The sequence below is a fragment of the Brevibacterium moorei genome, assembly GCF_024580735.1.
Taxonomy (GTDB): Bacteria; Actinomycetota; Actinomycetes; order Actinomycetales; family Brevibacteriaceae; genus Brevibacterium; species Brevibacterium moorei.
Genome location: NZ_JANIJX010000008.1, coordinates 1 through 57,671, shown reverse-complemented (window position 1 = coordinate 57,671; position 57,671 = coordinate 1). Strand labels below are relative to the sequence as shown.

The window sequence follows — 57,671 nt, the reverse complement described above, 5'->3', positions numbered from 1 at the left end:
CCGTCGCAATCGACTCGCGCGCGCAGACCGCGCACGAACAGGTGCTGGTCGACCGCCTGCTGCACGGGCTGCGCCCGGAGATCCCCGGGGCCGGGCTGGAACTCTACGGCGGGATCAACCGGCCCCCGCTGGAGCGTGCCCTGGCCCTGCCCCTGTTCAAACGCGCCGCAAGGATCGCAGGGGAACTGGGGCATCCGGCCCTGGCCGAGGTCGAGGTGGGCGGCGGCTCCGACGGGAACTTCACCGCGGGCCTGGGCGTGCCGACCCTGGACGGGCTGGGCACGGTGGGCGGCGGTTCGCACGCCGACACCGAACACGCGCTGATCGAGTGGATCCCGCGCCGCGTCGAACTGGTCGCCCACCTGGTCGACCAGCTGCTGGGCTGAGCTCCGCACACCTGCGCGGGGACGGGCGGGTCAGTCCACGCTGAGCCAGGGATTCGACAGGCCGATGAAGGCCGCCTCCATGATCAGCAGCGGAGCGGTGTTCGTCTGCAGTCGGCGGCGCGCCAGGCCGAGCACGTCGATGCGCTTGAGGGTGGACTCGGCGTCCCCGTCCTGGGCAAGTTTGCGAATCCGCTCCTCCGAGCCCAGGTTGATCCAGCCATCGGTGCGCCCCAGCTGGAACAGCAGCACATCGCGGTAGAGCGACAGCAACTCCAGCAGCATCGCATCGAGTTCATCGCTGCGGGCGCGGGCGTCCCTGCGCTTCTGTTCCTCTTCGAGGCGCTTGACCTGGGCGCGCAGGGCCGGAGGCGCCGGTTTACCCTCCTCCACCCCCAGGGTGGTCAACAGCCGGGAGCGTTCCTGTGCGTTGCGCTCCGCGGTCCGCGCTGCCGCGCGTTCCTGAGCCAGGTCGACCATCTTGGCGGCCAGGCGCACGGTCGCGCCCACGGACTTCAACCGCCCGGGGATGCCCAGCACGTGTTCGCGGTCCAGCGCCGCGTCCTGGTCCCTGGCCAGGTACCGGGCCCGGCCGATGTGGTTCTGCGCCGCGGCGGCCGCCCACCGTGCCCGCTCCGGATCGACGCCGTCGCGTGACACCAGCAGATCCGCGATCGCCTGGACCGGGGGAATGCGCAGATTGACATTGCGACAGCGCGATCTGATGGTCGTCAGCACATCCTCGGGACTGGGCGCGCACAGGATCCACACGGTGGCCGGCGGCGGTTCCTCAATGGATTTGAGCAACACGTTCGAGGTGCGCTCCGTCATCCTGTCCGCGTCCTCGATGATCATCACGCGCCAATCGGCGTTGACCGGTGCCGTCTGGGCGGTGCCCACCAGTTCGCGCACCTCGTCGATCGTGATGAGCGCCTTCTGCGTGGACATGACGGTCATCGATTCGTGTGTCCCGGCCAGGGCCCGGCGCGCGGCGGGCGTATCCGCGGCACCCTCGTCCGGGGTGAGCAGGGCCGCTGCGAAGGCGCGCGCAGCATTCGACCGACCGGATCCCGGTGGGCCAGTGATGAGCCAGGCGTGGGTCATCCCCGCGCTACCGGTGGCCGCGGCGTGCGCGGCGTGGGACAGCACGTCGATCGCAGCGGACTGGCCGACGAGTTCACCCCAGACGCTCACTGACGGTCACCGTCTTCGCGCGTGTTCTTGGCCTGCTGCTGGCGCAGCTTCGCCTGGCGCAGTCGTTCCCTGGCCTGCCGTTCGATCTGCGCCTGCGCGCGCAGCCGGCTGGAATCGAAGCGGGGCCGCAGCGCCGTGGTGGGCGCCTCCTCCGGCTCTTCCGGGGCCGGGGCCTCCCCCGCCTGCTGCGCGGGTTCGGGCTCCGCCTCCTCCGGCTCCACATCCACCGGGCCCGCGTCTGCCGGGTCCACATCCACCGGCTCATCGGCCCCGTCCGGTTCCCCGGATTCGGACCCCGCCGCGCGCTCTCCCCGTTCCATAATGCGGTCAGTGGCCACCTGCGAGGCCCAGTGGACCTCTTCGGGGTCCATGCCCTCGCGCAGGAACTCCGGCAGATAGTCGTCGTCCGGATCCCGTTCGACTTCACCCTCGAGCTCGTCGACCTCGGCTTCGAGGTCCTCGAGTTCGACGTCGGAGTCCAGGTCCTCGATCTCCTCGTCGACCTCCGTGGTTTCAGAATCGGTTTCAGACCCGGCCCCGGAATCGGTTTCGGAACCTGTTTCGGTCACCTGCTCGGAGTCCGGCTCCGGCTCCGCGGCGTCATCGCCGAGCGGGACGGGAGCCTCGTAATCGGCGATCCGGGCCGCGATGAGCGGGTCCAGGGCACCCACCACATCGGCGGCGACCTCCTCGACACCGCGCGTCCCGTCGATCACGACATAGCGCTGCGGGTCGGCCTGGGCCAGTTCCCGGAAGGCCCGGCGCACGCGTGTGCGGAAGTCGTCGGCCTCGCGGTCGAAGTGGTTCTCCTCCCCGCGTTCGGCAGTCCGCTTGCCCGCCGCCGCCAGATCCGCGTCGATGAGCACGGTCAGATCGGGCCGGAGCCCCAGGGTGGCCCACTCCGAGAGCCCCGCGATGTCCTCGGCGGACAGTTCCCGGCCCGCGGCCTGATAGGCGATGGAGGAATCCGTGTAGCGATCGCCGAGCACCACCGCCCCACGTTCCAGGGCAGGACGCACCAGGGAGGCCACGTGGTCGGCCCGGTCGGCTGCGTAGAGCAGTGCCTCCGCCCGCGGAGCCACCGGATCCCCACCCTGCACGACCTGCCGGATCTGCACCCCGGCCGGGGTCCCGCCCGGTTCACGGGTGGATACGACATCGTCCAGTCCGTTGTCCTTGAGGTGCTGGGCCAGCAAGCGCAGCTGGGTCGTCTTGCCCGAACCGTCGATCCCCTCGAAGGTGATGAAGACACCGGGATGTTCCGGAGCCGCCGTACCTGCGGAGGGACCCGCAGCGGGCCCGGCCGCCGACCCCGCGGCCGAGTCTGCAGAGGACCCGTGCCCGGCCGACAGCACGGTGGTCGCCGCGTCCTCGGCGGAATCGGCGGTGTCATCGACACCCGCCTCCCCTGTCTTCTGTGCAGCGGCCTGCGCCACCGCCGTGCGCAACGGGGTGAAGGCGTGGACCAGGTCCACGCCGATCCCCCGGATGCCCTGCGGGGCGAAGGTGAACAGGGCGATGACGCCGGCAACGATCGCGGCCAGGCCCAGCAGGATGTGCGTGCCCATCGCCGGGGTCATGCTCCAGGTGAAGTCCGCATTGAAGGCCACGTCGAAACGCGGCAGCAGGGCCGCCAGCACCAGGCCCAGCAGGCCACCGGCGGCCAAGCCGTAGCGGCGGCTGATCGGGTAGGGCTGGGCGCGCAGCCCCACCCCCACACAGAATGCGGCGAGGAAGCTCATCAGCACCAGGCCGGAGAGCTCGGTCAGCACGCCGGTGCCGACACCGGCCAGGCCGGCCGCCACCAGTGCCAACGATGTCAGACGCGGACGCGACATGCCCGGTGCGAAGGTCGGCCCGACCTCGTAGCCGGATGCCCAACCGCCCAGGATCGCCAGAACCGCCAGGGCGAAGCCGGCCAGCCCGTATCCGTTCTCCGTGACCACCGGCAGGGCCAGCACCAGGCCCGCGGCAAGCAGGGCGACCAACAGATGGCAGACCCAGGGATTGGCGATGTCAACGGGCGCGCGGGTGCCGGGCAGGGCCTGGCGCGTGTTGATCGCAGCAGTGGGCTGGGGCAGATCCGCAGGGTTCACGTCCGGGGACAGGAACACCAGGAGCGAACCAGCCAATACGCCGAGGGCACCGAGCGCCAGCAGCCACGACAGCGTGCCGGCCGCTGCACCGGTGCCGACCGCCAGCTGGGCGATGGCCAGGACGAACAGGCTGACGCCCACGCCGATCCCGGCAGTGCGCCACGGCTTGCGATGCAGCTGGGGGACGTGCCGGGTCACCGCCGCCAACAGCGCGCCGAGCAGCAGGCAGGCCGTCCAGCCCAGCCAGGCGCTGGGCACGAAGGCGAAGACCCCGGCGACCACGCCGGTGGCGGCGCCCAAGCCGGTCAGCACCTTCGAACGCACCGCCGGCAGCATCTGTTCGAAGACCTTCTGTGGCACGATGAAGCCCACGCTGAGCACGACGGCTGCGATCAGCAGCCACCAGGTGCCGGTGGAGAAGTCGAATCCGCCGGAGGTCTGCGCATGCCAGACCCCGCCCAGTCGCGCCGGCCACAGCACCCCTGAGATCCCTATCATTCCGCCGATGCAATAGCACAGCGCGGCCGTCGTCACGACGACGAGCCAGGAGCTGGTCTCCAGTACAAGATGGCCCAGGGTCGTGCGCTTCACCGGTGGCTCTAAAGTACTCACGACTCCAAGCCTACTTGGCAGCACGGACGTAGAGCCCGCACAGCGCGCCGGATGGGTACGCTTGAAGCGTGCTACCCGAACTCACACTGTTGCCTATCGGCAGCCAGGACCCCCTGACCGCTCTGTCCCTGGCCCGTGTCCTGCTGGACCGGGTCCGCTCCCGCGAGCGCGGTGCCGCCCTGCGGATCTACCGTCCGGCGCCCACCGCGGTGTTCGGCGCGCGTGACCGGTTCCTGCCGGGCTTCCCCGCCGCGATCGAGGCCGCGCTGGACCACGGGCTGACCCCGGCGCTGCGCACCCTGGGCGGGCGGGTCGCCGTCTATACGGAGGGTTCCCTGGTGGTCGATCATGTGGAGCCGGCCGATGATCTGCTCTCCGGCACGCAGGAGCGGTTCACGCAGTTCGGGCTGATGTACGCCGCGGCCCTGCGCGCGGTGGGGGTGGATGCCCAGATGGGTGAGATCCCCGGCGAGTACTGCCCGGGTGAGCACAGTGTGAATGTGGCGGGGCGGATCAAGGCGATCGGCACGGCCCAGCGGGTGACGAACCGCGGCTGGCTGTTCTCCTCGTCGATCATCGTCACGGACGCCGCCCGGGTGCGCGCGGCACTGACCGACATCGAGGCGGCCCTGGGTGTGGAGTGGGATCCGGCCACTGGCGGGGCGATCGACGAGATCCATCCGGAGGTGACGGTCGAGCAGGTGCACGAATCACTCCTGGCCGCATACCGGGAGCACTACACCCTGGTCGCAGGCGACTTCACCGCGGCGGAGCTGGCCGCCGCGCGGCCGTACAACGACCGGCAGCGGCTGCCGCGCGGCTGAGTTCCGGCGCGCGGGCACCCGAGGGCCCGGGCCGACGGGGCGGACCCCGCCGGCGCGGGGGTGCTCAGCTCTGGCCCGCGGCCTCGGCCGCCTTCTTCGCCGCATTGGCCTTCCGGGTCGCGGCGGCTTTCTTCGCGGCGGCCGAGCGGGCGGCCTTCTTCTCGGCCTCCGTCTTCGCGGCCGTCGTCTTCTTGGTGGTCGTCTTCTTCGCCGGTGCCTTCTTCGCGGCCCCGCGCTTCTTCGCCGGGCCCTTGGCGCGTTTCTCGGCGATCAGCTCGAAGGCACGCTCCGGGGTGATCGACTCGACCGAATCGTCCTTGCGCAGGGTGGCGTTCGTCGTCCCGTCGGTGACGTAGGGGCCGAAGCGGCCGTCCTTGAGCACCACCGGCTTCTCGCTGACCGGATCGGCGCCGAACTCCTTGAGCGGAGCCGCGGCGGCCCGTCGGCCCCTGGTCTTGGGCTGGGCGTAGATCTTCTCCGCTTCCTCAAGGGTGATGGAGAAGATCTGCTCCTCGGTCTCCAGCGAGCGCGAGTCCGTGCCCTTCTTCAGGTACGGCCCGTACCGGCCGTTCTGCGCGGTGATGGCCACGCCGTCCGCGTCCTTGCCCACCTCCCTGGGCAGGCTCAGCAGTTGCAGCGCCTGGTCCAGGTCGACGGTGCCCAGGTCCATGGATTTGAGCAGCGATCCGGTGCGCGGCTTGACCTTCTTCTTGCCCTTGCCCTGTTCTGCTTCGGGGATGATCTCCGTGACGTAGGGGCCGAAGCGGCCGGTCTTGGCCACGATCGTGTGCCCGGAGGCCGGGTCCACACCCAGTTCGCGGTCCCCGTCGCCGGCGCCGGCGATGAGTTCGGCGGCCTTCTCGCGCGTCAGTTCGTCCGGGGCCAGGTCGTCCGGGACGGATACGCGCTTGGGATCGTCGCCCTCCTGCAAACCGCCGGCGGGTGCCGTGACCTCCAGATAGGGCCCGTAGCGGCCCACCCGCAGGGCGACTCCGTCGTCGATGCGCACCGTGTTGATCTCACGGGCGTCGATATCGCCCAGATCGTCCACGGTGGGTTTGAGGCCGGGGTGGCCGGCGGACTTGTCGCCGTAGTAGAAGTCGGCCAGCCAGTCCGCGCCGCGGCGCTCACCGCTGGCCACATGGTCCAGGTCGCTTTCCAGGTCGGCGGTGAACTGGTAGTCCACCAGGTCGCCGAAGTGCCCTTCGAGCAGGCGCACCACGGAGAATGCGACCCAGGTGGGCACCAGGGCGGAGCCGCGGTTGCGGACGTAGCCGCGGTCCTGGATCGTCGAGATGATCGCGGCGTAGGTCGAGGGCCGGCCGATCCCCAGCTCTTCGAGCTGCTTGACCAGGCTGGCCTCGGTGAAGCGCGGCGGCGGGGCGGTCTGGTGCCCGGCCGGGGCCGCGTGGGCCACGGACAGTGCGGAGCCCTCGGCGACCTCGGGCAGGCGGGATTCGCCCTTGGACGCGTCGTAGCGCTCCTGGTCGCGGCCCTCCTCGTAGGCGGCCAGGAAACCGCGGAAGGTGATGACCGTGCCCGAGGCGGTGAAGCCGGCGGTGCGCTCGGCACCGTCCGCTCCGGCCGGCAGCTGCGCTTCGATCCGCATCGTGGCGGTCTTGCCCTTGGCATCGGCCATCTGGCTGGCCACGGTGCGCTTCCAGATCAGGTCGTAGAGCCGGAATTCGTCGCCGGAGAGTTTGCCGGACACCTGTGCCGGGGTGCGGAAGGAATCGCCGGCGGGCCGGATCGCCTCGTGGGCCTCCTGCGCGCCCTTGGACTTCGCGGCGTAGACGCGCGGGGAGTTCGGCACGTATTCGGGGCCGTAGAGCTCCGAGATCTGGCTGCGCGCAGCACTGATCGCCTGCCCTGAGAGCATCGACGAGTCGGTACGCATGTACGTGATGTAGCCGTTCTCGTACAGCGACTGCGCGGTCCGCATGGCCTGGCGCGAGCTCATCCGCAGTTTGCGCCCGGCCTCCTGCTGCAGGGTCGAGGTGGTGAAGGGCGCCGCGGGCTTGCGCGAGTACGGCTTGGTCTCCAGCCCGGAAACGCTCAGCGCATCGTGGGCCGGGCCGTTCAGCGCTTCGGCCAGTCCGGTGGCGATGGCCTCGTCGAGCACCACCACATCCGACTTGGCCTTGAGCTTGCCACGGTCGTCGAAGTCGCGGCCGGTGGCCACCCGGGTGCCGTTGTAGCTGGTCAGGCGGGCGGGGAAGGGTGCGGCGTCCTTGGGTGCGACCGTGCCGTCGGGGGCTTTGAGTTCCACGTCCAGGTCCCAGTAGGACGCGGACACGAAGGCCATGCGCTCGCGTTCGCGCTGGACGACCAGGCGGGTCGCCACCGACTGCACGCGGCCGGCGGACAGGCCGGATCCCACTTTGCGCCACAGCACGGGCGAGACCTCGTAGCCGTAGAGGCGGTCGAGGACGCGGCGGGTCTCCTGCGCGTCGACCAGTGCCCCGTCGATCTCGCGGGTGTTCGTCAGGGCGCGCTGGATGGCCTCGGGGGTGATCTCGTGGAACACCATGCGCTTGACCGGGACCTTGGGCTTGAGCACTTCGAGCAGGTGCCAGGCGATCGCCTCGCCCTCCCGGTCCTCATCGGTTGCCAGATAGAGTTCGTCGGCGTCCTTGAGCAGGCGCTTGAGTTCCGCGACCTTCTTCTTCTTGCCGGGGTCGACCCGGTAGTAGGGCTTGAAGTCGTTCTCCACATCCACGGCGAACTTGCCGTAGGGGCCCTTTTTCATCTCCGGGGGCAGTTCCGAGGGCTGCGGCAGGTCGCGGATGTGACCGACCGAGGCCTCGACGTCGTAGCCGTCGCCCAGATAGCCGACGATCGTGCGCGCCTTCGTTGGCGACTCGACGATGACCAGGCGACGCGGATGAGAAGCAGTTGTGGGCACTGCGTTCCTTTCGACTTTTCTTGGACACGGATTGGTGCGCATTGGTGCGTCCGCAGCCCACCCTATATATAAGGTACCCGCTTGGCGAACGCGGGACACTCACCCTCCACGCAGGTAGGCTGGCCATATGGCTGATCTAAGTGCTGCGGATCTGCTCGACGGCCCGCGCGGCCGCAGGCTGGTCCTCGAGTTCCTCCAGGTGGCCTTGGGCCGGGTCTTCGCCGCGCACTCCGACGGCTCAGGGAAGCCGCTCGATCGCATCGGCAGGGAACTGAAGGAGCTGTTCTCCACCGTGGGCGAGGCCTCATATGCGCTGGATCCGGGCGCCGGTTCCACCGTGGTCCGGTACTCGACGCGCGAACCGCGCGACTGGGGCCTCTTCGGCCCGGGCTCCGGCCTGGTCTACAGCATGCTGCCGGCCGAGGCCCTCTCCCCCGACCCGGATGACGACCCCGACCCACAGCGGTCCGCGGCCGCCGCGGGTGCGGCACTCGGCCGCGCCCTGCGGCTGCTGGGCGAATTCGCACCGGCGGCGACCGCCGGAATGCTCGACGAGGCCTGGGGCATTGCGATCAACAACGCCCGCTACTGGCAGGAGCCCGACGGGGACGATCTGCTGGCGGAGAACCCACGGGTCGCAGCATGCCTGCGCCGGGTCGCAGGGCTCCTGGTGGACTCGGGCGCGCTGCACGGCTGGGAGGCCGTCTGTGATCCCGGTGAGCAGTTCGCCGTCGACTGGATCGAGGACGAGGATATGGCCGAGGCCGGAACCGGAGCCGGCACGGACTCCGCAGCGGGCACCGGCTCCGGGGCCCTTGCCGAGTCGGAACTCAATCCGCAGCCGGCCACCGCCGTCCTGCTGGACTGGTGGTCCCAGACGGTCGACGCCGAACAACGGGACCGCAAACACTTCAAACGCGATCCCGGCGCGATGGCCGGCGGGGAATGGTGGTCGTGCCCGCCGCGCAACCTGACCACCACCTCGGGCCCGTATCCCCTGGCGCCGGGGCCCAGCGAACTGTATCTGGTGGAGGATTCCTTCGACCCGGAGACCGCACGGGTCACCGCCTGTCTGCCCCCGGTCGGTTCGGCCATGCGGATCCACGAGATCCACACGCCCGAGGACTGGGTCGTCCTGGTCCGGCGCTTCCCCCTGGACGTCTCCGCCTCCCGCCGCAATGTCTGGTACCTGGCCACCGGCCGCGATGTCCGCTGGCTCATCCCGGACTGGCAGCAGGTGGCCGAACACTACGATGCCGTGCACGTGAGCCTGGCGGGCTATCTGCGCACCGCGGGGCGCGCCCTGCCCGTGGGCGGAATGGGCTGGCTGCCAGGTGACAAGCGGATCGGCCACGGCAATGAGGCGACCGTCATGGCCGGGTGGAATCCCGATGAGACCTTCTGGCTGCACGACCTACCCCAGCGGATGGGGCGCACCGTCACCTGGCGCTGGTGCGACGAACCCGATCCCGGCCACTGGGTCCGCGACTGACGCCGGGTTACTCCCCCGCGGGGTAGACGATGCCGGCGGGGATGAGGGTGTGCAGCTGTTCGGCCAACTGCGCGGTCAGGGCCGCAGCGTCCACGCCCAACAGTTGCGCCAGCGCCGCGCCCACCTGGCCCAGGGTCAGCGTCCCATCGGCCACCCCCACGAACCCGGCCAGCGCAGTGTCGGTGTCGAAGGTCCGCGCGAATCCCGTGCCCTGCTCCAGGGTGATCATCGTCGGCTCCTCGGCGCCCGGGGTGAAGTGCCGGTGCTCCGTGACATCGCTTGCGCGTAGGAACTTCGTGCCCACCAGCTCCGCGAAGTCCACACCGGCCAGCCACTGCAGCATGGCCAGCCGGGTGTCCAGGTGCAGTGCCAGCCCTGCGTTGTTCGCGCCCAGCGGCCCGCTGATGACTTCCAGGTGGCGCAGCGGCTCGCCCACACCGACTGTCTCGCCGGACTCTGCACTTTCGGCGCTCCCACTGGGCACCGACCCGTCCTCGGCCCGCTGCATGCGCACCCAGCCGAAGGCCACCTCGGACACTCCGCGTGCCCGGAAGTCCTCCAGCCAGGCGGCCGTGTCGGCGTTCCAGCGCCGTGAGGCACGCGGCACCCCGCCATCGCGAATCCAGGTCTCGGCATAGGCCACGGCGTCGAGCCGTTCGCGTTCGATGATCATCACGTCGGTGTCGTCGGCGGTGATCCAGGCCAGCGGATCGGACTCCCAGTTGCCCAGGAAGGCCGTCTGTCCCCCGGGACGCAGGTGTTCCGGCGCGCCGGAGAGGACCGCGCGCATCAGCTCATCGCCGGGCTTCCCGCCGTCGCGGTACTCCAGGGTCTGCGTGTGGCCCTGCGGGGTGATGACGAAGGGCGGATTGGACACCAGCAGGTCCACGGGTTCGTCCAGCGGCTCGAACAGCGAGCCCAACCGAGTCTCGATATTGTCCAGCCCTGCCAGGCCCGCGCCCAGCCGGGTCATCGCCAGGGCGCGCTCGGAGACGTCCGTGGCCACCACGCGCCGGGCATGCCTGGCCAGCAGCAGGGCCTGGATGCCGCAGCCGCAGCCGATGTCGGCTGCCAGTTCGACCGGCCGGCGCGGGGTGATCTCGACCAGGGTGCGCCCGGCCCCGCCCAGGCCCAGCACGAAATCGCCCGCGACCTCGCCGCGGGTCAACGTCCCGTGGTCGGAGAACAGGTAGAGCACATCGCCGGCCGGCCTGCCGTCGGGGAAGTACCGGGGCACGCCCACGGGCACCGCATAGGGCTTGAGGTCCAGGGTGGCGTGGATGCCGTCGGGCCCCTCGACCAGCAGGCCGGCGCCGCCGAGGTCCCGCAGCAGGTCGGCGCCGAAGGTCGCCTCCGCCGCGGCCCAGTCGACTCCGGCGTCGAGCACGAACAGCCGGGCCAGCACGGGCAGTCCGGCTTTGGCCCCGCGGGTGAACCACAGGGCCGGGGCGGCGTTGTTGCGCTCCAGGGCCGCCTCGATCCGGGTGCCCCAGTGCCCGCGCAGCCCGGCCGGGGTGAAGTTCGTGTCCGCGAGCACGCCGCGCAGCGCGGCCAGGGTGCCGCGGTCCGGCTCCGGCACCGCGGGGGTGGCCGGGGTGCTATCCGTCGGGATCTCTGCCGATTCCGCCATCATGCCTCCTCCATCGGTTCGTCGACGTCGATATAGGCCCGGATCCGCCCGGCCTCGACATTGCGGCCCAGCGTGGCCAGCACGCCGGCGTAGACGGTGGCGATCGCAGTGCGCGCGGGCCCGGGCACACCCACCACCTTGTCCAGGGCACCGGAGAGCACGTTCGCCGCATCCTCGAGTTGGTCCGCGGCGATCAGTGCCTGGGCCGCGGCGTATTCGGCATAGGCCGCGTTCTCCTCGTCACCGGTGCCCAGATAGCCATCGGCGGCCTGCAACAGCTGGGGCACCGCCTCGTCCGTGTGGCCCAGCCGCAGCAGGGTCCGCCCGTAGGTGTCGCGGGCATCGGCGATGTACCAGGGATGCAGCCCGGCCTCCTGCGAGTCCTCCAGCGCCGTGCGCAGCAGCTCGAGTCCGGCCTCATCGCCAAGTTCGCCCAGCACCCGGCCGACGTGGCGCTTGGCCGCCACCAGCAGGGTCGTATCGGCCGAGCGGGCGGCCAGCTCGAGCACCTGGGCGGCGAACCGCCTGGCCTCCGCCTCCTCTTCCGCGCGCAGCGCCAGGTCCATCAGCTGCCTGCCCGATTTGACGCCGAAGGAGATCGCGAACTGCGCGTCCTGATGCTCCGGGGCCTGTTCGGAGGCCGCCTGGGACACCAGCAGGGAACGCAGCCACGCGGTGTAGGCGGCCTGGTAGTACTCGCAGGCGTTCGCCGCCACCCCCAGCCAGTACTGGGACAGGGCCGTCTCCCCCGGCAGCGTCGACTCATCGGCCTCGAGCCCGTCGGCCAGGTCGCTCAGGAGGTCCAGCGCGTCCTCGGCCATTCCGGCCCCCAGCAGGCTCTCGGCCTCCCATACGACCATCTGGCTGTCCGCCGGCTGCCCGGCCTCCCTGGCCGAGGCATTGAACACGTGCAGGGCGGCGGCCACCTGCGGCCCGCGGTCGAGGCTGAACAGCAGCCGGGCGCGCAATCCGGTGACCTGGTGCAGGGGCAGCAGGCCACGGTGCGCCAGTGCCACGTCCGCGGCCTGGCCCGCCAGGCGGGCCGCCGCCTCGGCATCGCCGTCGATCTCCGCCGCTGCGACCGCGCGCAGATAGACCAGGTCGTAGATCTGCGGACCGCGGGGGCCCGCTTGCGCCAGGGCGTCGAGCAGTTCGAGCTGGGTCCTGCCCTCATCGGCGTCGATCGGCACCAGCCAGGCCGCACCGGTCAGTGCCGTGCGCACCACATCCGCATCGCCGGCCGCGGCTGCGACCAGGCGCGCCGTGCGGTAGAACTCGTAGGCCATGGATTCCATCTGCCCGCGGGTGGCGTCGTCGAGTGAGCGGTCGCCGGAGCGTGCCCGGAAGTTCCTGGCCTGGGCCAGCAGCAGCCGTGCCCGGCCCCGTCCGGTTTCGGTCGACTCCGACTCCGTTTCGAGGATCCGGCCGATCTCCTCCGCCTTGTCCTCGTCCGGCCCGCCCAGGGCCAGGTGCCCGTATGCCCGCTCGAAGGCGGCCTCGACCGGCAGGCCCAGGGCCTCATAGGCGGCGACGCGCATCGCCACCGTGTGGGCGATGTCGGCCGAGCGCGCCATCCGGCTCAGGTCCAGGGACTCATCGTCAAGGGCGCCGGCGTCCGCCGCGATTGTGTGCAGTTCGCAGGCCAGCTGCCATAGATAGAGCCGGTCAGCGGGTTCCGGGTCCAGGGCGAAGGCGGCCCGCAGCGCCCGGTCCGCCGCCGCCAGGTCCCCGTCGATCAGCCGCCAGGCCACCAGATCGGCCCAGCCGGCGGCGTCCTGCGGCTGGGCGGCAGGCTGTGGGGCCGCGGGCGGCACCTGGATCCCGAAGGGCAGGTCCCGGCCCTGCTCCACGCGGACCCGCGCCAAGTCGAGGCGCGCATGGAAGCGCCCGTTGTCGTTGCGGCGGTCGAAGGCCGTGGCGATCCGATCCGCCGTGGCCTCGGCGACCTCGGCCAGCTGGTCCACCGTGTAGGGCCCCGAGTGCTCGCCGAGCACCGGCACCAGGCGGGGGTCGTCGGAGCCGCGCACGGTCAGCGAGCCGTGGCCTGCCGCCGCGATGATCCGCAGCGCGGTCAGCAGATGGGTCAGCACGCCGAAGTGCCCGCCGACGTCCAGGGCGTCGTGGCCCAGCTGGGACAGGTGGCGCTCCAGCAGGGTCAAGGCCCGGGACAGGTTCCCCGTCAGAGCGCAGAACTCGATGTGCGCCGCCACCACCGGCAGCAGCGCATCGTTCTCCTTGGCCATCCGGTAGCCGGCCCGGTGGGCGAACAGCGCGTCATCGTCGCGTCCGGCGTGCAGCAGCGGCACCAGGACCGAGGCCATCACGGATTCTGGCTCCTCACCACAGCTGAACTGCCCGGCCAGGATCTCGTCGTAGTACTCCAGGGCCCTGGCCTCGTCGCCGCGCTCCAGATAGTAGTCGACCAGTTCGGCGCGCTCGCAGGCCTCGCAGTGGCTGTACTCATCGCGCTGCGTCATGGTCAACAGCTGCCTGTACTCCTCCGCCATGTCCAGATCGCCGGTCCGGTAGGCCTGGGAGAAGCGCGCCTGGTAGACCCCGGACAGGCCCACGCCCTCGCGCCGGTAGCGCTGTTCCATGTCCGCCAGCGCATCGGAGACGTCGGCCAGCCGGAAGGCGGGATTGGTGGCCAGGGTCGCAGGGATCCACTTGTAATACCAGAGCAGATCGCAGTCGTCGACCACCGTCGGGAAGCGCTGTGGGTCGGACTCGTTGTGGGTGACGCACCAGGCGAAGTTCTGCAGCACGCCGTCGACGTCGCCGCCCATTTCGGCGAAGGCCACCAGGCGCATCCGCACCCGGTATTCGGTCTCCTCGTCCCCGGCCTCCCGCACCAGTTCCAGCGCCTCGTCGAGCAGCGCACGACCGGTCGGACCGAAGGGCAGCGCGTCGACGCGGGCCAGCAGCTCGGCCGGGCCCATGTTCTGTTCACTCATCGCCGCTCCCCTCGACGGTCCCGTCCCCGGTCCCGTTGCCAGTCGGGTCCGGGCTCTCGTTGCCCGTCGGGTCCGGGCTCTCGACGCTCAGCGTCACGATGTCGGTCAGCGCCCGGTCCAGAATCCGCCGGTCGCCGCGCTCCAGGCTGCGCCGACCGGCCATCAGCGCCTGGACGTAGAGGACCCGCACCGTCGGTGCGAAGGCCGGTCCGGTGGATTCGGCCAGGGTGCGCACCAGCCGGTTGTGCCAGTTCAGGCACAGGCGGCCCACGGGCCCGGCCGGGGCCGCGGCCAACTTGCTCAGCAGGGAACCGAACAGGCCGCCGGACTCCCGGGCCACCTCGGCCCTGGTCGTCTGTTCGAGCACCTGGCCGTCGACGACGTAGACGGCCGCGACGTCTGCCGGGGCGAAGCAGCGGACCGTCACACCGGTATCCACATCGTCCAGGGCCGCGGTGCAGCGGGCCTCGAAGGCGGTGACCGCCGGGCGCTCGGCCAGCGGCGGTTCGGCCAGGGCGTCGACCAGCTCCGTCGCGCTGGCCGGCACCACCACCGCGCCCGGCACGATTTCGGGCAGCCGGTGCAGCAGGGCCTCGTCGTAGACGTAGCCGGCGTTGACCAGCGGGGCGTCGGGGGCGGCCAGCGGGCTGAGCTGCCGGAATTCGTCGACACTGGTCGTGTAGCGCAGCCGTGGGTGGGCGCGCACCAGGTCCGTCAGCAGGGCGGGGCCGGCCGAGGTCTCGAACCGCAGGTGCGGCAGCAGCAGGTCGGCGAGTTCCTCGTCGTGGACGGCCACCGCTTTGAGCCCCAGCTGGTGGATGGCCAGGAATTCGCTCAGGGCCGCCGGCCGGGTGGCTGCGATCGAGAGCACCCAGCGGCGCAGGGTGTCACCGATCGCGTCGCGCGTCAGGTCGAGGGCGGCGTCCTCGATGAGCGCCTCGCGCGCGGCGGTGGGGTGCAGACCGGTCGTGTTGACGACGCAGCGGACGAAGAAGCCCCATTCGGGCAGCAGATCGTCCAAGCGCTCCGACAGCAACATCCCGCCCAGATAGGCGCGGGTGGCCTGCCGGGCACCGGGTGCCGGGGCATAGGGCAGAACGTAGGCGACACCCGTGGTACCGGTGGCGGGCACGTCCAGCGGGATCGCCTCGATGGGCCGCGCGCCGATCAGCTCCTCGCCCAGCTCCAGCAGCGCCGAGGCATCCGCCTGGGCCGGATTGCAGAAGACGGGGGCGCGGTTGATCCGCTGCTCCCGGCCGTCGACGCGCACCACGTCGACCGGGGTGGGCAGGTACTCGCCGAAGCGCCGGGCCAGTTCGAACACCGACTTCTCCCTGGCCAGGTCCGCATCGTCCCCGCGCGGGCGCAAACGCACCCGGGTGCCCACCGGCATGGGCTCGTCCGTTTCCCGGACCGTGAACGTGCCGTCGGCCCGGCCGGTCCATGCCACACCGGGACCGCCGGCGGCCGAACGGCTGAGCACCGTGATCTCGTCTGCGATCATGAAGCACGACAGCAGCCCGATGCCGAACTGTCCCAGGCGGTCCGACCTGGGCAGGTCCAGGAAGTCGCGTTTGGACGAACGGCCGACGGTCGCCAACAGGTCCGAGACCTCGGCGCCGGTCAGGCCGATGCCGTCGTCGGCGACCTGCAGATAGTCCTGCCCCGGCCCCAGCGGGGTGATGATCATGCGCGATCCGCCGCCGTCGGCCGCGCGGCGCGCGGCGATCGCATCGTGGGCGTTCTGCATGAGTTCGCGCAGATAGACCTGCGGGCCGGAGTAGATGCTGCGCGACAGGAGTTCGACGACCCCGCGCAGATGCACTTGGAAGGGCCGGGTAAGTTCGTTCGTCACCCATCCAGCCTAACGGCGGCGGGGATAATAGTCCCCATGGCCTCCTCCCAGTTGATCGACCTGCTCACCGCCCACGGCGCCAGAGCCGATCGGGTGACGCATCTCGAGGCGCTGCCTGCCCGCTCCGCCCGGTACGCCGACTGGCCGGATTGGCTGCACGCCGAGGTCCGGGGCGTGATCGAGCGCACCGGGATCGCCCGGCCCTTCACCCATCAGGCCGCCGCCGCGAATGCCGCACATGCCGGGCACGACACCGTTATGGCCACCGGCACCGCATCCGGGAAGTCGCTGGGCTATCTGCTGCCGATCCTGGATGCGGTGGTCCGCACGCGCGATGACATTCCGGTGCGTCAGGCCACCGCCATCTACCTGTCCCCGACCAAGGCCCTGGCCCACGATCAGTTGGGGGCGCTGAAGAGCCTGCCACTCAAGGGCCTGCGGCCGGTGGGATACGACGGGGACGCCGCCCAGGCGGACAAGGACTGGGGCAGGATGTACGCCAATTTCATCCTGACGAATCCGGATATGCTCCACCGCAGCGTGCTGCCGAACCACATCCGGTTCGGCCGCTGGTTCAAGGCGCTGCGCTATATCGTGATCGACGAGGCGCACCGGTACAGGGGCGTCTTCGGATCCCATGTGGCACTGGTGCTGCGCCGGCTGCTGCGGATCGCCGCCCACTACGGTGCCGCGCCCACCGTGATCGGGGCATCGGCGACGATGGCCGAACCGGCCGCGGCTTTCGCCAGGTTCACCGGACGTCCGGCGGTGGAGATCACCGAGGACGGATCACCGCGCGCGCCGGGCACGTTCGTGCTGTGGGAACCGCCCCTGACCCCGGCCGCCGACGCCGCGCTGGCTGCGGGTTTCGCCGACGCGGGGCCGGACGACGGGGACAGTGGTGGTTTCGCCAGAGGGGCCGCGGCGGCGGAGGCCCGACTCGAAACGGAGGCGGCCGGCCTCGACGACCCCTGGGCGGATTCCGCCGGGCCCGCAGCCCTGGCCACGGCGAGCGCACTGCCGGCGGACGCCCCGGTGCGCCGCTCGACGATATCGGAGGCCGCAGACGTGTTGGCCGATTCGACCTGTGCGGGCCTGGGCGCGATCGCCTTCATCGCCTCCAGGCGGGGCACCGAGGTGCTGGCCGATGCCGTGCGCACGAAGGTTTCCGATGTCGCCGATGAGCTGGCCGGGACGGTGGTGGCCTACCGCGGTGGGTATCTGCCGGAGGAGCGTCGGGCCCTGGAGCTGGGCTTGCGGGGTGGCAGGCTGCACACGGTCGCCTCGACGAACGCGCTGGAGTTGGGCGTGGACTTAAGCGGGATGGACTTGGTCGTCATGTGCGGCTGGCCGGGCACCCTGGCCAGCCTGTGGCAGCAGGCGGGGCGGGCGGGCCGGGCCGGGCGCGAATGGCTGGCCGTGCTCATCGCCCGCGACGATCCCCTGGACACCTTCGTCGTCCATCATCCCGAGGCCATCTTCGGCGCCCCAGTGGATGCCGGGGTGATCGATCCGGAGAATCCATATGTGCTGGGCGGGCACCTGTGCGCGGCGGCCCAGGAAGTGCCGTTGACCGTCGAGGATCTGGAGTTCTTCGGTCCGGGTGCCGCCGAGGTCGTGGCCGGGTTGACGGCGGCGAAGATGCTGCGGGCCCGGCCGACCGGCTGGTTCTGGGCCAAGGCGGAGTCCGCTGCCGCGTTGACCGATATCCGCGGTTCGGGGCAGGCGCAGGTGCGCATCGTCGAGGCCGCCACTGGGACCCTGCTGGGCACGATCGACGATGCCGCCTCCCATGCGCAGGTGCATGCCGGGGCCGTGTACCTGCACCAGGGAGTGGGCTATGTGGTCAGCGAGCTGGACCTGGCCGAGCGGGTGGCGCTGGTGGTGCGGCAGAAGGTGGACTATTCGACGCGGGCGCGCACGCTCAGCGAGATCACGGTGGAGTCCTGCGAGGAGTCCTACACGCTGCCCTCGGGGGCCACGGTCAACCACGGCATGGTCGTCGTGACCGAACAGGTGACCGGGTATCAGCGCAAGCAGAACGGCACGGGCGTGGTCCTGGGCGAGTTCCCGCTGGATCTGCCGGGCCGGGATCTGCGCACCCATGCGGTGTGGTGGACCGCGCCACCGGATCTGTTGGAGGACGCGGGAGTGGATCAGGCGCAGCTGCCCGGTGCGGTGCATGCCGCAGAGCATGCTTCGATCGGCCTGTTGCCCCTGTTCGCCGGCTGCGACCGGTGGGACATCGGCGGGGTGTCGACTGCCATGCACGTGGACACGGGGCGGGCCACGGTGTTCGTCCACGACGGGCAGGCCGGCGGGGCAGGCTTCGCCGAACGTGGTTTCGCCGGGTTCGACGCCTGGCAGCGGGCCACGCTCGAGGCGATCGAGTCCTGTGAGTGTGTGGCCGGCTGTCCGTCGTGCGTGCAGTCGCCCAAGTGCGGCAATGGCAACGATCCACTGGACAAGGACGCTGCCCGACGCCTGCTGCGCGCCCTACTGCACACTCGATGAGTGGGTCGATCATCCAGTGGCCGGTTCATGCGGATTTTCGGGCTGTCATGTCTCAGGACATCGGGGCCACGTGATGTCTCAACCAGGTGTGTCCATTGATGTCTCATGACTTCGTGTCCATCTCGGGTCGATGCGTGTATTTCGGATCGTTGAGGAATCCTCTGGGGCGTCCGTTTCCAACGTAGTGGGTCTGCGGGTCGGTGGGTTTGATGAATGACAGGATCTGCGTTCCCGCCTCGTCGTAGACGTGGACGTGTCGGAGGTTGTGCATGATGATGACCGTTGTGCCGATGTGGTCCTTGCCGATCCGGTAGCGGACGCGGTCGATGAGGATCGCTGCCGTTTTCGGGATGACTTTTCTCAGCTGGATCCAGTCGTCGGTGTCCACGGGTTCCGGTGGTATGGGAGGGTCGGCGGTGGGGACTTCGGCGTGCCGTTCGGCCGGGGTGAGTCCTGCCAGGCCCTGGTGTCCGCGGTGGTGGTTGTATTCGGCATCGAACGCGTCGACGTGTTCCTGGAGTGTGAAGAGGGCTTTGGCCGCTGGTCGGGCGGCGAGGTATTTCTGCAGGGTCTGGTGGGAGCGTTCGTTCTTCCCCTGTGTGGTGGGGTGGCCGGGTTTGCCGGTCATGCACGTCACTCCCAGCGATTGCAGGAATGTGGTGAGTTGTCCGATGCGTCCGCGGCGGGAGACGTTGAACGCGGTGCCGTTGTCGGAGAGGAAGCGTTGGGGTGTCCCGTAGCGGTCGATGGCGGTTTTGACCGTGGTCAGGGCTGCTTCGGAGGTTTCGCCTTCGGCGACGTGGGAGGCCAGGATCATGCGGGTGCAGTCGTCGATGATGACGATGATGCAGGCGTGGGTGCCGTCGGCGAGGGTGTGGTCCATCCCGTCGATTTGCCAGAGGTCGTTGAAGCGGGGCCAGACGAATCGGTGGTAGGAGGCTCTGGGGCGTTTCTTCGGGGCTGGTGTGATGACGCCGGAGCGGGTGAAGATTCGGGCGACGGTCGCGCGTGAGGGCAGGCCGGTGATGCCTTCGCGTTGCAATCGGTCGAGGACGGCCAGGGGTCCGTGGTCCCAGCCTTCTTTTTTCAGGTGTTCGCGTTTGGCCAGGAGCAGGTCGATGGTGGTTTGGTCGGTTGCGCCCGGTCGGGTTTTCGGTGCGCGTGAGGCGGGTTCGATGGTGGCGTTGATGCCGCGGGTTTTCGCGCGTGTTCTGATTTTTTTGAACCAGGATCGGGAGACGCCGTAGCGGGTGCAGAATTCCCCGATCGCGCCGTGTGGGGCGGGGTCGGGGAATTGTGCGACTTTCAGGCGGATGTTCGGGTCTTGTGTGGGCTTGTAGTCACGGGTCATGAGTCCACGTGACCATGGGTATGGTCATGATGTGGTGAGACATGGTGGTCACGATGTTGTGAGACATCTGTGGTCACGATGTCCCGAGACTTCACAGCGGATTTTCGGGCTCGAATGTGCACGAACCGGTCAGTCGATGGTCCCTCACATCATCCAGTGGGAATGCTCAGCGGGAAAGTGTCCCGCCGGCCACGGCTTTGGATTTGATCGCGGGGAAGGGCGGTGGCGCCTTGACCTGGACGGTCACAGTGACGCGGCCCAGATCGGGGCGCGCAATGCACTCGACGAGTTTCGCTCCCGCCCGTTTCTCCGTCATCTCCTTGGCCACCCGGCAGGGCTCCCCCGGTGCCCGGCCCCGAGCGGCGTCGGCGGCCGCCAGGGCGACCAAATCCGCCAGGGCGTCAGCGCGGGTCTTCGCGCCGAAGGCCCGCGACATCAGTCCCAGGGAGGCGATCAGACCCAGACAGGCCAGCATGATGCCGATGCTCACAACGGTTGAGGACCCACGATCACGGCCCGATCCAACGCCGCGCCGGTCGGGACCCCTCATGATCCACCCCCTCCCTCGGTCCGCGCCTCCGCAGTGGCGTCCACGCGCTGTTTGATGAAGTGCAGGCTCCCCGGCAGTCCGATCTCCACCGACACCCGCGTGTACTCGCCGTCACGGGTGATCTTCACGGCCGCACTACTTCCCGCTTTGGCCTGCGCCGCCTTCGTCACCGCGCTCGAGGCCTCGCCGCGGGCCGCTTCGCGGGCACCGGCCCGGGCGGCCTCGTACGCCTGGAGCTGGGTCAGGCCGATGGTCGCGGTGCCCAGGACCATGAGGATGATCAGCACGATGGCCGGCATGATCATCGCGAACTCCGCGGCCGCGGCGCCCCGATCGGACCGGGCACCGGCGGAACCGGCCCGATCCGCGGTGATCCGTTCGGCTCCGGTCCCTCCCGTCCTGGTCCGATCGGGGCTACCGTGTCCGCTCATCTCAACCGCCCAGTTTCAGCGCGTTCGTGATGATCCCGGTGATCGCATCGCGCAGCGGCTCGCTCTTGAGGATGACGACCAGGAGTGCGGCGAACCCGCAGGCGGCCAGCGTGGTGATCGCGTACTCCGCGGTCGTCGCGCCCCGATCCGAGCGCAGCCGGGCCAGGCGTCGCGCGTGCCGGGGCGCCGGCGGGTCGGTGACCCCATCGGGTTCAAGAACCGGTGCCGGTTCCGGATTCTCGTTCTCTGCGTGGGTGTTCATGGTTCTCTCCTTTCGAATCCCGGTGCCGGATCGCCCGGGTTGTTCCGAGTCTGCGCACCGGGTGTCCAGACCGCCAGGGGCATTCGCGCGGCTGTGGAGTCCCGCCCACCGTCCACAGGCCGATGATGCCGTGGTCGTCCCGGCTTCCACAGGAGCCGATGCGTCGGTGCTGCTCGGGCGCTCAGCCGAATAGCCCTCCGAAGTCCTCCACCAGGCTCAACAGCACGGGCACCACGCCCATCAGAATGAAGGCAGGCAGGATGCACACGCCCAGCGGAATGACCAGTTGGGTGCCCAGTCGGGCGGCGGCCAGCTGACGTCTGCGGTGTTCGCCCCGCCCCAGGTCCCCGGCCAGTCCGCGCAGCAGCGGTGCCAGGGCCACACCGGTCGTCGAGGAGAACACAATGAGCTCGGCTACCTGTTTCAGTGGGCCCTCGGCCACGGGCTCGCCCAGTGCCACTGCGCGGGCCAGGCGCTGCAGGCCCGCTCCTGCGGTACTACGGGACTCCGCCGCCAGTTCCAGGGCCCGCGCCGTCGGCAGGCCGGCGTCCAGACAGATCGCGACGAGTTCGAGTTCGAACGCCAGGTCCGTAGCCGTTCCGCCTCTGCCGGGCTCACCGGTTCCGCCCGCCACACCGGCTTTGCCCGGCTCGTCGGCGCCTCCGGCTTCGGCAGGGGCATCTGCCCCATCCGCCCGGCGAGCGCTGGGGACCGTTGCAGCCGCCAGCAGGCCGCGCAGCCGCCGGTGGCCGGGGCTGCCCCACAGGCACACTGCGCAAGCGATGAGAAGTCCCGCGGCACAGCACAGTGCGAAGGTCATGGCCGTCTCCTATTCCGCTTTTTTCAGCATCGCCCGCATCCAGGCGCGCCCGGCCAACAGCAACGCGACCCCGCAGACCAGGCTCAGGGCGCCGGGCACACCGGTGATGAGCTCCAGCGGGTTGGTGCCGATCAGCAGGCTCAGGCCCAGACTGATCACGGGCAGCCAGGTGAGCACCCTGACCGTGGACTGGGGACCTGCCAGTGCGACCGCGCGTTCGCGCTCCGAATCGGCCCGGGCACGGCAGGATTCGGCGTAACGGCCCAGCATCTCGGCGGCCGGGGCGCCGGCGGTCTGGGCGACGAACCAGACGGATGCCATCCCCTCGAGGATTCGCGCGATCTGCGGGGCCGGTCGGGCCCGGGCCAGTTGGGCCCGGATCGCCGTATGCGGGGCCTGCCCGAGTTCCAGAGCGCGCGCCACCTTCTCCAACAGAGTCCGCAGCCCGGGCTCGGTGCCCGCCCTGGCCACCTGGCGCAGGGCATGAGCCGGGGCGACTCCGGCGCGCAGCAGTGCGGTGCACCGGTCGACGATGGCGATCGCGGGTTCGGCCGGGTCGGCGTCTTTGTCGCGGCGCTTGTGCCCTCGCACGGCGCCGGGCCCGTCCCGCGTGGGTCCACCCGGCCCGGCTCCCCCTTGTATGTCGCGGTTTCCACCGGTGGCGGTCTCCTGGCCGAGGTGCCCGCCGGTGCCGCGGGCCAGGGCGCGGAGGCGCTCGGTCGACCTGTCGCGCAGCAGCCAGGCGGCCAGGCCTCCGCAGCCGACGGCCAGGATCAGCAGAATGGGCGTGAGCACAGTGGCCTCCTCGGGTCCTTGTTGTCTCCAGTACCGGTTATCCTCACTCCGGGTTGTCCCATCAGTCCCGGTCCCGCTCGGCGCACAGCCCGCGGAACCGGGCCCGTCCGTCCGCGGTGAAACCCCTGCCGGCAAGCCACAGGGGCTCCATTGAACCGGTGGCATCCGGAACGGCGACCTGTTCCACGTGGCGCCGGACTCCGGTGCGGCGCACGTGGACGACCGCGTCGATCGCGGTTGCGGCCTGGGCGCGCACGGCGGCGGGACTCATCCCGGCCAGGGCGCCCAGGGCCTCGAGCCGGGCGGGCACGGATTCTGCGGTGTTCGCGTGCAGGGTCGCGCAGCCGCCCTCGTGGCCGGTGTTCAAAGCGGTGAGCATATCGCGGACCTCGGCGCCACGGCATTCGCCCACCACCAGGCGGTCGGGCCGCATCCGCAGGGCGTTGCGCACCAGGTCGGCCATGGACACCAGGCCGGCGCCCTCGATGTTCGCCTGGCGGGCGGCCAGCTGGACGACGTGCGGATGGGCGATGACCAGTTCGCGGGAGTCCTCGACGACGATGATCCGCACACCGGGGTCGACCTCGGCCAGCAGCGCCCCCAGTAGGGCGGTCTTGCCGGTGCCCGTGCCCCCGGAGATCAGGAAGTTCATCCGCGACTGCAGCATCTGCAGCAGTACGTCCGCGACCTCGGCCTCCAGACCCCCGGTGTCGACCAGTTCGGCCAGGGTGAAGCCGCGCGAGCGCGGGACGCGGAAGGACAGGGCCGTGGTCTCACCCGACAGCGGTGGGATGACGGCGTTGAGCCGCACCCCGTCGGGCAGCCGCACGTCGACCAACGGGACCGCGTCGTCCAGGCGGCGCCCGCCCAGCCCGGCCAGACGCACGGCCAGGGCCCGCACATCCGATTCGGTGCCCAGGGAGATGGGCACGGGTTCGAGGCCCGCGCCCGCGTCGATCCACACATCGTGGGGGCCGTTGACGAACAGGTCGGTGGTCCCGGGGCGGTCCAGCAGCGGCTGCAGGGGTCCGGCCCCTGCCAACTGTGCCGAGACCCGGCCCACCAGTTCCAGCACCGCTGCGGCTCCCAGCACCCGTCCGGTCCCGGCCAGCGCGGTGGCAACCGTGGCAGGGGTGATGGGTCCGGGGTTCTCCAGCAGATAGGTGCGCACATCCTCGATCACACCCGCATCGATCCAGTCGTTCATGCGCCCGTCACCCGGCCCAGCAGGTCCTGGGCCAGCCGGCCCAGGTGCGTCCGCGACCCGGGCAGGCCGTCGCCGCGGTCCACCCCGGCGGCAAGTTGGGGATCATCGCGCAGGGTGCCCAGCAGGTCCAGTCCCATGGTCTGGGCGACCACCTGCGGGTCCAGGCCCGCCCGGCCGGTCTGGCGCACGACGAGCCCCACGGAGGCGTGGACCCCTGCCAGGCGCGCGGATACCCGGGAGGCCGCCACGGCTGCGCGGACGCGGGCCGGGGTGACGACAACGACCTCGTGGCAGGCGCGGACCCGGTCGATCGGCGTGTGCCGGGGCAGGTCGACGACGACTAAATCGAAGGCCTGTTGGGCGGCGGACAGGACCGTGTCGAAGACCTCGGCTGCCAGATCGTCGACGCCGTGGCGGTCCCAGGACAGGATCGCCAGGTCGCCGGCGCGCGGCAGTGCCTGGGTCAGGGTCGAGGGCAGCAGCCTGCCGCGGGAGGCCGCCAGGGACGGCCAGCGCAGGCCCTCGGCGTCCTCGCAGCCCAACAGCAGATCCAGTCCCCCGCCCAGCGGATCCGCATCGAGCAGTACCGTGGACAGACCGGATTCCGCGCCGTGGCGGGCCAGCGCGCAGGCCAGGACGCTGGCGCCGGCACCCCCACAGCCGGCCATGATGCCGTAGGTGGGTGCGGATTCCCTGGCGGGTTCGACCGCCTGGATCATCCGCTGGGTGAGCCATTCGGCGGCATCGGGCAGGACGGCCACGTGGTCGACGCCCAGTTTGGCCGCCAGCACCCATGTCGCCGAGGCCGGTGACAGGGATACCAGGACCGTGGCCGGCCCGCTGATGGCCGGGCGCACTGCGACGTCCTCGCCGAGCAGGACCAGGACCGCGTCCTGCCAGCCGCCTGCGTCGGGGGCGCGGACGTCCAGGCTCAGGCCGATGCCGTCGGCCAGGGCGGCGCAGTGTTCTGACAGGCTGGTCAATTGGCTGAAGAGCACGATTCGAGACATGCCCCCAGCGTGGGCCGGTCCCCGGAATTCGGCCATCGACGCATCAGCGGCCTGTGGACGAACCCTCGTCGTCCACAGGCCGCTGATGCGTCGATCGGCAGGGGATCCCCAGCCGAGTGCCTATCGGTTCACATCCGAGTCAGGCGCGCTGAATATCGCTGAGATCGCGCAGCACGCCGGTGCGGGCGTCTCCGTTGTTCTGCACCAGGAATGAGCCCTGCCGCTCTTCGAGGGCCAGGAACCATTCGCCCGGGGTCACCATGAACACGGTCGCCCCGGTGCCGGGGTCCACCGCGGGGCGCACCGTGCCGACGGCGAACCAGAAGGGCTGCCCGCCCGCGGCCGGCTGGGCCGTGGCAGGTCCCTGGTCCGCCGCCGAGGCCTGTGCCGCCGGTTCGCCCGCCGAGGCCTCGGCGGCCTGCTGGGCGGCGGTCGGTTGCGCCTTGATGCCGATACCGGGTTCGGCCCGGTCAGCGGAATCCGCGGCGGCGGTCACACCCGGGTCGGCGGCGGAAGCGGAGTCCTCACGCAGCGGATTGAAGGCGAGGGTCGCCTCGGGGTCGGGCCGATCGGCCGCATCGTCCGTGACAGCGGGCTGCTCGGCGGACGGCTGCTCGGCGGACTGCTGCCCGGCAGGCTGTTCGGCCTCGGTCGATGTCGCGGCATCGTCCGGCCCGTTGTCCGCGGCGGGAGCGGTCTGCTCGGCAGACGCCTGCTCATCGATGCCGCCCCACGGTGCGGCCGATGATGCCTGTTCGGCCTCCGGCTGCTGATCCGCAGGGCCCTCGGCGCCGGGGAACCCGGCCGCGGGGACGCCCGCATCCTGGGACGCCGGGGCAGAGGGGCCCCACTCGTTTCCGCCACCCGGCGCCTGCGGGGCCGGGGTGTTCGGGCCGGAGCCCGCCGGAGTCTGCGCCCCGGGACCGTTCGGAGCGGCGGGACCACCGGGGGCTGCCGGAGCGGCGGGACCGTAGGAGCCGCTCGGCGCGGCAGACGCGCCGGGTGCGGCCGGCTGGGCCGCGAAGCCGCGGGCCTTGGGCGCCGCAGGAGCCTCTTCACGCGCCTGGAATTCCGCGGCGAAGAACGGGATCATCGTGAAAACGCCCGCGAAGAAGCCCACCAGGGAACCGAGCAGCAGCAGGAACCCGCCGATGTGGAAGTACGGGGCCGAAGTCAACAGGAAGATTATATTCATCGCGAAGGACACACTGGTCAGCACTGAGATGACCTGGTCGATGCCCAACGATCCCAAGCGCCGGGGGAAGCCCGCAGCCGTCTTGTTCAACAGCGAGAGCACTGCGGCGGCGATCAGCGGAAGCGCGCCCAACACGATCGCGCTGAGGTAGACGACGTTCCAGTGCCACATGAATGTCGACTCGCTGAAGCCGTCGTAGTAGGCGTTGCCGGCCACGGAGAAGCGGCGGAACGGCAGCACCAGCGACAGGAGGGCGAACAGCCCTGCGATCCACAACAGCAGATCGCGCAGGGAGAAGGAGCCGAAGAGCATGCCGGGCTGCTTGGGCTTGGGTGGAGTGGCGATCGGTGCGAACCCGGCGGGGCCCGCCGAACCACCCGGGCCATAGGGCGCGCCCGCCGAGGGGTAGCCCTGGGGGCCCGAGGGATAGGGCTGTGCGCCGGGCTGCGAGCCCACCGGCGAGGCCCCGGCCGGGCCGAAGCCGCCGGGAGCCGAACCGTACTGCGCGGGCTGGGAGCCGTATGGCCCGGGGGCGGGTTGAGAACCGACCGGCGGCTGCTGTCCGGGGCCCTGGGTGCCGAATCCCTCGGGTCCTGGTCCTTGGGGTCCGGGTCCCTGAGGCCCAGGTCCGAACGGACCCGCTGCCTGCGCTTCACGGTCGGGACCGGGCTGACCCTGCCCCTCGGGTCCGGATCCCTGAGGTCCGGGGCCCTGGGGCCCTGGTCCCTGCGGGCCGAATCCCTCAGGCCCTGGGCCCGGACCAGGCTGGCCGGCATGGGGCTGGCCGGGCCCCGGCTGTCCGGGCTGCCCCGGATTGCCTGGTTGCGGACCCCATTGCCCGGGCTGGGGCTGGCCGGGCTGGACGCCATAGGGATCGGGTTGTGAGCCATAGGGACCCGACTGCGGCCCATAGGGCGCGGGTCCGGGCTGGGGGCCCCACGGTCCGGGCTGCCCCAGTCCCGGCTGACCATATGGTCCGGGTCCGGGCTGCCCTGCTCCGGGCTGCCCGTATGGCCCCGGCTGGCCCGGCTGACCGTACTGGGGCTGTCCCGCCTGTCCCGGTTGCCCGGGGTACTGCCGGCCGTCCTGGCCGGGACCCGGGTACGGCTGCCCTGGTTGCTGTGGTCCCGATCCCTGAGGGCCGGGTTGGTTCGGAGTGCTCATGGGATGACTCTCCTCGGATCGCATTCGGTCGCCACCGGCGCCAGGCACCGGCGACGGCTCCGCTGTCCCGCCCGATTGGCGGCTTGCCGACTTCCATCCTCTCATCCTTCGCCGCAGCGCGCCCGGTCAAACGTATTGAAAGAGACATGGACCACCACGGCGCAAGCAAGGCCCGCGCAACATGGCTGCAACTGCGAAACGAGTATCCTTGGCAGCGGAAGCACCACCTCAACACCCATCAACGATGCCGGGAGGTATGAAAAGTGGCCGAACAGAATATCGAAACCCTGTCCACCGAAACCAGGGAATTCCCGCCGTCGGCGGCCTTCGTGGCACAGGCCAACGGGACCCAGGACCTGTACGAGGAGGCCAAGGCCGACCGCCTCGGCTTCTGGGCGAAGCAGGCCCGCGAACTCATCGACTGGGAAACCGACTTCACCCAGACCCTGGACTGGAGTGATGCGCCCTTCGCCAAGTGGTTCCCCGACGGCAAGCTCAACGTCGCCTACAACTGCCTGGACCGGCACGTGGCCGCGGGCAACGGCGACCGCGTCGCCCTGCACTTCGAAGGCGAGCCCGGCGACACCCGCACCTACACCTATGCCGAACTGACCTCGGCCGTGGCCCAGGCCGCCAACGCCTTCACGGAACTGGGAGTCAAGGCCGGCGATCGTGTTGCGATCTACCTGCCGATGATCCCCGAGGCCGTCATCAGCATGCTGGCCTGCGCCCGCCTGGGCGCCGCGCACTCCGTGATCTTCGGCGGTTTCTCCGCCGACGCGATCCACTCGCGCGTGCTCGACGCCCAGTCCGAACTCGTCATCACCGCCGACGGCGGCTACCGCCGCGGCAAGGCCTCGAACATCAAGGGCACCGTCGACGCGGCACTGTCCCCCGGGGACACCCCGGTTGAGAACGTGCTGGTCGTCAAGCGCACCGGCGGGGACGTCGACTGGGTCGAGGGCCGCGACCTGTGGTGGGACGATGTGGTCCCACGCCAGTCCGAGCAGCACACCCCGCAGGCATTCGACTCCGAACACCCGCTGTTCATCCTCTACACCTCCGGCACCACGGGCAAGCCCAAGGGCATCCTGCACACCTCCGGCGGCTATCTGACGCAGGCCACGTACTCCATGAAGTACGTCTTCGACGCGAAGCCGGAATCGGACGTCTACTGGTGCACCGCCGACGTCGGCTGGATCACCGGGCACTCCTACATCGCCTACGGCCCACTGTCCATGGGCATGACCCAGGTGATGTACGAGGGCACCCCGGACACCCCGCACCAGGGCCGCTGGTGGGAGATCGTCGAGAAGTACAAGGTCACGACCCTCTACGCCGCGCCCACCGCGATCCGCACCTGCATGAAGTGGGGCGAGGACGTTCCTGCGAAGTACGATCTGTCCTCCCTGCGGCTGCTGGGCAGTGTGGGCGAGCCGATCAATCCCGAGGCCTGGATGTGGTACCGCCGCGTCATCGGCCAGGAGAAGGCGCCGATCGTCGACACCTGGTGGCAGACGGAGACGGGCGCCCATATGATCGCCCCACTGCCCGGCGTGGTCGCGACCAAGCCCGGTTCCTCCCAGCGTCCCATTCCCGGCATCAGCGTGGACGTGGTCGACGACAACGGCAAGCCGGTGGGCAACGGCGAGGCCGGCTACCTGGTCATCACCGAACCGTGGCCGGCGATGCTGCGCGGGGTCTACGGCGATCCGGAGCGGTTCAAGGAGACCTACTGGTCGCGCTTCCCCGGCATGTACTTCGCCGGAGACGGCGCGCGCAAGGACCAGGACGGCGACATCTGGTTCCTGGGCCGCGTCGACGACGTCATGAACGTCTCCGGGCACCGCCTGTCGACTGCGGAGATCGAGTCCGCCCTGGTCTCCCACTCCTCCGTGGCCGAGGCCGCGGTCGTCGGTGCGGCCGACGACACCTCGGGGCAGGCCGTGGTGGCGTTCGTCATCCTGCGCGGGGGCAAGGAGTCCGGGCCGGAAACCGTCGAGGAACTGCGGGCCCATGTGGGCCACGAAATCGGTGCGATCGCCAAGCCCAAGCGGGTCTACATCGTCGACGAACTGCCCAAGACGCGCTCGGGCAAGATCATGCGCCGCCTGCTCAAGGACGTCTCCGAGGGCAAGCAGGTCGGCGACGCCTCGACCCTGGCCGACGCCTCGGTGATGGACACGATCGCCCGTGAGGTACGCGACTCGCAGGCCTGAGTCGCGGGCATCGTCACACGATTGTGCCCACCACCTGACGCGGGCGCGGAGGTTTCCGGCTAGGCTTGGACTCAGCGAAACCATATATCCCGCGCCCGCGCGGGCCCCGGCGGCCCGTATCCCGCGCACCCCGTACGAGGAGTCATCCACATGGCCGAACGGTCCCTTTCCGAGCTGATCACCGATATCAAGTCGGACGCCCAAGCTTTGGCCCAGGAGGAAACCGCGCTGGCCAAGTCCGAGGCCATCGAAGGCGCGAAGAACCTGGGCATCGGCGGCGGCCTGGCTGGCGCTGCGGCATTCCTGCTGTTCATGTCGTCCTTCGCAGCACTGTTCTGCGTATCGGCCGCCCTGCACGAGGGCGCCGGCTGGCCCTGGTGGCTGAGCTTCCTGGTCGTCTTCGCCCTGCTGGTCGTCATCGCCGTCGTCCTGGTGCTGGTGGCCGTGCCTCTGCTGAAGAAGGGCAACCCGACCCCCACCGGCGCCATCTCCGGTGCCAAGCGGGCGTTCCGCCAGCTGGGCCGCGCGGTGCGCAACCCCTCGGGTCCGCGCCGCTGAGCACACAGGGCTGAGCACACACAGGGCCCCGCACCACGGAAACGTGGTGCGGGGCCCTGTGCTGTTGTGCGGCCCGCCGGATCAGTCGCGATCGGCGGTGTCGTGGGCGATGAACACGGCGGTGGCGGCCGCGGCGGCCACCGCCAGCGTCATGGCGATCACGGGGCGGGGTTGATGACGCGGCCCCAGGTGGACTTATTGCCCCAGATGTTCTGGCGCAGCCCCTCCAGCTGCAGGATCTGGCTGTGGTCGACGAACAGATTGCACTCATTGCCGTAGTTCTTCACGTACCACTCGAACACGGGGCCGTCGGCGGCCTCGAACATGATGTTCTCCAGGCCCAGGCCGTTGATGATGGAGGCAGCGGCCGCGGTGTTCCACTCGGTGACGTTCTCCGTGATGCCCTCGGACTCGATCATGATGATCGAGGCGCCTGCGTCCAGGGCGCGCTTGCCGCGGTCCACCAGGTCACCGACGTCCTTCTTGGTCTCCGCGGCCAGTTCGGCCTCGCCGGAGTCGCCGCCGGAGCCGATCTGGATGCCCAGTTCCGGCTTGGCCTTCAGGCCGGCCTTGACGACCTTGTCCACCAGGCGCTCCAGGCCGGAGGTCGGCAGCATGATGAAGCCGGTGGAGATCTCGATGACGTCGAAGCCGACCTCCTTGGCCTCCTTCAGGTACTGGTCGACGGCGTCGGGGCCGTAGCGCAGGACCGTTTCGATCCAGCCGCCGGAGGACACGTAGGCGTTGTTCTCATGCGCGATGTCGCTGAACTTCCGGACCTGCTCCTTGGGCACCAGGCTGAACGAGCCGCCTGCCCATTTGATCCCGTCGATCCAGTTGCCTGCCACATCGAACACGTCCTGCATGTGCCGGGTGCCGTAGGTGGAGTAGTAGGGGGCGCGGATCTCCGTCATGCCGACCTTGCGCGGCTTCTGCGGCCGGTAGGCCCGCGGGACGAAGTTGAACGAGGTGTCGAAGTCGATGGCGTTGCTCATGATGTCTCCTTGCGTGTTCGGATGTTTCGGTGTTCTGATGTTCTGTACTGCTCGGGCCGGGGTGCGGACGGCGAATCCGGGCCCTGGTGCCGGGGTCCGGCTCACAGCCGTTCGGTCGACACGCCCGCCAGCAGTGCAGTGAGGTCGGCGGTCGTGTGGTGCTCCAACCCGTGGACGACCTCGGCGATCTCATCGCGCTGCCGGTCCGTAGTAAAGGGGCCGGCGACCGCGTCGAATTTGGCCCTGGCCCCCGTCCAGTCCAGCGGCTGGGTGGTGAAGCCGTCGTAGGCGTCGGCCTCGGCGTGCAGCACGGTGCCGTCGTCCAGTTCGACCTCCAGATAGGCCGGCATCTCCGCTGGGAAGCGGGCGGAGAAGTCATCGCGCGGGGTGATCGTCACCTTGGTCATCAGGTCCTGCACGTCGTCTGCGGTGATGCGCCAGGATTCGTACTGGGCCGGGTTCAGCTCCCCGTCCAGCAGGACCACCGCCAGCATCCAGGGCAGTGAGTGGTCCGCCTCCTCCTTGGTGCGCACCAGCTGTTTGGAGCCTTCCTCGCCGCCGCCGATGATCGAATGGGCGACGTCGAAGGTCTGCAGGCGCACCGCCTTGATCCGCTCCGGGTGGAACTCGTCGATCCGGCGGATCTCCTGAGCGGCGTCCAGGGCCGACTGCGAATGGATCTCAGCATTGTGCTTCTTGATGATGGTCCTGGCCACCGATTCCAGGTCCTCGGCGGACCAGTCGATCGTGAAGTCCCCGGCGACGGAGTCCTTGAACCCCTTATTGCCCTCGAAGACCTCCTCGGGTCCGGTGATGCCGCGGCCGGCCAGCATGGCCGACCAGGTTCCCTCCTTGGCCACGTGCGGATAGGCCAGGCCCTTCCAGTGGCTCAGGTTCCCGGTCCGGGTGACCCGCAGGGCCACGTTCGCCGTGCCCGCCATCGCTGCGGCATTGGCGATCTGTCCGGCACTCAGTCCGAAGGCACGCCCGGCCGCTGCCGCCGCCGCGAAGGCGCCCTGCGTGGTGTGGTCGAAGCCGCGGGCGCGCACCGGCGCGACATCGGACAGGCGGGTGTGGATCTGGTAGGCCACCGCGAAGGCGGTCAGCAGTTCCTTCCCACTGGCCCCGGCGGATTCCGCGGCCGCCAACACGGCTCCGAAGTTATCGGAGGGGTGGTTGGTCTCCCCGGGCGCCAGATAGGCGTCCATGAAGTCCAGGTAGCGGCTGAGTGCGGAATTGTAGAAGGCGGCGCGCTCCGGGCTGGCCGATCCCCCGCCGATCAGGGTGGAGCGCAGGCTCCCCAGGTTGCCGCCGGACTCGGTGCCGGCCGCGGCGGGGGCGGTCGCACGATCCCCTTCGAGATCGCCGAGCAGTCCGCGGATCGCCTTGAGCGGTTCCGCGTCGAGTGCGCCGATGGCCACGCCCAGGGTGTCGAGCACCCGGATCTTCAGCTGTTCGAGCGCCTGCGGGCTCATGTCGTCCAGCTCGGCACTGGCTGCGAAGGCGGCCAGTTGCTGGACCTCGGTGCCGGGAGTGGCCGAGGCCGGGGCGGCTGTGCCCGTTTCTCCGGCTGTCGCCGTTTTCGGTGCTGCGGCGTTCGGTGTTGCCGTGTTCGGTGTTGCGTCGATGGTTGTCATTGGTCCTCCACAACAGTGCATGTTCTGTGCTGTCGTAGAGCTACCGATCAAGGGCCCATAGATTTAGGTAACATCTACGTTCCTTAATCTAATAGGTATGGCTTATTTAGCAACCCCTAAGTGACCTACCTCACCAAAAATATCTCGATGTCAACCAAAATCAGGGGCGCATCTCAATCGCCCGGCGCTTGTCATAGGGCCGCGCCCAGCCGGCCGAATCCAGGGCGAAGTCCAGCAGTCCGGCGGTGAAACCCCAGACCGTCAGCACCCCGGCGTCGAAGGCGGGCGTGTAGAAACGCGAGCCCGGCACCGCATAGCGGCCCCGGTTGCCCGGAGCCACCAGATCCGCGATCGGCACCCGGTAGACCTCCTGGGACTCCGCCCGGTCCACCACCCGCACGTCCATGGGCGTCTCCCACCAGGCCAGCACCGGCGTGACCTCGAAGCGCGAGACCGGCACATAGACCGGCTCCAACGAACCGGCCACCCTGATCCCGCCGGCCGTCACGCCAGTCTCCTCCCAGGCCTCGCGCAGAGCCGCGGCAACAGCATCGGCGTCCTCCGGGTCGCGGCCGCCGCCGGGAAAGGCCACCTGGCCCGCGTGCTTGCGCAGCGTACTGGCGCGCTTGAGCAACACCACGTCCACATCCCCCACGCCCAGGCCGTGCAGGCGTTCGAGCTCCGCCCGGCCCGCCGGTGTGCGCGGAGCCTGGGTCCCACGACCGAAGAGCATGAGCACGCTGGCGGCCCTGGCGCCGGCGGCCGGTGCCGGCCGGGCGGCCAGCCACGAACCCGACAGGGACCGCCCCGCCACGCCGCGCAGGCTGGAGAACAGCGGATCCGGCTGGGGATCGTCTGGCAGGTGCAGGCTCATTGCGCCTCCCCCGTTCCAGAGGCGCCCGGCGCGGAAGAATCGGCCACGGCACCGTTCGCGGCGCCGCGTGCGGAGGCCGCGGTTTGCCCCGCCTCGGCGCACAGGCGTGCGTACTCGGCCTCGCGCCCCGGCGCCATCTCATAGGTCAAAAGGGCCCGCGCCTGCTGCGGATCGACCTCGCCGATGCCGAAGCTGGGGCACAGTGCGGTGATCGGGCAGGCCCCGCAGGCCGGTTTGCGGGAATGGCAGATCCGCCGTCCATGGAAGATCAACCGGTGGGACAGCATCGTCCAATCCCGTGGTTCGAACAGCTCGGCGACATCGGCCTCGACCTTCACGGGGTCCTCCTGCGCGCTCCAGCCCAGCCTGCGGGCCAATCTGCCGAAGTGCGTGTCCACCGTCAGCCCCGGCATGCCGAAGGCATTGCCCATGACGACGAAAGCGGTTTTGCGGCCCGTCCCTGGCAGGGTCGTCAGCTCCCGCACCGTGTCCGGGACGACGCCGTCGAAGTCGGTCACGAGCTTGTTCGCCAGTGCCACGATGTTCTTCGCCTTGGCCCGGTAGAACCCGGTGGGACGGATGATCGACTCGACGTCCTCGATCCTGGCAGCCGCCAGTGCGAAGGCGTCGGGGTAGCGGGAGAACAGCTCCGGGGTGACCTGGTTGACCCGCACATCCGTGGTCTGGGCGGAGATCACGGTGGCCACCAGCAGTTCGAAGGGATTGCGAAAATCCAGTTCGGCATGGGCATAGGGATACGTGGCCGCCAGGATCCGATTGATCTTCCGGGCCCTGCGCTTGCGTCCCAACGGGGTCTCGCGGGAGAACTTCCTGGCCGATTTTTCAGCGAGCGTCAACACCCGTCAAGGATACGCGGTGCCGGACACCGATGCTGTGGAGTACCGCCCACCTGGGCATCCGGTGCCACGGCCAGGCGACGGCGATGCCGCGCACGGGCAGCGATGATGCCGCAGCCGCGCGCAGTCGTCGGAACAGTCACCCCCACCCTGTGATTGTTCGCACTGACCGGGTAGATTAGTACCAGTAAGTGATCATGAGCGTTGGATCGGTGCGCGTGGTAGTATCCTTCGCGCTCGCGGATCGAAAGCTATTAACGGAGGTATCCACGTGGACATAGAGGTAGTGCGCAGCGCCGCACTGTTTTCGGGTCTTGACGACGAATCCACCAGTGCCCTCTTGAAGTTCATGAAGCCGCGCAGCCTGCGCCGCGGCACCGTGCTCTTCCACGAGGGTGACAGCGGCGATGAGCTCTACATCATCTCCAGCGGCAAGCTGAAGCTGGGGCGCGAATCGTCAGACGGCAGGGAGAACCTGCTGACCGTGCTGGGGCCCGGCGAAATCGTCGGCGAACTGGCCCTGTTCGATCCGGGCCCACGGTCCACCACCGCCACCGCGGTCAGCCAGACCGAACTGCTCAGCCTCAAGCACGAGGATCTGCTCAACTGGCTGTCCGAACGCCCGCAGGCCGGCATGAACCTGCTCAAGGCCTTGGCCCAGCGCCTGCGCCGGACCAATGAGACCGTTGGCGACCTGGTGTTCTCCGACGTTCCCGGCCGTGTCGCCAAGGCCCTGATCGACCTCTCGGAGCGCTTCAACAAGCCCGCTCCCGACGGCATCCTGGTCGCCCACGACCTCACGCAGGAGGAACTGGCCCAGCTGGTCGGCGCCTCGCGTGAAACCGTGAACAAGGCGCTGGCGGACTTCGCCCAGCGCGGCTGGATCCGTCTGGAGGCCCGCGCCGTGGTCATCCTCGACATGGACCGCCTGCGCAACCGCGCGCACTGAGCGACCCAGCACAACAAACACGCCGTTCCTCCAAGAACACCCCACTACAGGGGCAGGTTCTTGGGGGAACGGCGTGTTTACGCGTTCAGGCCCTGCTATCCAGGTACTCCAGCTGAGCGCGCACGATCTGTTCAACGGCCGGGCGCACATTGTCCGGCACCTCCGCGTACACGATGTCCGCAATCGCCTGCACACTCGTCGCGCCCTGGGCCCTGACCGCCTCGACCTCACCGATGCGCTCCTGCCGGTGATTCACGTAGTACTCCAGCCAGCCCACCGGATCCGTGACCGTAGGACCGTGGGCCGGTTCGATCACCGTAAACTGGCCGGCGATCGCCATCGCCAGCAGCGACCCCAGGCTGTCCAGATAATCCGCCAGAGAGCCCTCCGGATGAGTCACCACCGTGGTTCCGCGGCCCAAAACGGTATCGCCTGAGTACAGAGTGTCCCCGTGCAACACGCTGATCGAGTCCGCGGTATGGCCCGGGGTGGCGATGAGTTCGACGGTGTCGCCGCGACCGGGTCCGAACCGTACCTGCTGTCCGTCGGTCACCGGCGCGGTGTGCCGGGCGAAACGCTGCAGCCCCGCATAGACGGGGACATCTGGGGCCCATTGGTCGATGGTGGCCAGCATGTCGGAGTGGTCCCAGTGCTGGTGGGTCAGCACGATGCCGACCAGCTTGCGCCCGCCGATCGCGGCCAGGAAGGCGTCCCTGTGCGCCGGTAGTTCCGGTCCCGGGTCGATCAACAGCGCCGAGGCGTCGTCGTCTGCGAACAGGACGTAGGTATTGGTGCCGTCCAGGGTCATCGGCGTGGGGTTATCGGCAGTGATCCGCATGTGACCCAGACTACGCCAGGTGACCTGAGCGGTCCGGGATATCAGTCCTCGGAGGTCTGCGAGTTGGCACGGTCCGCGTCGTCGGCCTCGGCCTCCAGTTCCGCGGCCTCATCGTCGGCGAAGGGCTCCTCCTCGTCGAACTCATCGCCGCCGGTCAGGGTCGCGGCATCATCGTCCTCCTCGGCTCCCGTACCGGTGGGGTCAACCGGCTCGAAAGAGCGCAGTGCCCCGCGGTCGCTGGGGTCGGCAGGCGGGTCCAGAGTGATGAGCCACTCGCTGCCGCGGTGCACCAGCCCGGGTCGCACCGGAGTCAGATCGCGCACGCGCAGCATCGCCGATCCCACGGTGCGGGTGTCCAACAGGGATTCGCAGATCAGTCGGGTCGGCAGGGAGATGAACTCATTGGGCCCGGCGCCGGCCTCCTGGGCAGCGGCATCGGCCCGGGCCAGGACCTCGGCCGGGGACAGCCATCCGCCCCACGCATCGCCCACGGGTCGGAAGCGGACGCGCTGGCCATGGGGCAGGGCCAGGGTGAAGTAGACGGTGTCCATCCGCCGCAACTGCCATTCGGTGTTGACCCAGCGCAGCCAGGGGTGCAGCATGTCCAACCGCAGTGTCATCGACTGGCTGCGCAGCAGGCCGATGAACTTCTGCCTGCGGTCCTCCACTGCCGTCCGGCCCCGTTCCAACCAGGGGAAGTCCTCCGCGGTCGCCAGGCGGCCACTGGGCAGGGCCGCCAACAGAACGCCCATGCGCATGAGCAGGACGCGGGCCGCCGCGGTGAAGTAGCTCAGCGCCCTGGCCTGGTTGTCCACCCGCAGGGCGCGGGCGCAGTCGGCGGCGTTCCAAGCGGACAGGGGCGCGCGCACGGCGTCGCCTGCCCTGGTGGGGGCGACGGGGAAGGACCAGCGCCCCGGATCGGCGATACCGGGGTCGGTCTGCGTCCGAGTCACGAAGACCTCGAGCCCATCCGGGGTGTCGCGCAGCAGCACGGCGCCGGCATAGGGCTTGGGGGTGTCGGGGTGCGGACGCGCGCCGGCCCGGGAGAACAGATCGACCACCTGTCGTAGTTCGGTGGAGATCGGGAACTCCCGGGCCGGCATGGTCGCCTCAGCGCCTCAGTGTGGACCGCGGACGGTTCAGCGCGTCGCCGACATACGGAAACGCGCCTGGATCTCGACCTCGACACAGGAGCCCAGCGGCAGGGCGGCCACGCCCACGGCCGAACGCGCGTGGTCGCCGGCGGGCTTGCCGAACAGTTCGCCGATGATCTCCGAAGCACCGTTGATGACGGCGGGCTGTTCGGTGAAACCGGGAGCGCTGGCGACGAAGCCGGTGACCTTGACGATGTCCTCGATCCGGTCGAAGTCGCCGATCACGGACTTCAGGGCGGCCAGGGCGTTCAGCGCGCACTGGCGGGCGGCCGCGTAGCCCTGTTCCACCGTCACATCGGCTCCGAGCACGCCCGGGTGCAGCAGCTTGCCGTCTGCGAAGGGCAGCTGGCCGGAGGTGTAGACCATCGTGTCCACGCGCTTGGCCGGAACGTAGACGCCGGCGGGTGCGGCGACTTCCGGCAGGGTGATGTCAAGGGCTTTGAGACGTCCTTCGACCAGGCTCATGGGATTCTCCTAGGGTTGGTTGGCTGTGGGTGCGGGACCGAGGCCGCGGCCGGGGGCCGCTGCAGGACCGGAGTTACGACCGGACCGGCTCAGGCCTCTTTGGGCCGCTTGAGGTAGGCGACCAGGCCATTGCCGTCCGGGCCGGGGATGACGGTGACCAGTTCATAGCCCTCGTCGCCCCAGGTGTCCAGGATCTGCTTGGTCGCATGGATCATCAGGGGGACGGTGACGTACTCCCACTTCTGCATGGGCTCTCCTTCGCGTTGTCGGCGGGCGGCCACACGGCGGCACCGGCTGTGCTGGCGGCGTCCAAGGCCAGGGGCCAGACGCCTACACCCGATATCCTAGACCACGCATCGGACACGGAATCGGAGGCTACCTGCTGGGCGACTCCACCCCCGGCAAGGACCGCCGAACGGCTGTCAGTTGCCGCCCAGGCCGTAGCCGCCCTCGGGCTTCTTGTCCTTGTCCTTCTGATCGGACTTGTCGTCGTCCTGCTTGGCCTTGTCGTCCGGTTTGTCCTGATCGGAATCGTCTTCGTTCTGCTGGTCGTCTGTGTCCTCGTCATCCTCGCCGGAGGAATTATTGGCACCACCGTTCCCGGACGATGCGCTGATGTCTCCGCGGGAGAAACCGGTATTGCCGGACGTGTGTTTGACCGCCTTGCTCATATACGACTTCCACGTCTTACCGGAGATCGTCGCACCGAAGATCTGGCCGGTCACACTGCCCTTAGAGTTCTTGCGCCAGTCCTTGACCCCATCCGGGTTGCCGGTCCACACGGAGGTCGAGATCTTCTTGGTGAAGCCCGACAGCCAGGTCGAACCGACCTCGAAGTTGGTCGTACCGGTCTTGGCACCGGCGGGCACACCGATGCCCAGCCCACGGGTGGTACCACCGCTGAAGCCCTGGGTTAGCGCCCAGGCCACAGACTTGGCGACCTGGGGATCCATCGCCTCGTGGCAGTCGGGGTCCGGCGCGTCGACCTTCTTGCCGTTGACGTCCTTGATGGACACGATGGGCGAGGGCTTGCAGTAGGTGCCGCCGGAGGCGAACACGGCATAAGCGCTGGCCATATCGATCGGGGCGACTTCCGCCACGCCCAGAATCGACGAGGGGCCCATAGCCGGGTATGTATCGACCTTCTTGGCCTTGCCATTGACCATGGCCCACTGCTTCTGAGCGTCCTCCAGCCCATCGCCATTGCCGTACTTGACGCCCAGGTCCTCGGCCGTCTTGAGGATGCCACACATATTGAGCTGATTGCCCATGGCGGCATAAGCGGTATTCACCGAGTGCTTTGTCGCTTCCAGAGCCGACATCGAAGCCCTTGCCTCGCCGTCTCCTGCGTTCCTTGGGTTCCACGAGGCCTGCGCCCCGCGGCACCCCTCGTATTTCCAGGAACCGGCGGGGAAATTACGCCGGTTGGCGTTGACTGTACCGCCCAGGCCATGGCCCTCCTTGAGCCATTCACTCAGGACGAAGGGTTTCCAGGTCGACCCGACCTGGAAACCGCTCATGCCGTTGTACTGCTTGGGAACATTGAAGTTCCAGGCCGTCTTCGTGTATTTCTTCCCGCCCTCCGTGGCGGTGTACTTGCGGTTCTGGGCCATCGCCAGGACCTTGCCGGTCCCCGGTTCCACGGACACGACCGTATGGCCGGCACCGGACTTGTCACCGGTGGGCACACGGTTTTCAATCGCCTTGACCGCGTCCTTCTGCATCTTCGGGTTGATCGAGGTCTTGACCGTCAGACCACCGCGGGAGAGCACTGTGGCACGTTCCTGTGGAGTCTTGCCGAAGACCGGGTCCTCCTTGAAGATCTCGGAGACGTAGTCACAGAAGAATCCCATCCCGCGTTTGGCAGTGGTGCAGCCGTTGGGAGTTTCGTGCAGCTTCAGATTCAACTTGGCCTTGACGGCCTTATCGTGTTCCTTCTGGTCGATCTTGCCGTGCTGGAGCATCAGCCCCAACACCACATTGCGCCGGTTGATCGTCCCCTCCGGATTGCGCTCCGGGTTGTACAGGGACGGGTTCTTCACGATGCCGGCCAGGGTCGCGGCCTGCGCCACGTCCAGGTCCTTGGCCTCGATGCCCCAGTACCGGTAGGCGGCGGCCTCCACACCGTAGACGCGCGGGGAACCGGAGTAGTTGTTGATGTTCATATAGCGGTTGAGGATGTCCTCCTTGGGGAACTTCTTCTCAACCGAGATGGCCAGCTTCGCCTCGCGCAGCTTGCGCGCATAGCCGGCCACGCCCTCACCCTCGGTGGCTTCTGCGACGCGTGGGTCATCGGGTCCGAATTCGGCCTCCGCATCTTCCGTCAGCACGTTCTTCACGTACTGCTGAGTCAGGGTCGAACCACCCTGCTGATTGGTCGACACCAGGTTGTGCACCAGGGCACGCCCGATGCCCTGCAGGTCGACGCCGCCGTGTTCGAAGAACCGATAGTCCTCGACCGCCACCGTTGCGTCCTGCATGGGCTTGGAGATCTTGTCCAGTGGCACCTCTTCGCGGTTCTTCCAGTAGAACTGCGCGATCGTGGAGCCGTCAGCCGCCTGGATCGTGGACTTCTCCGCCAGCGGGCGGGGGTCCAGTTCGCTGGGCAGGGCGTTGAACACGTCCACCCCGGCCTGGGCACCGGCGGTGCCCACCCCCACGACGGGGATGGCGAGGCCGGCGGACACGACGCCGGCGATCACCGAGACGGCCAGGAACTGCATGAATGCGCGGATCCCACCCTTTTTGGTGTCAGACACAGAAGAAGCCATGGCGCAAGTCTAGCGAAGTCCGGAAAAACCAGCGTGGAGCCCGTGCGCAGCCCACACCCAGGTTCACGAACGGCAAACGGCCGGTGCCCCCGGGCCGCGGGCTGCCCCGTCGCGGGCCGACCCCGAGCATCAGCCCGTGGTGGTCAGGGTGATGAGCGAGGCCTCGGGCCGGCAGGCGAAGCGCACCGGGGTCAGTGCGGAGACCCCGGTTCCCCCCGATACCTCCACCCAGCTGTCCAGGCAGCGGAACAGGCCGCGGGCCCGATCGCGCGGCTGATCGCAGTTGGTCGCGGGCGCCCCCCAGAAGGGGATGCAGACCTGGCCGCCGTGGGTGTGCCCGGCCAGGATCAGCTGGGAGCCAATGGCCGAGAGCTTCGCCAGGGCGCGCTGATAGGGGGCATGGGTGACGCCGATGCGGACATCGGCGTCCGGGGCGAAGGCCGGCGCGTGGTCGGCATCCAGGGCGATGTGGGCGTCGCCCAGGCCGGACATGGCGATCCGCGCCCCGTTCGCCATGACCAGGGCTGCGGCATTGTCCAGCCGGTTCCAGCCCGCGTCCCGATAGGCGCCGACGAAGGCCTCAACGGGCAGATCGGGCACAGCCGGATACTTCGACCGTTTGTTCGAGGGACCGTCCAGATACTTCAGCGGATTCTTGAAGTGCGGGGCGAAGTAATCGTTGGACCCCAGCACGAAGGCGCCTGGACGCTCCAATAGACGGGCGTGGGAGTCCAGCACCATGTCCAGGGTCTGGCCGCCGAAGTTGTCACCCGTATTGACCACCAGGTGCGGGTCGAGCTCATCGGCCAGTCCCAGGATCCAGCGGGGCTTCCAATGCTGCCAGGTGGTCTGGTGCTGATCGGAGATGTGCAGAATGCGGACTGTGCCGGTGCCGTCTGTGCCGGTGAACCCGGCCGGCAGCAGGGGGAGTTCATAGCGACGGATGCGGAACCAGTTCGGTTCGACGAACAGGGACCAGCCGGCCACTGCGGTGCCGGTCAGGGCCAGGGTGCCGGCGGCGGCCAGCAGATTTCGGGTTGTGCTCACCGTCGGGAGTGTACCCGGGCGGGATTCGAAGGCGCTGAATCATTCCCACGGGATTCGGCCCGCGCTCTGCGACTCTCAAGCCTTCACCCGCTGTCCGGGGTCCTGGCGTATTCCCTCTGCCCGTGTTCGAAAGCGCCCGCCATCCGAGGACGGATTGCGGTTGCGCGGGCTGTCGATGAGACTTGGGTCCATGACCGCAATGGAGCACAGCACCTTAAATCCCCTTCCCCGCACAGCTGCCGACGACACCGGGGACGACGCGGCGCAGGATGCCGTCCGGGACCATGCCGCCCAGGTGCTCGACCGGCTGTTGACGGAACGTTTCAGCTGTCGGGCGTTCCTCCCCGAACCGGTCCCCCACGAGACGATCTCCCAGATCATCGGCTCCGCTTCGCATGCGCCATCGTGGTGCAATACCCAGCCCTGGCACCTGCACGTGCTCGAGGGGGCCGCGGCCGGGGAACTGCGCGGTGCGGTGTCCACCGCCGCCCGGCAGCGGCTGGCCGAGGGCCTGCCGGAGACCCCCGACATCCCCTTCCCCACGTCCTTCGAGGGCGTCTACCGCGAGCGCCGGCGTGCTTCGGGCTGGCAGCTCTACGATGCGGTGGGCGTGCACAAGGGCGACCGGGAGGCCTCGGGGCGCGAAATGCTGAAGAACTTCGACTTCTTCGCAGCCCCCACGGTGGCGATCCTGACGACCACTGCAACGCTGGGCACCTACGGGGTGTTGGACTGCGGGCTGTTCCTGCAGTCGTTCCTGCTGGCCGCCCAGGCGCGCGGCGTGGCCTGCGTGCCCCAGGCGGCTCCCGCCGGCTACTCCGATGTGATCCGCCGGGAGTTGGGACTCGACGACGATCGCCTGGTGGTGTGCGCGGTGGCCCTGGGCTTCCCCGACTCCGAGGCCCCGGTCAACGGCTACCGGACCGCGCGGCAGGGGCTCGACGAACTAGTGACCTGGGTGGGTTGAGCGTCGGGTAGGACTTTCGACAGTGTCTGAGCGTTCCTGCGAGTGCCGCATCGGGCACGAACGGCCGATAGGTGTCATGAACTTCCGCCTAACCCGGCGAAAAGCCTGCCTTTTGTGACACCGCCCTACGTTCGCGAACCCGACGAAGGAGCGGGCGCAGGTGGGGATCAGCCCTCAGGAACATCCGACCGCGCTCGGACCTCCGTTCAGCCGGCCAGGGAGGGGTGGCGGTCCAGGTCGGCCTGGCGGCCCGTCAGTTTACGGGTGTGGCGGCGCATCCGCACGGCGCCGATCGACCGGCACACCAGGTAGATCAGGAAGCTGATCGTCGTGACGAAGGGGCTGATCGGCACGCTGGGCGCACCCAGGGCGATCAGGATGCCACCCACGCTGGAGACCAGGGCGAAGGCCATCGACAGCAGCGGCACCACCACAGGATTGGCCGACACCTGGGTGGCGGCTGCGGCCGGGGTGATGAGCAGTGCGAGCACCAGCAGCACACCCACCACCTGGACGCTGAGCGCCACGGCCAGGCCCAACACCAGCATGAAGACGATCGTCAGCGCCCCCACCGGCACGCCCTTGGCGCGGGCGATCTGCGGGTCGATCGAGGAGAACATGAGCGGGCGCCAGATGACCAGCAGGACCACCAGGACGATGACGGCGCAGATCACCAGGACCCGCACCTGGTCAGGGGTGATCGCCACGATCTGCCCGGTCAGCAGGCCGAACTTGTTCGCCGCGCGGCCATCGTAGAGGGCCAGGAACAGGATGCCCAGGCCCAGGCCGAAGGGCATGAGCACACCGACGATCGAGTTCTTCTCCGAGGAACGCACGCCCAGCACGCCGATCAGCAGGGCCGCCAGCATCGAGCCGACCATGGAGCCGTAGACCACGTCGGCGCCCACCAGCAGGGCGAAGGAGGCGCCGGCGAAGGACAGTTCCGAGATGCCGTGGACTGCGAAGGCGATATCGCGGGTGACCACGAAGACGCTGACCAGTCCGCCCACGATCCCCAGCAGGGCGGCGGCGAACAGCGAGTTGCGCAGCAGGTGGACCAGTTCGCCGTAGTCGTCGAAGGTGAAGGAGGCGAAGAAGGTGGACAGGAAGTCGATCATCGCGCACCGCCCGCGCCGGTAGCCGCCGAGGTCCCGGCGGCCACCGCGGCCCCGCCGGCGGGTGCCCCGTCCTCGCCGCCGACGATGATGAGCCGCCCGGCCGCGCGCACGACCTCGACGGGTGATTGGAACAGGTCCGACAGTGCTTCTGTGGTGATGACGTCCTCCGGTTTTCCGACCAGGAAGTGGCCGCCGGCGATGTAGAGCACGCGGTCGACATAGGGCAGGATCGGGTTGATCTCGTGCGTGACGAACAGGACCGAGGTCCCCCGCTGCCTGCGCTGTTCGTTCAGCAGGTGGGCGACCAGGCGCTGATGTGGGATGTCGAGGCTGAGCAGCGGCTCATCGCACAGCAGGATCTTCGGATCGCTGGCCAGCGCCTGGGCCAGGCGCAGGCGCTGTAGTTCCCCGCCGGACAGTGTGCCCACCGGTTCGTTCGCATAGTCCTGGGCACCCACGGCCGCCAGCAGTTCGTCCACCTGGCGGCGCTTGGAGCGGCTGGGCCAGCCGGTGCCCCAGCGGTGCCCGTCGATGCCCATGCCCACCAGGTCGCGGGCGCGCATCGGGGTATCCCGGTCGACTCCCCGCTGCTGGGGCACATAGCCCACGTCCGGATCCCCGCGGTGGACTTCGTGTCCGTTCAATTCGACGGTGCCCGAATGCAGCCTGTACTGGCCCAGCAGGGTCTTCAGCAGCGAGGTCTTGCCCGAACCGTTGGGGCCCAGGATCGCGATGAACTCCCCCGGGTGGACGTCGATGTTCAGGCCGTGCCACAGGACGCGTTCGCCGAAGCGCAGTTGCGCGTCGTGCAGTTGCAGAACAGGGGGTTGGTTTCCACTCACCTGATCACTGTACCCAAGCGTTGTCACGGACGTAGTCCCAGTGGACGTGGCGGATCAGCCCAGGGCCTTGTCGATGGCGTCGATGTTGCCGCCCATCCAGGTCACGTAATCTGAGTCGGCCGGCATTGTTTCACGCAGGTCGACGACGGGCACGTTCGACTTCTCGGCGGAGTCCTTGAGTGCGTCGGCCTGGGAGTTGGAGGCCTGCGTGTTGTAGGCCAGCAGTTTGACCTGCTTCTTCGAAATCTGGTCCTGAGCCGACTTGAGCACCAGCGGCGGCACGTCGTCGCCCTCTTCGACGGCTTCGAGGAAGTCCTCGCTCGTGGCGTTGTGCAGGCCCATATCACCGAACAGCCACAGCGGCACGGGTTCGGTGGCGGCGGCCTTGGCACCGTTGTGGTCCTTCTTGACCGTGGCCGCCTTGTCCTCCAGCCCCTGCAGCTTGGACTTGTAGGCATCGGCGTTCTTGGTGAAGGCAGCGGCGTTGTCCGGGGATTTCTCCCCCAGCGCCTTGGCCACCGCGTCGGTCACCTTCACCATTGTCGGCACCGAGTACCAGACGTGCTCGTTGAACTCGCCGTGCTCGTGGCCCTCGTCACCGTGCTCGTCACCGTGCTCGTGGGCCTCCTCATCATGGCCCTCGTCACCGTGGTCGTGGCCCTCATTGCCCACGCCGTCGGAGCCCGGCAGGCCGGAGACCGAAACGGCGTCCACCACGGTCGGGTCGACGTTCGCGGCCTTGATCATGGAGGTCATGAACGCGTCGTAGCCACCGCCATTCTCAACCACCAGGTCGGCCTTGGACACCTTGAGCTGGTCGGCGCTGGTCGCCTCGTAGTCGTGCGGATCCTTGTTCGGATCGTCGATGACGGCCGTGATGTCGGCATCGTCGCCCGCGACGTTCTTCACGATGTCCGCATAGACGTTCGTCGAGGTCACGACCGTGAGCTTCCCGGAGTCCGCCGAACCGCCGGACGCGGAGCCCGCCTGGGCGGAACCGCAGGCCGCCAAGAGCAGAGCGGATGCACTGAGGGCTCCGATGGCCGCGAACCGGGCTGGTTTGCGCAGTCGGATGGATGCACTGGATGAGGCCTTCATGGAACCTGCTTTCTCATATGTCTGCCGGCTTATGGGTCCGGCTGAATGCAGACGGCCCGCCACCGCGCGCATTCACTGCGCATGGTGGCGGGCCGTCGTTCGACGTTGGTTCCACCGTACTCATGTAGGTGCATATGCACTAATCAAAATATGCACATCCGCGCATACCGTGATCGACCATAAAATAGAGGCCCGCTAAATGATGATCGAGGCCGCAGTGGAGGCACGATCATCATTTAGCGGGCTCCTGAAGTCCGGAATGCGGATCCCGTCAGCGCTGGGCCAGCAGGGCCGCGATCTGCACGGTGTTCAGCGCTGCGCCCTTGCGCAGATTGTCATTGGCGATGAAGAGCACCAGGCCCTTCTTGCCCTCGGCCGACTGGTCCTGGCGGATCCGGCCCACGAAGCTGGGGTCCGCACCGGCGGCTTTGAGCGGAGTGGGGACCTCGTCGAGCACCACGCCGGGCGCCTGGGCCAGGACCTCGCGGGCCCGCTCCGGGGTGATGTCCCGGTCGAATTCCGCATGGACGGACAGTGCGTGGCCGGTGAACACGGGTACCCGCACGCAGGTGCCGGCCACGCGCAGCTCCGGGATCCCCAGGATCTTCCGGCTCTCATTGCGCAGCTTCTTCTCCTCGTCCGTCTCATTCAGGCCGTCGTCGACCAGATTGCCGGCGAAGGCCAGGACGTTGAACGCGATCGGCTCGACGTAGACCTGCGGGGCGGGCAGCGTGACGGCTCCACCGTCGTGCACCAGGCCGCGGGCATCGGGCAGCCCGGCTTCCAGCTGGCCGTACAGTTCGTCCACACCGGCCAGTCCGGAACCGGAAACGGCCTGGTAGGTGCTGACCATCAGCCGGTTCAACCCGGCTTCCCGGTGCAGGGCCGCCATCACGGGCATGGCCGCCATGGTCGTGCAGTTCGGGTTGGCGACGATCCCCTTGGGGATGTCGTCCAGAGCGCCCGGGTTGACCTCGCTGACGACCAGCGGAACCTCCGGGTCCTGGCGCCAGGCGCTGGAGTTGTCGACCACGGTCACGCCGGCCGCGGCGAAGCGCGGGGCCTGCGCCTTCGAGGTGGCGCCGCCGGCGGAGAACAGGGCCACGTCCAGCCCGCTCGGGTCCGCGGTGGCCGCGTCCTCGACCGTGATCGGGGTGCCCTTGAAGTCCAGCTGCTTGCCGGCCGAACGGGCCGAGGCGAAGAAGCGGATCTGCTCGATGTCGAATCCGGGATCGTTCGCCAGCAGGCTGCGCATCACGGCACCCACCTGGCCGGTGGCGCCGACGACGCCGATCTTCAGTGAGCTCATCGTCCGGTACCTCCGTATACGATCGCCTCGACCTCTTCGGCATCAAGACCGTAGGCGGAATGGGCCACGCGCACCGCTTCGTCCAGCAGGTCCGCGCGGGTAACCACGGAGATGCGGATCTCCGAGGTCGAGATCATGTCGATGTTGATGTGGGCGTCCGACAGCGCCTCGAACAGCTTGGCGGTGACACCGGGGTGGCTGCGCATGCCCGCGCCGATCACCGACAGCTTGCCGATCTGATCGTCGTAGCGCATATGGTCGAAGCCGATTTCGGACTTCGCGTCCTCCAGGGCCCTCGTTGCCTTGGCTCCGTCGGAGGCGGGCAGGGTGAAGGAGATGTCCGTGCGGCCCGGGTCGCGGGTGGAGATGTTCTGCACGATCATGTCGATGTTGATTTCGGTCTTGGCCATGATCGTGAAGATCTGCGCGGCCTTGCCGGGAATGTCCGGGACGCCGACGATGGTCAGCTTGGCTTCGGAGCGGTCGTGCGCGACGCCGGAGATGATTGCCTGTTCCATGGTGGTGTCCGTTTCTTCTGTGTCGGTACCTTCCGGGGTGAGTGCGCCCGGTTTGCGGCGGGGACGGAATTCCGCCGGGATCGGATCGTCTGTCACCCAGGTTCCCTGGTTGTGCGAGAAGCTGGAGCGGCAGTGGATCGGCACATTGTAGCGGCGGGCGTATTCGACCGCGCGCAGGTGCAGCACCTTTGCGCCCGAGGCCGCCATCTCCAGCATCTCCTCGAAGGTGATCGTCTCGATCCGGCTGGCCGCCGGTGCGATCCGCGGGTCGGCGGTGAACACGCCGTCGACGTCCGTGTAGATCTCACACACATCGGCGTTCAGCGCCGCTGCGAGGGCGACTGCGGTCGTGTCCGAACCACCGCGGCCCAGGGTGGTGATGTTCTTCGTCGTCTGGGACACGCCCTGGAAGCCCGCCACGATCGCGATATTGCCCGTGTCCAGGGCCGAACGGATGCGTCCGGGGGTGACGTCGATGATGCGGGCGCGGCCGAAGGACTCGTCGGTGATCATGCCGGCCTGCGAACCGGTGAAGGACTTCGCGTTGAAGCCCAGATTGGCGATCGCCATGGCCAGCACAGCCATCGAGATGCGCTCACCGGCGGTCAGCAACATGTCCAGTTCGCGGGCAGGCGGCATGGGGGAAACCTGCTGGGCCAGATCGATCAGATCGTCGGTTGTGTCACCCATTGCGGATACCACCACGACGACCTCGTGCCCGGCCTTGCGGTATTCGACGATGCGCTGGGCGACGCGCTTGATGCTGGCAGCATCCGCCACCGACGATCCGCCGAACTTCTGAACGACTAGGCTCATGCGTTCACTTTCCTAGGTGGGAGCGGGGAACCGGGGGTGAGGACCCGGACCCGTGCGGAATGGCTCCGTGGTCCATTCCATCGTCCATTGTATGAGGGCACCCCGCCGGGGCCGAGGTGGCCGTCCGCGCTTCGAACCGCGGCAGGAAATTTTCCTGCCGGGTGGCCGCGAGACGGGATCGGCAGCCGGCGGTACCGCCGACGGCGCGGCTGGCACTACCGCCCGCAGGCGGCGCGGCCCTCCGGCTCAGCCGACCGCGGTCCGGCCCTGCAGCGCCCGACCCAGGGTGACCTCGTCGGCGTATTCCAGATCGCCGCCCACCGGCAGGCCGCTGGCCAGCTTGGACACCTTGATGCCCAGCGTGCCCAGGAGCCGGATCAGGTAGGTGGCGGTGGCCTCGCCCTCGAGGTTCGGATCGGTGGCGATCACGCATTCGGTGACGGTGCCGTCGGACAGGCGCGGCAGCAGTTCCTTGATCCGCAGATCATCGGGGCCCTTGCCGCGCATCGGATCGATCGACCCGCCGAGCACGTGGTACAGGCCCCGGTATTCGCGGGTGCGTTCCAGGGCCACGACGTCCTTGGACTCCTCCACGATGCAGATCATGGTCTGATCGCGACGGGGATCCTGACAGATCAGGCAGGTGTCCCCTTCGGCCACATTGCCGCAGATGGTGCAGAAACTGACCCGCTGCTTCACCGCAGTCAGCGCGTGGGCCAGGGCTGCGACCTCGGCCGAATCGCTCTGCAGGATGTGGAAGGCCAGGCGCTGGGCGGACTTGGGCCCGATCCCCGGCAGCTTGCCGAATTCCTCGACCAGGTCCGCCAGCGCACCCTCGTACGCCATGCTCATTCTCTAATCTCCTCAATCACCACTCCGCCCAGCAGCCGTTCAACCACCGGGACCCCGAATTCCCCGGTCTCGCTGATGTCCAGGTCGTTCTCCGGGTCGACGTTCATATATTCCTCGTCGGGGCTGATGTAGCCCGCGCCGGGTGCCTCCTGGCCGGGGCCCGGCCCCACGGGGGTACCCGGATATCCGGAGTCCCCCGTGTAGCCGGGGTCGCCCGGGTACTGACCCTGCGAGCCGCCCTGCTGCCCACCGGAGCGCTTGCCCTTGGCGTGCCGGGCGGCGAGGTCTGCGAATGGATTCGCGTTTTGCTGCCCGGGCCCCCCGGAGCCCGCATGATCGTGCCGATAGGCGTACGAGCTGCCCGGCCCCGGTCCCCGGCCGTGGGCGAACCCTGCGGCACCTGAACCGTTGTCGCGGCCGTATTCGGACTCATCCTCCGCTTGTCCCGGAAGGTCGCCCGCAGGAGTCCCCTGGGGGTAAGCGCCACCTGTGCCCTGGGTATTCCCCCGGCCGCCGCCGGCCCCGGGGCCTGTGCCCGGCCCGGTCGCGAAACCGTTGTCGGCCCGGTCCCACCCGGCCGTGCCCCCATCCGGCTGATACCCCGTGAAGCTGATCGAGGTGTCGGCATATGCGCCCAGGAAGTCCAGATCGTCCGCCGGGGGAACTGCCGACGCTGCAGGCGCGCTCTGGTCTCCGGGGGTCTCCGCAGGCCGTTCGTTGGCAGGTTCGCCCGCGGGAGCATCCGGATAGGCCGCGTCCGCATAGTCTTCATCCCACGGTTCGAAGTCCACGTCCGCCGGCGGTGGCACTACCAGAGCCGGCACGTCGACTGCTCCGGAACCGGCCGAGGTCTGGGGCTCGTCGAAGGTGCCTGCAGTCGGCTCGTTGGAGGGCTCGGTGGTCGGCTCGTTGAAAGTTCCGACCGGGGTGTCCTCGACCTCGCCGAAAACCTCGAAGTCATCGGCGAAGGGGGCAGTTACGGGCTGTACCTCCGCCCGGCTTCCCGGTCCCGCAGGCGTGCTGGCCGGCCCGGCTGGGTCCGCCTCCTGATCGGAGCCCTCGGGCTCGGCACGGTGTGGTCCGGGCTGCCGCTCTTCGCGCTGTGGCGCCTGCGGTCCGCCGGGCTGCTGGGGCCGCTGATCCCGCCGGCCGGCGGGGGCTGGACTCGGGTCCACTGTGCCGGGACCGGAGGCGGGAGCCCAGGGCCCATCCTGGGGTGGGGTCTGCCAGAACTTCTCGTGGTCGACGGGTTCACGGTCCATGGCGCGCGGCCCGACGACCGCATCGATCTCGTCCTGGCTGGGCCGATGCTGGCCTGCCGTGGGCGCGCTGCCGGGTGCGGATTCCCCCGCCCGGCCCGCGAAGCCCGCGCCGGGGCCGAATTCCTGCCCACCGCGCGGCCGGTTCTGGCCCGCACCGGAGCCGGTGTTCTGCCCGCCGGCGGAGGCCTGCGCACGCTGTGCGTCGAGGTCGATGCCCACCTGGCCGACGGCTACGCTCACCCTCATGCCCAGTTCGTCGAAGATGGCCTCCGCCAGTCGCTGGTCATTGCCGTTGCGATCGAAGCTGTGGGCCGATCCCTCATTGTTGAAGCCCAGCTGCAGGGTTCCGGATGCGACGGCCAAGGGCACGGCGTTACTGCTCAGGATCGCGCGGGCCAGACGGCTGCGCCGACCCAGGGCGTCCAGGATATTGGGCCAGTTGCGCCGGATCGCGTCGATCTCATTGCCACCGGGAATGCCGGGCGCAGCTGCTTGTGCGGGTGCAGCCGACGCTGTGGATACTGCGGCTTCTGCTGCAGGCGCGGCGGGCGCTGCCGGCCGTCCAGCCGGTGCGGCGGTGGGCGCCGATCCCTGCGGATGCGAGGGGTCCACCCGCGGCGGTTCTGGCTGCCGCTGCGGCTCCTGCTGGGCAGCCTGCTGTGTGGGCTGCTGCCCTGGCTGCGGCGCCGAACGCTGGTACGGAGGCTGCTGCGCAGCACGCCCTTCGGACTGGTGCAGGGACTGGCGGGTGGAGTCCCGCTGCTCGCCTCGTTCCTGCGGTCGGGATTGCGCGGGCTGCCGGCCCGGCTGCGCCTCTTGTTGTCCGGGTGCACGTCCTGCCGGTGCCTGTGCCGTTTTGGCCGGGCCCTGTTCCTGCGGCCGGCCCTGCTCCGGTGCCGGAGCCGGCGCGGACCCGCCGAGGTCCTCGGTCGCGAAGGACTGCGCCATGGCGGCGAAGTCGGCGATGTCGTCCAGCGAATCGTAGTGCCGGCCCTCGTGTGAGGGAGCCGGACCGGCTACTCCGCCCTGCGCACCGCGCGGCCGTGCCTGATCGGACTGGACCGGGCCGTTCTGCGCCGGTCCGCTCTGCGCCGCCTGCTGTGCCGGCTGGGCCCGTCCCGCTTGCTGTGCGGACCCGGTCCCACCGGTCATCGAGGAGCCACCGGCCACCGCAGCGCCGCCGGGCACGCCAGCCGCCGCACCGCCCGGCACACCGGTTGCGGCGCCCGGCACGTTTCCGGCCGCGCCCATGCCGATGCGCCGTTCCATCCGGTCCAGGCGCGACAGCAGGGCCCCGCGCGTCTTCTCACCGCCGGGCAACAGCACGCGTGCGCACATGAGTTCGAGTTGCAGCCGTGGGCTGGTCGCCCCCGTCATCTCCGACAGGCCCACGTTGAGCAGGTCCGCGGCCCGTGAGAGTTCGGCCATCCCATAGGCCTGGGCTTGGGCTACCAGGCGCTCCAAGCGATCCGCCGGCGCATCCGGCAGCATCGCCGTCGCCTGATCGGGAGCCGTGGCCAGCACGATGAGGTCGCGGAAGCGCTCCAGCAGGTCTTCGACGAACCGGCGCGGGTCCTGCCCGGATTCCACCACCCGGTCGATGACCCTGAACACGGCGGCTCCATCGCCTGCGGCGAAGGCGTCCACGATGTCGCCCAACAGGGATTCCGGCGTATAGCCCAGCAGGGCCACCGCCGTGTGATAGTCGATCCCGTCTGGACCGGAGCCGGCCATCAGCTGGTCGAGCACGGACAGCGAGTCGCGCACCGAACCGCCGCCGGCGCGCACCACCAGGGGCAGCACGCCCTTGCCAACCGGGACGTTCTCCCGTGCGCAGAGCTCACCCAGATAGTTCGCCATGATCTCCGGCGGGACCAGCCGGAAGGGGTAGTGGTGGGTGCGCGAGCGAATGGTGCCGATGACCTTTTCGGGTTCGGTGGTCGCGAAGATGAACTTCACATGCGCTGGGGGTTCCTCCACCAGTTTCAGCAGGGCGTTGAAACCCTGGGGAGTGACCATGTGCGCCTCGTCGAGGATGAACACCTTGTAGCGGTCGCGGGCCGGCGCGTAGACCGCGCGTTCGCGTAGGTCGCGGGCATCGTCGACGCCGTTGTGGCTGGCCGCGTCGATCTCCACCACGTCCAGCGAACCGGGGCCGCCGGTGGCCAGGTCGCGGCAGCTGGCGCATTCCCCACACGGGGTGGGCGCAGGGCCCTTGGCACAGTTGAGACAGCGGGCCAGGATGCGCGCGGACGTCGTCTTGCCACAGCCGCGCGGGCCTGAGAACAGGTACGCGTGATTGACGCGCCCGTTGGCCAGGGCCATCTGCAGCGGACGGGTCACGTGTTCCTGCCCGATGACCTCTTCGAAGGTTTCGGGACGGTATCTGCGGTAAAGAGCTGTGGACACGGTACTAGGCTACCGGGCTGGGCTGACACGGGTCGGACACGGCACAATGGGACCATGTCCTCGAACCCGGAACCGCCCGTTTCCCGCGATCCCCGCAGGCTGCGCATCGGCTATGCCGAACGCGATGCGGTGATCGAAACCCTGCGCGAGGCCGCCGGCCAGGGACGTATCACCACCGATGAACTCGAGGAGAGGATCGAAGCCGCGGACGCAGCGCGGACATATCTGGAGCTCGATCCGATCGTCGCCGATCTGCCCACCCCACCGCCCTCAGCACAGGTCGCCGGACAACAGCTCCAACCCTCCATCCCCGCCCAGCGGATTCCCGGGCAGGTCCCAATGCCCGGCCAGGCCGGAGCCCCCGGCTACTCCGCCGCGGACCCGCTGGTTCTGAACGCGGGTTGGAACGACCAAGAGCTCACGGGCGACTGGAAGACGGTCCCCTTCATGCGCATCAAACTCAGCGCCTCAACGGTGCACCTGGACTTCACCCGGGTCCGCAACACGCTGGGCCGCATCGACATCGAGGTCGAGGGCGCAGCGGGCACTGGCGTCATCGTGGTGCCCGAGGGCTGGGGCGTCGACGTCGATGCCGTCGCCAAGAGCTGGGGCTCGAAAAAGAGCACGGTGAACCGGCAGCCAGAACCTGGACAGCCTGCCATCGTCGTCACCGGTTCACTGGGAATGTCGAGTCTGCGGGTCCGTCATCCCAACCGCTGGGAGCGCAGGAAACTCGGGTAGCCGGATGGCCCAACCACCGGGGCCACGGCCTCGGCGAAACAACCCAGCGGGGAAATACGGCTAGGCCTTGACCGGTTTGACCAGGGCGACCGACTGCCGGCCGAAGTAGTACAGCAGCAGTTCGCTGTTGGGACCCTCGACCTCGGCATAACCCGGCTTGCCGACCATCCGGCGGCGCAGCAGGCCGACCATCCGCCCCAGCTGTTCCTCCTCATCGGCGGGTAGCGCCCGGGGCACCCATTCGTCCGCGGCCCGGCGGATGTCCTCGTGGTGGACGAAGTACTCCGCGGTGTTCATTAGGCGATCGACAGGGCCCCAGGCCGCGAGGCTGCGGCGTTTCGGACCGGCGGCGACCATCCCCACCAGCTGATCCCAGGGCAGCGCCTTGAGCTCGGCCTCGCGGGCGGCTGCACGGCGTTCCAGCAGCGGCACCCGCGCGGCAAGTTCCGGTGCGGCGTTGCCGGGCAATGCGCTGGGATAGCGGTCGCGGACCACCAGGTGCACCGCCAGATCCGAGGCATCCCAACCCTCACACAGAGTCGGGGCGTCGGGTCCCGTACGGCGCAGCGCAGCCGCCAGGGCCAATCGTTCAGCACGGGCGTAGTTGACCATGCACCCAGGCTATAGCGTGAACGCCGTCTTGGCACGCCCCGGTGCACCTGTGATCGCCGCAGCCCAGGCGCTCAGGAACGCCGAGGCCCGGCTCACCGATCGGTAGTCCGCCAGCGCGTCAGCACGGGTCGGCCCGTCCGTGACGATGACCACGGGCTTGCCATCCCGAGCGGCGGCACGTACCAGCCGCAGGCCGCTCATCACCGCCAACGAGGTTCCAACGGCTACCAGCCCACCGGCCTCATCGACGGCCAGGGTGGCCGCCTGGGCACGTGGTTTGGGCACCGACTCCCCGAAGAAGACGACATCGGGCTTCAACGGCCCTCCGCACACCGGGCAGGGCAGGGGCTCGAAACCGGCTGTGTCCTCGAGTTCGACGTCCCCGTCCGGGGCGATGTCGAGTTCCTCGGCTGCGCAGGCGGCTGCGAACCCCGGATTGCGCAGGGTCAGCTCGTCCTGCACCCAGTCGCGGTCGTAGAGCCCGCCGCAGTCCAGGCAGACCACCCGGTCCAAACGCCCGTGCAGATCGATCGTCCGGTGCGAACCGGCGGCCTCGTGCAGTCCGTCGACATTCTGGGTGATGAGCGCTCCGGGCCGGATAGCGGCGAGCGCCCGGTGCCCGGCATTCGGCCGGGACCCCCGCATCGCGGGCCAGCCCACATAGCTGCGGGCCCAGTATCTGGCGCGCGCCGCGGCGGAACCGACGAAGGTCTGGAACTCCATCGGATTGCGCGGCGGCGCGTCAGGGCCCCGATAGTCGGGAATCCCGGAATCCGTGCTCAACCCGGCCCCGGTCACCACGACCCAGTCGTGGGCCGGGCGCGCGGTCAGGGCCGCGATGATCTCCTCATCGGGATGGCTGGGGGCGGCGGCCGGGATGCCCGCCAGCGGATCCTTGACGATGGGCACCGCGGGCTTCGCCTCAGGCCAGGCCGGCCAGGCCGGCGATACCGGTCAGCAGGGAGTCGTACTGTGAATAGCCGTCGGAGGATCTACTCACCGAGGCGATGATGATGATGAAGATGATGTAGGCGATGATGAGGACGATCCCGATTGCCAGGAACACGATCCCCAGGATGAAGCCCCACTTACCCAGGTTGTTGTCCGGCAGGCCGACCTCGCGCGACTTCTTCCGGGCGATGACACCGCAGATGATGCCGACGATCGGGCCCACGCCGATGCCGACCAGCGCCACGAGCGAGGCGACCAGCGAGATGATGCCCAGCGTCTGGCCCGGATCGACCGGCGCGGCGGGCACCGTATAGGGCTGGCCGTATCCGTAGGGGTCCTGGCCATAGGCCGGCTGCCCGTAGGGATCCTGGCCGTAGCCCGGCTGGCCATACGCCTGCTGCGAGCCATAGTCGGGCTGCTGGCCATAGGCCGGCTGCTCACCGTACTGGGGCTGGCCGTACTGGGGCTGCGAGCCGTAGGTATTGTTCTGTGAGCCGTAAGCGGCATTCGGATCGCCCTGCGAGCCGTAGTTCTGGGAGTCGTAGTTCTGCGAACCGAACTGCTGCGGCCCGGAGGCGGCACCATTCGAATCCGTTGCAGAACCGTAGTTTCCACCCGAATAATCGCCGCCCGAATAGTTGCCGGAGCCGGCACCGGAATCGTTGTATCCCTGGTTGCCCTGATTCGGATCCTGTGGAGTGGACATTGCTGTCTCCTTCGGTCGGTTCGGCATCGAAACCCCGACCGCAGTCGGGCCGGACTTCGACATATACGGAAAGTCTAACGGTCTGCCCTGAGGAGAGCCCGGCTCACCTGTTCACAGGCCCTGGCCGACGGAGTCCCACTGTGCACGTACCCGGGTTTTCCACCGCTGTGTCCACAACTGTGCATAGTAAAGTCGCCGGATCGTGCCGGTTGTCCACAGGCGCGGCCGTGCCCATCGTGCACACCGGTGGAAAAGGTGGAGCGCCCTGTGCCCGCGCGACGGTCAGTCCAGTCCCAGCAGGGACCTCGGCGTCGTCCACAGCACCCCGCGCAGCCAGTCGGCGCCCAGATCCGGGCGCTGAAGGGCCTGCAGCTGGTGGCTGTAGGGATACGGAATCGTCGGGAAATCACTGCCCAACACCACCCGGCCCGCCAGGCCGGCGAGGACGCGCGGATACTCCGCGGGCAGCGGCGCCAGGGCATTCATATAGTCGGTGCCGACCATCGTCGTATCCAGGTAGACGTGCGGATGTTCCGCGGCCAGCCGGGCGAACTCCAGGTAGTCGGGTAGGCCGGCATGGGCGATCACCAGCACCAGTTCGGGGAACCGGACCAACAGCCGGCGGATCGGCTCGGCGCCGGTGAAGCGGCCGGCGTGCGGACCGTTCCCGCAGTGGATGACGACGGGGGTCGCCGTCTGCTGCAGCAGGTCCCAGGCCTCGTCCAGGAGCGGATCGGCCGGGTCGAAATCGCCCACCTGCACGTGGACTTTGAAGACCTGCGCCCCCGCTTCCAGTGCCGAGGCGACACTGGCCCGGGCACTGACCGGCGCTTTGCCGCCGGGCCGGGTGGGGTCCGGCCGGGTGGCGCCGGGCGGTTCGGGATAGAAGGTGCCGGAGTGGATGGCGTCGGGGTGGGCGGCTGCGAATTCGGTTGAGAAGTCGTTGAGCCAATCGGCCATGCCCGGTCGGTGTGCGTAGTTCAGCGTCGTATAGGCGGTGACGCCCATATCCCGGAGGATCTGCACGCGCTGCTGGGCGGGATGGCGGTAGGCGATGGGCCAGGGCGGGGCACCGGGATCGTGCTCGGAGACGTGATCGAAGAAGTCCCAGACCTTCGCCTGAACGCGCTCGGGCATGAAATGCACGTGCAGATCGACGATTCCCGGTATCCCCCGTTCGTGGAGCCAGGCCGGGATGTCCGCGTCGGAAATGGGCGGACTCTGGGGGTCCGCCGATGCGCCTTCCGGTTTGTGCTCCTCGTTGTTCCGGGTGTTGCTCGAATCCGCCATCGCATTCCTTTCCTTTTCCACAGAAGCCTGCTGCGAGCTTAGCGAGTGTGGGTGGCGAATACGTCAGGGGCGGCGACATTGTTAGCAGCGGATTTCCGCAAACCACGTTATTCACAATCCTGGATCGACCCCGGGAAATAGCGCCTCGGAGCACCTGTTCGCAACGTGTCCGGGCGCGTCGTCCACCGTGCTTCCACCCTCTGTCCACAGCGCTATCCACCGCTGTGCATAACGCTGGGGCCTCAGCAGGGGAGTTTTCCACAGGGGTGGATGAAGTGGTGGATGTACGTCCACAACCCGGGTGTCGATGTGCAGTCACCTGCAGCGGGGAACTTCAACCGAAAAGGAGAAACGCCTCGGGTGAAACATGCCGGACGCCGGGGAATGCCAGAGGTCGTAACGTGCCCGTAAATGTGAGGACTCCGGGAATACATCCGGAGTTCGATCCAGGGGGGTGTCCCTATGTTCTTTGTCAAGCGATTCGGTAGATTTTTCCCGGAATCCGCTTGACTCAGTTTGGGGCGTGCTGGGGTGACCGGTTGACCGTGTAGTTCGTCGTCACGGTGCCACCA

General features: G+C 68.9%; 46 protein-coding genes (1 of these 46 running past the window's edge). 10 read left to right on the top strand and 36 right to left on the bottom strand.

Annotated features, from left to right (window positions below; all coding sequences use genetic code 11):
- Positions 1-386: the 3' end of a M20/M25/M40 family metallo-hydrolase gene (locus NQ034_RS07325; protein WP_257047976.1), read on the top strand. 727 nt of this gene lie to the left of the window's left edge; 386 of the gene's 1,113 nt are visible here — the last part of the coding sequence; its start codon lies beyond the left edge, outside the window; it ends in the stop codon at positions 384-386.
- 30 nt (positions 387-416) lie between these two features.
- On the opposite strand, the gene NQ034_RS07320 is transcribed toward NQ034_RS07325, so the two are convergent.
- Entirely contained in the window at positions 417-1,577 is a 1,161-nt protein-coding gene (locus NQ034_RS07320; RefSeq protein WP_257047975.1) for a DNA polymerase III subunit delta', read from the bottom strand.
- Positions 1,574-4,285, bottom strand: coding sequence for a dTMP kinase (gene tmk, locus NQ034_RS16395; protein ID WP_257047974.1), 2,712 nt, complete (start codon positions 4,283-4,285; stop codon positions 1,574-1,576). The genes NQ034_RS07320 and tmk overlap by 4 nt, the downstream gene beginning before the upstream one ends.
- A 68-nt stretch (positions 4,286-4,353) precedes the next feature.
- On the opposite strand from tmk, the gene NQ034_RS07310 reads away from it, so the two are divergent.
- Positions 4,354-5,109, top strand: coding sequence for a lipoate--protein ligase family protein (locus tag NQ034_RS07310; RefSeq protein WP_257047973.1), 756 nt, complete (start codon positions 4,354-4,356; stop codon positions 5,107-5,109).
- A gap of 64 nt (positions 5,110-5,173) precedes the next feature.
- Here the strand turns inward: NQ034_RS07310 and topA are convergent, their stop codons facing one another.
- Positions 5,174-8,056 (bottom strand): type I DNA topoisomerase, encoded by a 2,883-nt coding sequence (gene topA, locus NQ034_RS07305; RefSeq protein WP_373456758.1) that lies wholly within the window; start codon positions 8,054-8,056, stop codon positions 5,174-5,176.
- Positions 8,057-8,141: 85 nt separating this feature from the next.
- Here topA and NQ034_RS07300 point away from each other — a divergent pair, with 85 nt between their 5' ends.
- Positions 8,142-9,506 carry a hypothetical protein gene (locus NQ034_RS07300; protein WP_257047966.1) on the top strand — a complete coding sequence of 455 codons (1,365 nt, stop codon included), beginning with the start codon at positions 8,142-8,144 and terminating at the stop codon, positions 9,504-9,506.
- Between the two features lie 7 nt (positions 9,507-9,513).
- On the opposite strand, the gene NQ034_RS07295 is transcribed toward NQ034_RS07300, so the two are convergent.
- Genes NQ034_RS07295 through NQ034_RS07285 form a run of 3 tightly spaced genes read right to left on the bottom strand, consistent with a single transcriptional unit; the run spans position 9,514 to position 15,945 of the window.
- Positions 9,514-11,136 (bottom strand): DUF7059 domain-containing protein, encoded by a 1,623-nt coding sequence (locus tag NQ034_RS07295; protein WP_257047965.1) that lies wholly within the window; start codon positions 11,134-11,136, stop codon positions 9,514-9,516.
- Positions 11,136-14,090, bottom strand: coding sequence for a hypothetical protein (locus tag NQ034_RS07290; RefSeq protein ID WP_257047964.1), 2,955 nt, complete (start codon positions 14,088-14,090; stop codon positions 11,136-11,138). The genes NQ034_RS07295 and NQ034_RS07290 overlap by 1 nt, the downstream gene beginning before the upstream one ends.
- Entirely contained in the window at positions 14,083-15,945 is a 1,863-nt protein-coding gene (locus NQ034_RS07285; RefSeq protein ID WP_257047962.1) for an HSP90 family protein, read from the bottom strand. The genes NQ034_RS07290 and NQ034_RS07285 overlap by 8 nt, the downstream gene beginning before the upstream one ends.
- 36 nt (positions 15,946-15,981) lie before the next feature.
- Between NQ034_RS07285 and sftH the strand changes: the two genes are divergently transcribed.
- The gene (gene sftH, locus NQ034_RS07280; protein ID WP_257047961.1) at positions 15,982-18,459 is read left to right on the top strand and encodes a DEAD/DEAH box helicase; all 2,478 of its coding nucleotides are present in this window, start codon (positions 15,982-15,984) and stop codon (positions 18,457-18,459) included.
- 103 nt (positions 18,460-18,562) lie between these two features.
- On the opposite strand, the gene NQ034_RS07275 is transcribed toward sftH, so the two are convergent.
- The 9 genes from NQ034_RS07275 to NQ034_RS07235 all read right to left on the bottom strand — a co-directional run bounded on the left by NQ034_RS07275 (position 18,563) and on the right by NQ034_RS07235 (position 26,536).
- On the bottom strand, positions 18,563-19,810 hold the full coding sequence (locus tag NQ034_RS07275; RefSeq protein WP_257047960.1) for a DDE-type integrase/transposase/recombinase: 1,248 nt from the start codon (positions 19,808-19,810) through the stop codon (positions 18,563-18,565).
- A gap of 166 nt (positions 19,811-19,976) precedes the next feature.
- Positions 19,977-20,360 carry an Rv3654c family TadE-like protein gene (locus NQ034_RS07270; RefSeq protein ID WP_257047959.1) on the bottom strand — a complete coding sequence of 128 codons (384 nt, stop codon included), beginning with the start codon at positions 20,358-20,360 and terminating at the stop codon, positions 19,977-19,979.
- The gene (locus NQ034_RS07265; RefSeq protein ID WP_257047958.1) at positions 20,357-20,791 is read right to left on the bottom strand and encodes a TadE family type IV pilus minor pilin; all 435 of its coding nucleotides are present in this window, start codon (positions 20,789-20,791) and stop codon (positions 20,357-20,359) included. The genes NQ034_RS07270 and NQ034_RS07265 overlap by 4 nt, the downstream gene beginning before the upstream one ends.
- Before the next feature lies 1 nt (position 20,792).
- Positions 20,793-21,053, bottom strand: coding sequence for a DUF4244 domain-containing protein (locus NQ034_RS07260; protein WP_257047957.1), 261 nt, complete (start codon positions 21,051-21,053; stop codon positions 20,793-20,795).
- A gap of 181 nt (positions 21,054-21,234) precedes the next feature.
- Positions 21,235-21,873 carry a type II secretion system F family protein gene (locus NQ034_RS07255; protein WP_257047956.1) on the bottom strand — a complete coding sequence of 213 codons (639 nt, stop codon included), beginning with the start codon at positions 21,871-21,873 and terminating at the stop codon, positions 21,235-21,237.
- Positions 21,874-21,882: 9 nt separating this feature from the next.
- A complete protein-coding gene (locus tag NQ034_RS07250; RefSeq protein WP_257047955.1) occupies positions 21,883-22,668 on the bottom strand; it encodes a type II secretion system F family protein in 786 nt (261 codons plus the stop codon).
- A 61-nt stretch (positions 22,669-22,729) separates the two neighbouring features.
- On the bottom strand, positions 22,730-23,875 hold the full coding sequence (locus NQ034_RS07245; protein WP_257047954.1) for a TadA family conjugal transfer-associated ATPase: 1,146 nt from the start codon (positions 23,873-23,875) through the stop codon (positions 22,730-22,732).
- Positions 23,872-24,885, bottom strand: coding sequence for a septum site-determining protein Ssd (ssd, locus tag NQ034_RS07240; protein ID WP_257047953.1), 1,014 nt, complete (start codon positions 24,883-24,885; stop codon positions 23,872-23,874). Before ssd ends, NQ034_RS07245 begins: the two co-directional genes overlap by 4 nt.
- A gap of 139 nt (positions 24,886-25,024) precedes the next feature.
- Positions 25,025-26,536 (bottom strand): hypothetical protein, encoded by a 1,512-nt coding sequence (locus tag NQ034_RS07235; RefSeq protein WP_257048037.1) that lies wholly within the window; start codon positions 26,534-26,536, stop codon positions 25,025-25,027.
- A gap of 81 nt (positions 26,537-26,617) precedes the next feature.
- Here NQ034_RS07235 and NQ034_RS07230 point away from each other — a divergent pair, with 81 nt between their 5' ends.
- The 3 genes from NQ034_RS07230 (at position 26,618) to NQ034_RS07220 (ending at position 30,021) form a co-directional block, all read left to right on the top strand.
- A complete protein-coding gene (locus NQ034_RS07230; protein WP_257048034.1) occupies positions 26,618-26,965 on the top strand; it encodes a hypothetical protein in 348 nt (115 codons plus the stop codon).
- Between the two features lie 542 nt (positions 26,966-27,507).
- Positions 27,508-29,463, top strand: coding sequence for an acetate--CoA ligase (acs, locus tag NQ034_RS07225; protein ID WP_257047951.1), 1,956 nt, complete (start codon positions 27,508-27,510; stop codon positions 29,461-29,463).
- A gap of 150 nt (positions 29,464-29,613) precedes the next feature.
- On the top strand, positions 29,614-30,021 hold the full coding sequence (locus NQ034_RS07220; protein ID WP_257047949.1) for a phage holin family protein: 408 nt from the start codon (positions 29,614-29,616) through the stop codon (positions 30,019-30,021).
- A 158-nt stretch (positions 30,022-30,179) separates the two neighbouring features.
- Here the strand turns inward: NQ034_RS07220 and NQ034_RS07215 are convergent, their stop codons facing one another.
- From NQ034_RS07215 to nth, 4 genes are all read right to left on the bottom strand, one after another.
- Positions 30,180-31,016 (bottom strand): phosphosulfolactate synthase, encoded by an 837-nt coding sequence (locus NQ034_RS07215; protein ID WP_257047948.1) that lies wholly within the window; start codon positions 31,014-31,016, stop codon positions 30,180-30,182.
- 101 nt (positions 31,017-31,117) lie between these two features.
- The gene (locus tag NQ034_RS07210; protein ID WP_257047947.1) at positions 31,118-32,653 is read right to left on the bottom strand and encodes an MmgE/PrpD family protein; all 1,536 of its coding nucleotides are present in this window, start codon (positions 32,651-32,653) and stop codon (positions 31,118-31,120) included.
- A gap of 160 nt (positions 32,654-32,813) precedes the next feature.
- Positions 32,814-33,527, bottom strand: coding sequence for an NUDIX hydrolase (locus NQ034_RS07205; RefSeq protein ID WP_257047945.1), 714 nt, complete (start codon positions 33,525-33,527; stop codon positions 32,814-32,816).
- Positions 33,524-34,384: an endonuclease III gene (nth, locus tag NQ034_RS07200; RefSeq protein WP_257047943.1), complete on the bottom strand. Its 861-nt coding sequence runs from the start codon at positions 34,382-34,384 to the stop codon at positions 33,524-33,526. The genes NQ034_RS07205 and nth overlap by 4 nt, the downstream gene beginning before the upstream one ends.
- Positions 34,385-34,655: 271 nt before the next feature.
- On the opposite strand from nth, the gene NQ034_RS07195 reads away from it, so the two are divergent.
- Entirely contained in the window at positions 34,656-35,333 is a 678-nt protein-coding gene (locus NQ034_RS07195) for a Crp/Fnr family transcriptional regulator (protein WP_257047942.1), read from the top strand.
- A gap of 85 nt (positions 35,334-35,418) precedes the next feature.
- On the opposite strand, the gene NQ034_RS07190 is transcribed toward NQ034_RS07195, so the two are convergent.
- The 6 genes from NQ034_RS07190 to NQ034_RS07165 all read right to left on the bottom strand — a co-directional run bounded on the left by NQ034_RS07190 (position 35,419) and on the right by NQ034_RS07165 (position 41,608).
- Positions 35,419-36,171, bottom strand: a complete 753-nt coding sequence (locus NQ034_RS07190; protein WP_257047941.1) for an MBL fold metallo-hydrolase — start codon at positions 36,169-36,171, stop codon at positions 35,419-35,421.
- Between the two features lie 41 nt (positions 36,172-36,212).
- Complete coding sequence (locus NQ034_RS07185; RefSeq protein WP_257047939.1) at positions 36,213-37,274, bottom strand: NUDIX hydrolase; 1,062 nt, start codon at positions 37,272-37,274, stop codon at positions 36,213-36,215.
- A gap of 36 nt (positions 37,275-37,310) precedes the next feature.
- Positions 37,311-37,790: a RidA family protein gene (locus NQ034_RS07180; RefSeq protein WP_257047938.1), complete on the bottom strand. Its 480-nt coding sequence runs from the start codon at positions 37,788-37,790 to the stop codon at positions 37,311-37,313.
- 89 nt (positions 37,791-37,879) lie between these two features.
- Positions 37,880-38,038 (bottom strand): Sp36 family protein, encoded by a 159-nt coding sequence (gene sp36, locus NQ034_RS07175; RefSeq protein WP_257047937.1) that lies wholly within the window; start codon positions 38,036-38,038, stop codon positions 37,880-37,882.
- A 174-nt stretch (positions 38,039-38,212) separates the two neighbouring features.
- Complete coding sequence (locus tag NQ034_RS07170) at positions 38,213-40,561, bottom strand: transglycosylase domain-containing protein (RefSeq protein WP_257047935.1); 2,349 nt, start codon at positions 40,559-40,561, stop codon at positions 38,213-38,215.
- A gap of 129 nt (positions 40,562-40,690) precedes the next feature.
- Complete coding sequence (locus tag NQ034_RS07165; protein WP_257047933.1) at positions 40,691-41,608, bottom strand: metallophosphoesterase; 918 nt, start codon at positions 41,606-41,608, stop codon at positions 40,691-40,693.
- 190 nt (positions 41,609-41,798) lie between these two features.
- On the opposite strand from NQ034_RS07165, the gene NQ034_RS07160 reads away from it, so the two are divergent.
- Positions 41,799-42,575 carry a nitroreductase gene (locus tag NQ034_RS07160; protein WP_257047931.1) on the top strand — a complete coding sequence of 259 codons (777 nt, stop codon included), beginning with the start codon at positions 41,799-41,801 and terminating at the stop codon, positions 42,573-42,575.
- A gap of 206 nt (positions 42,576-42,781) precedes the next feature.
- Here NQ034_RS07160 and NQ034_RS07155 read toward each other — a convergent pair whose 3' ends face one another.
- From NQ034_RS07155 to NQ034_RS07125, 7 genes are all read right to left on the bottom strand, one after another.
- Positions 42,782-43,693, bottom strand: a complete 912-nt coding sequence (locus tag NQ034_RS07155) for a metal ABC transporter permease (protein WP_257047930.1) — start codon at positions 43,691-43,693, stop codon at positions 42,782-42,784.
- Positions 43,690-44,535, bottom strand: coding sequence for a metal ABC transporter ATP-binding protein (locus NQ034_RS07150; RefSeq protein ID WP_257047929.1), 846 nt, complete (start codon positions 44,533-44,535; stop codon positions 43,690-43,692). The genes NQ034_RS07155 and NQ034_RS07150 overlap by 4 nt, the downstream gene beginning before the upstream one ends.
- Before the next feature lie 54 nt (positions 44,536-44,589).
- Positions 44,590-45,633, bottom strand: a complete 1,044-nt coding sequence (locus NQ034_RS07145) for a metal ABC transporter solute-binding protein, Zn/Mn family (protein WP_257047926.1) — start codon at positions 45,631-45,633, stop codon at positions 44,590-44,592.
- Positions 45,634-45,904: 271 nt separating this feature from the next.
- Positions 45,905-46,942: an aspartate-semialdehyde dehydrogenase gene (locus NQ034_RS07140; RefSeq protein WP_257047925.1), complete on the bottom strand. Its 1,038-nt coding sequence runs from the start codon at positions 46,940-46,942 to the stop codon at positions 45,905-45,907.
- Positions 46,939-48,276: an aspartate kinase gene (locus NQ034_RS07135; protein WP_257047923.1), complete on the bottom strand. Its 1,338-nt coding sequence runs from the start codon at positions 48,274-48,276 to the stop codon at positions 46,939-46,941. Before NQ034_RS07135 ends, NQ034_RS07140 begins: the two co-directional genes overlap by 4 nt.
- 246 nt (positions 48,277-48,522) lie before the next feature.
- Positions 48,523-49,128, bottom strand: coding sequence for a recombination mediator RecR (gene recR, locus NQ034_RS07130; RefSeq protein WP_306427583.1), 606 nt, complete (start codon positions 49,126-49,128; stop codon positions 48,523-48,525).
- Positions 49,125-52,799, bottom strand: coding sequence for a DNA polymerase III subunit gamma and tau (locus tag NQ034_RS07125; protein ID WP_257047922.1), 3,675 nt, complete (start codon positions 52,797-52,799; stop codon positions 49,125-49,127). The genes recR and NQ034_RS07125 overlap by 4 nt, the downstream gene beginning before the upstream one ends.
- A gap of 54 nt (positions 52,800-52,853) precedes the next feature.
- Here NQ034_RS07125 and NQ034_RS07120 point away from each other — a divergent pair, with 54 nt between their 5' ends.
- Positions 52,854-53,540, top strand: a complete 687-nt coding sequence (locus NQ034_RS07120; RefSeq protein ID WP_257047921.1) for a DUF1707 SHOCT-like domain-containing protein — start codon at positions 52,854-52,856, stop codon at positions 53,538-53,540.
- Between the two features lie 60 nt (positions 53,541-53,600).
- Here NQ034_RS07120 and NQ034_RS07115 read toward each other — a convergent pair whose 3' ends face one another.
- The 4 genes from NQ034_RS07115 to NQ034_RS07100 form a co-directional block, all read right to left on the bottom strand.
- Entirely contained in the window at positions 53,601-54,152 is a 552-nt protein-coding gene (locus tag NQ034_RS07115) for a maleylpyruvate isomerase family mycothiol-dependent enzyme (RefSeq protein WP_257047920.1), read from the bottom strand.
- A 9-nt stretch (positions 54,153-54,161) separates the two neighbouring features.
- Positions 54,162-55,061, bottom strand: coding sequence for a Sir2 family NAD-dependent protein deacetylase (locus tag NQ034_RS07110; protein WP_257047919.1), 900 nt, complete (start codon positions 55,059-55,061; stop codon positions 54,162-54,164).
- Between the two features lie 13 nt (positions 55,062-55,074).
- Positions 55,075-55,809, bottom strand: coding sequence for a hypothetical protein (locus NQ034_RS07105; RefSeq protein WP_257048033.1), 735 nt, complete (start codon positions 55,807-55,809; stop codon positions 55,075-55,077).
- A 282-nt stretch (positions 55,810-56,091) separates the two neighbouring features.
- Entirely contained in the window at positions 56,092-57,099 is a 1,008-nt protein-coding gene (locus NQ034_RS07100; RefSeq protein ID WP_257047918.1) for an amidohydrolase family protein, read from the bottom strand.
- Between the last annotated feature and the right edge of the window lie 572 nt (positions 57,100-57,671).

Excerpts from the sequence above, each read along its gene's own strand:
- topA (WP_373456758.1), bottom strand. The coding sequence starts at position 8,056 with ATGCGCACCAATCCGTGTCCAAGAAAAGTCGAAAGGAACGCAGTGCCC.
- NQ034_RS07300 (WP_257047966.1), top strand. The coding sequence starts at position 8,142 with ATGGCTGATCTAAGTGCTGCGGATCTGCTCGACGGCCCGCGCGGCCGC.
- NQ034_RS07295 (WP_257047965.1), bottom strand. The coding sequence starts at position 11,136 with ATGGCGGAATCGGCAGAGATCCCGACGGATAGCACCCCGGCCACCCCC.
- NQ034_RS07290 (WP_257047964.1), bottom strand. The coding sequence starts at position 14,090 with ATGAGTGAACAGAACATGGGCCCGGCCGAGCTGCTGGCCCGCGTCGAC.
- sftH (WP_257047961.1), top strand. The coding sequence starts at position 15,982 with ATGGCCTCCTCCCAGTTGATCGACCTGCTCACCGCCCACGGCGCCAGA.
- NQ034_RS07275 (WP_257047960.1), bottom strand. The coding sequence starts at position 19,810 with ATGACCCGTGACTACAAGCCCACACAAGACCCGAACATCCGCCTGAAA.
- NQ034_RS07270 (WP_257047959.1), bottom strand. The coding sequence starts at position 20,360 with ATGAGGGGTCCCGACCGGCGCGGCGTTGGATCGGGCCGTGATCGTGGG.
- NQ034_RS07265 (WP_257047958.1), bottom strand. The coding sequence starts at position 20,791 with ATGAGCGGACACGGTAGCCCCGATCGGACCAGGACGGGAGGGACCGGA.
- NQ034_RS07260 (WP_257047957.1), bottom strand. The coding sequence starts at position 21,053 with ATGAACACCCACGCAGAGAACGAGAATCCGGAACCGGCACCGGTTCTT.
- NQ034_RS07255 (WP_257047956.1), bottom strand. The coding sequence starts at position 21,873 with ATGACCTTCGCACTGTGCTGTGCCGCGGGACTTCTCATCGCTTGCGCA.
- NQ034_RS07245 (WP_257047954.1), bottom strand. The coding sequence starts at position 23,875 with ATGAACGACTGGATCGATGCGGGTGTGATCGAGGATGTGCGCACCTAT.
- ssd (WP_257047953.1), bottom strand. The coding sequence starts at position 24,885 with ATGTCTCGAATCGTGCTCTTCAGCCAATTGACCAGCCTGTCAGAACAC.
- NQ034_RS07220 (WP_257047949.1), top strand. The coding sequence starts at position 29,614 with ATGGCCGAACGGTCCCTTTCCGAGCTGATCACCGATATCAAGTCGGAC.
- NQ034_RS07215 (WP_257047948.1), bottom strand. The coding sequence starts at position 31,016 with ATGAGCAACGCCATCGACTTCGACACCTCGTTCAACTTCGTCCCGCGG.
- NQ034_RS07210 (WP_257047947.1), bottom strand. The coding sequence starts at position 32,653 with ATGACAACCATCGACGCAACACCGAACACGGCAACACCGAACGCCGCA.
- NQ034_RS07205 (WP_257047945.1), bottom strand. The coding sequence starts at position 33,527 with ATGAGCCTGCACCTGCCAGACGATCCCCAGCCGGATCCGCTGTTCTCC.
- NQ034_RS07190 (WP_257047941.1), bottom strand. The coding sequence starts at position 36,171 with ATGCGGATCACTGCCGATAACCCCACGCCGATGACCCTGGACGGCACC.
- NQ034_RS07185 (WP_257047939.1), bottom strand. The coding sequence starts at position 37,274 with ATGCCGGCCCGGGAGTTCCCGATCTCCACCGAACTACGACAGGTGGTC.
- NQ034_RS07180 (WP_257047938.1), bottom strand. The coding sequence starts at position 37,790 with ATGAGCCTGGTCGAAGGACGTCTCAAAGCCCTTGACATCACCCTGCCG.
- sp36 (WP_257047937.1), bottom strand. The coding sequence starts at position 38,038 with ATGCAGAAGTGGGAGTACGTCACCGTCCCCCTGATGATCCATGCGACC.
- NQ034_RS07170 (WP_257047935.1), bottom strand. The coding sequence starts at position 40,561 with ATGGCTTCTTCTGTGTCTGACACCAAAAAGGGTGGGATCCGCGCATTC.
- NQ034_RS07160 (WP_257047931.1), top strand. The coding sequence starts at position 41,799 with ATGACCGCAATGGAGCACAGCACCTTAAATCCCCTTCCCCGCACAGCT.
- NQ034_RS07155 (WP_257047930.1), bottom strand. The coding sequence starts at position 43,693 with ATGATCGACTTCCTGTCCACCTTCTTCGCCTCCTTCACCTTCGACGAC.
- NQ034_RS07145 (WP_257047926.1), bottom strand. The coding sequence starts at position 45,633 with ATGAAGGCCTCATCCAGTGCATCCATCCGACTGCGCAAACCAGCCCGG.
- NQ034_RS07140 (WP_257047925.1), bottom strand. The coding sequence starts at position 46,942 with ATGAGCTCACTGAAGATCGGCGTCGTCGGCGCCACCGGCCAGGTGGGT.
- NQ034_RS07135 (WP_257047923.1), bottom strand. The coding sequence starts at position 48,276 with ATGAGCCTAGTCGTTCAGAAGTTCGGCGGATCGTCGGTGGCGGATGCT.
- recR (WP_306427583.1), bottom strand. The coding sequence starts at position 49,128 with ATGAGCATGGCGTACGAGGGTGCGCTGGCGGACCTGGTCGAGGAATTC.
- NQ034_RS07120 (WP_257047921.1), top strand. The coding sequence starts at position 52,854 with ATGTCCTCGAACCCGGAACCGCCCGTTTCCCGCGATCCCCGCAGGCTG.
- NQ034_RS07115 (WP_257047920.1), bottom strand. The coding sequence starts at position 54,152 with ATGGTCAACTACGCCCGTGCTGAACGATTGGCCCTGGCGGCTGCGCTG.
- NQ034_RS07105 (WP_257048033.1), bottom strand. The coding sequence starts at position 55,809 with ATGTCCACTCCACAGGATCCGAATCAGGGCAACCAGGGATACAACGAT.
- NQ034_RS07100 (WP_257047918.1), bottom strand. The coding sequence starts at position 57,099 with ATGGCGGATTCGAGCAACACCCGGAACAACGAGGAGCACAAACCGGAA.